The 57,671-nt window shown below is 65.0% G+C and carries 48 protein-coding genes (1 of these 48 running past the window's edge); 8 read left to right on the forward strand and 40 right to left on the reverse strand.

Annotated elements, in window-relative coordinates; all coding sequences use genetic code 11:
* Positions 1–98 precede the first annotated feature (98 nt).
* From LPW26_RS14120 to cyoA, 9 genes are all read right to left on the reverse strand, one after another.
* A complete protein-coding gene (locus tag LPW26_RS14120) occupies positions 99–941 on the reverse strand; it encodes an ABC transporter substrate-binding protein (RefSeq protein WP_238736127.1) in 843 nt (280 codons plus the stop codon).
* A gap of 274 nt (positions 942–1,215) precedes the next feature.
* The gene (locus LPW26_RS14125; protein WP_238736046.1) at positions 1,216–2,580 is read right to left on the reverse strand and encodes a S41 family peptidase; all 1,365 of its coding nucleotides are present in this window, start codon (positions 2,578–2,580) and stop codon (positions 1,216–1,218) included.
* Positions 2,581–2,901: 321 nt separating this feature from the next.
* Positions 2,902–3,459, reverse strand: a complete 558-nt coding sequence (locus LPW26_RS14130; RefSeq protein ID WP_238736047.1) for a response regulator transcription factor — start codon at positions 3,457–3,459, stop codon at positions 2,902–2,904.
* Complete coding sequence (locus tag LPW26_RS14135) at positions 3,452–4,741, reverse strand: ATP-binding protein (RefSeq protein WP_406677609.1); 1,290 nt, start codon at positions 4,739–4,741, stop codon at positions 3,452–3,454. The genes LPW26_RS14130 and LPW26_RS14135 overlap by 8 nt, the downstream gene beginning before the upstream one ends.
* Before the next feature lie 67 nt (positions 4,742–4,808).
* Positions 4,809–5,660 carry an SURF1 family protein gene (locus LPW26_RS14140; RefSeq protein WP_406677584.1) on the reverse strand — a complete coding sequence of 284 codons (852 nt, stop codon included), beginning with the start codon at positions 5,658–5,660 and terminating at the stop codon, positions 4,809–4,811.
* On the reverse strand, positions 5,657–6,046 hold the full coding sequence (gene cyoD / locus LPW26_RS14145) for a cytochrome o ubiquinol oxidase subunit IV (protein WP_238736050.1): 390 nt from the start codon (positions 6,044–6,046) through the stop codon (positions 5,657–5,659). Before cyoD ends, LPW26_RS14140 begins: the two co-directional genes overlap by 4 nt.
* Entirely contained in the window at positions 6,043–6,672 is a 630-nt protein-coding gene (gene cyoC, locus LPW26_RS14150) for a cytochrome o ubiquinol oxidase subunit III (RefSeq protein WP_238736051.1), read from the reverse strand. Before cyoC ends, cyoD begins: the two co-directional genes overlap by 4 nt.
* Positions 6,672–8,678: a cytochrome o ubiquinol oxidase subunit I gene (gene cyoB / locus LPW26_RS14155; RefSeq protein ID WP_238736052.1), complete on the reverse strand. Its 2,007-nt coding sequence runs from the start codon at positions 8,676–8,678 to the stop codon at positions 6,672–6,674. The genes cyoC and cyoB overlap by 1 nt, the downstream gene beginning before the upstream one ends.
* Positions 8,679–8,686: 8 nt before the next feature.
* Complete coding sequence (gene cyoA / locus LPW26_RS14160) at positions 8,687–9,841, reverse strand: ubiquinol oxidase subunit II (RefSeq protein WP_238736053.1); 1,155 nt, start codon at positions 9,839–9,841, stop codon at positions 8,687–8,689.
* A 186-nt stretch (positions 9,842–10,027) separates the two neighbouring features.
* Between cyoA and LPW26_RS14165 the strand changes: the two genes are divergently transcribed.
* Positions 10,028–11,350, forward strand: a complete 1,323-nt coding sequence (locus LPW26_RS14165; RefSeq protein WP_238736054.1) for an MFS transporter — start codon at positions 10,028–10,030, stop codon at positions 11,348–11,350.
* Between the two features lie 151 nt (positions 11,351–11,501).
* On the opposite strand, the gene LPW26_RS14170 is transcribed toward LPW26_RS14165, so the two are convergent.
* The 4 genes from LPW26_RS14170 to LPW26_RS14185 form a co-directional block, all read right to left on the reverse strand.
* Positions 11,502–14,951: an ATP-binding protein gene (locus tag LPW26_RS14170; RefSeq protein ID WP_238736055.1), complete on the reverse strand. Its 3,450-nt coding sequence runs from the start codon at positions 14,949–14,951 to the stop codon at positions 11,502–11,504.
* On the reverse strand, positions 14,948–16,171 hold the full coding sequence (locus LPW26_RS14175) for a metallophosphoesterase family protein (protein WP_238736056.1): 1,224 nt from the start codon (positions 16,169–16,171) through the stop codon (positions 14,948–14,950). The genes LPW26_RS14170 and LPW26_RS14175 overlap by 4 nt, the downstream gene beginning before the upstream one ends.
* Before the next feature lie 261 nt (positions 16,172–16,432).
* Entirely contained in the window at positions 16,433–17,215 is a 783-nt protein-coding gene (locus LPW26_RS14180; protein ID WP_238736057.1) for an SDR family NAD(P)-dependent oxidoreductase, read from the reverse strand.
* A 99-nt stretch (positions 17,216–17,314) separates the two neighbouring features.
* Positions 17,315–18,382, reverse strand: coding sequence for a phosphotransferase family protein (locus tag LPW26_RS14185; RefSeq protein ID WP_238736058.1), 1,068 nt, complete (start codon positions 18,380–18,382; stop codon positions 17,315–17,317).
* 62 nt (positions 18,383–18,444) lie between these two features.
* On the opposite strand from LPW26_RS14185, the gene LPW26_RS14190 reads away from it, so the two are divergent.
* Positions 18,445–19,287 (forward strand): GNAT family N-acetyltransferase, encoded by an 843-nt coding sequence (locus LPW26_RS14190; protein ID WP_319942180.1) that lies wholly within the window; start codon positions 18,445–18,447, stop codon positions 19,285–19,287.
* A gap of 176 nt (positions 19,288–19,463) precedes the next feature.
* Here the strand turns inward: LPW26_RS14190 and LPW26_RS14195 are convergent, their stop codons facing one another.
* Complete coding sequence (locus LPW26_RS14195) at positions 19,464–19,772, reverse strand: UBP-type zinc finger domain-containing protein (RefSeq protein ID WP_238736059.1); 309 nt, start codon at positions 19,770–19,772, stop codon at positions 19,464–19,466.
* A gap of 248 nt (positions 19,773–20,020) precedes the next feature.
* On the opposite strand from LPW26_RS14195, the gene LPW26_RS14200 reads away from it, so the two are divergent.
* A complete protein-coding gene (locus LPW26_RS14200; RefSeq protein WP_238736060.1) occupies positions 20,021–21,700 on the forward strand; it encodes a DUF6538 domain-containing protein in 1,680 nt (559 codons plus the stop codon).
* Between the two features lie 4 nt (positions 21,701–21,704).
* Positions 21,705–22,778: a hypothetical protein gene (locus tag LPW26_RS14205; RefSeq protein WP_238736061.1), complete on the forward strand. Its 1,074-nt coding sequence runs from the start codon at positions 21,705–21,707 to the stop codon at positions 22,776–22,778.
* Between the two features lie 132 nt (positions 22,779–22,910).
* Here the strand turns inward: LPW26_RS14205 and LPW26_RS14210 are convergent, their stop codons facing one another.
* The 10 genes from LPW26_RS14210 to LPW26_RS14255 form a co-directional block, all read right to left on the reverse strand.
* Positions 22,911–23,864 (reverse strand): MBL fold metallo-hydrolase, encoded by a 954-nt coding sequence (locus LPW26_RS14210; RefSeq protein ID WP_238736062.1) that lies wholly within the window; start codon positions 23,862–23,864, stop codon positions 22,911–22,913.
* Positions 23,865–23,989: 125 nt separating this feature from the next.
* Positions 23,990–24,736 carry an SDR family NAD(P)-dependent oxidoreductase gene (locus LPW26_RS14215; RefSeq protein ID WP_238736063.1) on the reverse strand — a complete coding sequence of 249 codons (747 nt, stop codon included), beginning with the start codon at positions 24,734–24,736 and terminating at the stop codon, positions 23,990–23,992.
* Complete coding sequence (locus LPW26_RS14220; protein ID WP_238736064.1) at positions 24,726–26,345, reverse strand: MFS transporter; 1,620 nt, start codon at positions 26,343–26,345, stop codon at positions 24,726–24,728. The genes LPW26_RS14215 and LPW26_RS14220 overlap by 11 nt, the downstream gene beginning before the upstream one ends.
* Positions 26,342–27,355, reverse strand: a complete 1,014-nt coding sequence (locus tag LPW26_RS14225; RefSeq protein WP_406677611.1) for an HlyD family secretion protein — start codon at positions 27,353–27,355, stop codon at positions 26,342–26,344. The genes LPW26_RS14220 and LPW26_RS14225 overlap by 4 nt, the downstream gene beginning before the upstream one ends.
* Before the next feature lie 80 nt (positions 27,356–27,435).
* The gene (locus LPW26_RS14230; protein WP_238736066.1) at positions 27,436–28,641 is read right to left on the reverse strand and encodes an NAD(P)/FAD-dependent oxidoreductase; all 1,206 of its coding nucleotides are present in this window, start codon (positions 28,639–28,641) and stop codon (positions 27,436–27,438) included.
* Positions 28,642–28,696: 55 nt separating this feature from the next.
* The gene (locus LPW26_RS14235) at positions 28,697–28,975 is read right to left on the reverse strand and encodes a hypothetical protein (RefSeq protein WP_238736067.1); all 279 of its coding nucleotides are present in this window, start codon (positions 28,973–28,975) and stop codon (positions 28,697–28,699) included.
* Between the two features lie 100 nt (positions 28,976–29,075).
* Positions 29,076–30,011 carry a helix-turn-helix transcriptional regulator gene (locus tag LPW26_RS14240; protein WP_406677613.1) on the reverse strand — a complete coding sequence of 312 codons (936 nt, stop codon included), beginning with the start codon at positions 30,009–30,011 and terminating at the stop codon, positions 29,076–29,078.
* A 209-nt stretch (positions 30,012–30,220) separates the two neighbouring features.
* Positions 30,221–31,447, reverse strand: a complete 1,227-nt coding sequence (locus LPW26_RS14245; protein ID WP_238736068.1) for a sensor histidine kinase — start codon at positions 31,445–31,447, stop codon at positions 30,221–30,223.
* A 103-nt stretch (positions 31,448–31,550) separates the two neighbouring features.
* Positions 31,551–31,976, reverse strand: coding sequence for a response regulator transcription factor (locus LPW26_RS14250; protein WP_238736069.1), 426 nt, complete (start codon positions 31,974–31,976; stop codon positions 31,551–31,553).
* Positions 31,977–32,026: 50 nt separating this feature from the next.
* Positions 32,027–32,677 carry a response regulator transcription factor gene (locus LPW26_RS14255; RefSeq protein WP_238736129.1) on the reverse strand — a complete coding sequence of 217 codons (651 nt, stop codon included), beginning with the start codon at positions 32,675–32,677 and terminating at the stop codon, positions 32,027–32,029.
* 346 nt (positions 32,678–33,023) lie between these two features.
* Between LPW26_RS14255 and LPW26_RS14260 the strand changes: the two genes are divergently transcribed.
* Complete coding sequence (locus LPW26_RS14260) at positions 33,024–33,935, forward strand: helix-turn-helix domain-containing protein (protein WP_238736130.1); 912 nt, start codon at positions 33,024–33,026, stop codon at positions 33,933–33,935.
* A gap of 14 nt (positions 33,936–33,949) precedes the next feature.
* Here LPW26_RS14260 and LPW26_RS14265 read toward each other — a convergent pair whose 3' ends face one another.
* From LPW26_RS14265 to LPW26_RS14290, 6 genes are all read right to left on the reverse strand, one after another.
* On the reverse strand, positions 33,950–34,912 hold the full coding sequence (locus LPW26_RS14265) for an oxidoreductase (RefSeq protein WP_238736070.1): 963 nt from the start codon (positions 34,910–34,912) through the stop codon (positions 33,950–33,952).
* 58 nt (positions 34,913–34,970) lie between these two features.
* Positions 34,971–35,342, reverse strand: coding sequence for a cupin domain-containing protein (locus tag LPW26_RS14270; protein ID WP_238736131.1), 372 nt, complete (start codon positions 35,340–35,342; stop codon positions 34,971–34,973).
* 90 nt (positions 35,343–35,432) lie between these two features.
* Entirely contained in the window at positions 35,433–36,191 is a 759-nt protein-coding gene (locus tag LPW26_RS14275; protein ID WP_238736132.1) for an SDR family oxidoreductase, read from the reverse strand.
* 90 nt (positions 36,192–36,281) lie between these two features.
* Positions 36,282–37,118: an alpha/beta fold hydrolase gene (locus LPW26_RS14280; RefSeq protein ID WP_238736071.1), complete on the reverse strand. Its 837-nt coding sequence runs from the start codon at positions 37,116–37,118 to the stop codon at positions 36,282–36,284.
* A 508-nt stretch (positions 37,119–37,626) separates the two neighbouring features.
* Complete coding sequence (locus LPW26_RS14285) at positions 37,627–38,079, reverse strand: carboxymuconolactone decarboxylase family protein (protein ID WP_238736072.1); 453 nt, start codon at positions 38,077–38,079, stop codon at positions 37,627–37,629.
* A gap of 273 nt (positions 38,080–38,352) precedes the next feature.
* Positions 38,353–39,948, reverse strand: a complete 1,596-nt coding sequence (locus LPW26_RS14290; protein WP_238736073.1) for an ABC-F family ATP-binding cassette domain-containing protein — start codon at positions 39,946–39,948, stop codon at positions 38,353–38,355.
* A gap of 263 nt (positions 39,949–40,211) precedes the next feature.
* Here LPW26_RS14290 and LPW26_RS14295 point away from each other — a divergent pair, with 263 nt between their 5' ends.
* Positions 40,212–40,955, forward strand: a complete 744-nt coding sequence (locus LPW26_RS14295; protein WP_238736074.1) for an SDR family oxidoreductase — start codon at positions 40,212–40,214, stop codon at positions 40,953–40,955.
* A gap of 20 nt (positions 40,956–40,975) precedes the next feature.
* Here LPW26_RS14295 and LPW26_RS14300 read toward each other — a convergent pair whose 3' ends face one another.
* The 4 genes from LPW26_RS14300 to LPW26_RS14315 form a co-directional block, all read right to left on the reverse strand.
* On the reverse strand, positions 40,976–41,608 hold the full coding sequence (locus tag LPW26_RS14300) for a response regulator transcription factor (protein ID WP_238736075.1): 633 nt from the start codon (positions 41,606–41,608) through the stop codon (positions 40,976–40,978).
* On the reverse strand, positions 41,605–43,884 hold the full coding sequence (locus tag LPW26_RS14305) for a PAS domain-containing protein (RefSeq protein WP_238736076.1): 2,280 nt from the start codon (positions 43,882–43,884) through the stop codon (positions 41,605–41,607). The genes LPW26_RS14300 and LPW26_RS14305 overlap by 4 nt, the downstream gene beginning before the upstream one ends.
* 146 nt (positions 43,885–44,030) lie before the next feature.
* The gene (locus LPW26_RS14310; protein WP_238736077.1) at positions 44,031–44,558 is read right to left on the reverse strand and encodes a cytochrome P460 family protein; all 528 of its coding nucleotides are present in this window, start codon (positions 44,556–44,558) and stop codon (positions 44,031–44,033) included.
* A gap of 79 nt (positions 44,559–44,637) precedes the next feature.
* On the reverse strand, positions 44,638–45,675 hold the full coding sequence (locus LPW26_RS14315) for an alpha/beta fold hydrolase (RefSeq protein WP_238736078.1): 1,038 nt from the start codon (positions 45,673–45,675) through the stop codon (positions 44,638–44,640).
* Between the two features lie 238 nt (positions 45,676–45,913).
* Between LPW26_RS14315 and LPW26_RS14320 the strand changes: the two genes are divergently transcribed.
* Positions 45,914–47,335 (forward strand): aldehyde dehydrogenase family protein, encoded by a 1,422-nt coding sequence (locus tag LPW26_RS14320; RefSeq protein WP_238736079.1) that lies wholly within the window; start codon positions 45,914–45,916, stop codon positions 47,333–47,335.
* 405 nt (positions 47,336–47,740) lie between these two features.
* Here the strand turns inward: LPW26_RS14320 and LPW26_RS14325 are convergent, their stop codons facing one another.
* The gene (locus LPW26_RS14325) at positions 47,741–49,063 is read right to left on the reverse strand and encodes a tyrosine-type recombinase/integrase (protein WP_238736080.1); all 1,323 of its coding nucleotides are present in this window, start codon (positions 49,061–49,063) and stop codon (positions 47,741–47,743) included.
* 636 nt (positions 49,064–49,699) lie between these two features.
* Between LPW26_RS14325 and LPW26_RS14330 the strand changes: the two genes are divergently transcribed.
* A complete protein-coding gene (locus LPW26_RS14330; RefSeq protein ID WP_238736081.1) occupies positions 49,700–51,622 on the forward strand; it encodes a hypothetical protein in 1,923 nt (640 codons plus the stop codon).
* Here the strand turns inward: LPW26_RS14330 and LPW26_RS14335 are convergent.
* The 5 genes from LPW26_RS14335 to LPW26_RS14355 form a co-directional block, all read right to left on the reverse strand.
* Positions 51,619–52,338 carry a hypothetical protein gene (locus LPW26_RS14335; protein WP_238736082.1) on the reverse strand — a complete coding sequence of 240 codons (720 nt, stop codon included), beginning with the start codon at positions 52,336–52,338 and terminating at the stop codon, positions 51,619–51,621. The two genes, LPW26_RS14330 and LPW26_RS14335, sit on opposite strands and share 4 nt — an antisense overlap.
* Before the next feature lie 599 nt (positions 52,339–52,937).
* Complete coding sequence (locus LPW26_RS14340) at positions 52,938–53,840, reverse strand: 3'-5' exonuclease (protein WP_238736083.1); 903 nt, start codon at positions 53,838–53,840, stop codon at positions 52,938–52,940.
* Positions 53,841–54,097: 257 nt separating this feature from the next.
* Positions 54,098–56,128, reverse strand: a complete 2,031-nt coding sequence (locus LPW26_RS14345; RefSeq protein WP_238736084.1) for an AAA family ATPase — start codon at positions 56,126–56,128, stop codon at positions 54,098–54,100.
* 293 nt (positions 56,129–56,421) lie between these two features.
* Positions 56,422–57,360, reverse strand: a complete 939-nt coding sequence (locus LPW26_RS14350; protein WP_238736085.1) for a GIY-YIG nuclease family protein — start codon at positions 57,358–57,360, stop codon at positions 56,422–56,424.
* Between the two features lie 91 nt (positions 57,361–57,451).
* Positions 57,452–57,671 carry the final stretch of a hypothetical protein gene (locus LPW26_RS14355; RefSeq protein WP_238736086.1) on the reverse strand. The gene runs 380 nt beyond the window's last position, so 220 of the gene's 600 nt are visible here — the last part of the coding sequence; the start codon falls outside the window, past its right edge — the gene reads right to left on this strand; its stop codon occupies positions 57,452–57,454.

Genomic DNA, 57,671 nt, shown 5'->3' on the forward strand with positions numbered 1-57,671 from the left:
GCCAACGGGCCCCCCGCGCGGGCCCCACGACATCGGTCGCGGTGTGGGGTGGTGGCACGGCGCTTTGCGCCTTTGCCCACCCTACGATTTGACGGCTGTTACTTGACGACCAGGAGGCCTGGCTCCATCAGGTTGGCCGGATCGAGCTTCCACTTGTTGAGCAGCGCGAGCTGATCGCCGGATTTGTAGATCTCGGTCAGCGCGTCCTTCACGGCATCGCGGAACTTCGGCTTGTTCTTCGGCACGGCGATGCCGACCTGATAGGGGATCGTCACGGCGATCGCCTTTTCGAGCTTGTCCGGATAGGCCTTGACGGCGTTGTCGACGGTGTTGACGTCGTTGATGTAGGTGTCGGCGCGGCCGGCGAGGATCGCCTGGATGCAGTTGGCGTTGTTGTCGTAGAGCTGGATCGTCGGCTCCGCCTTGCCGAGCTTCTTGCACTCCGGCGCCAGCGCCTGGATCAGCGGGACTTCGACATAACCGGTGTTCTCGGCCGCGGCGGTGCCGCACAGCGAGGTGTCGATGCCGGTGATCTTCTTCGGATTGCCCTTGGCGACCAGCACGCCGTCGAACACCTTGGAATAGGTGACGAAGTCGGCGGCCTTGGCGCGCTCCTCGGTGGCGTAGATGTCGGAGATGACGATGTCGGCCTGCCCGCTCGACAGCGTCGTGAGCAGCGCCGCGAAGGTCACGGCCTTGTAGGTCAGCTTGAAGCCGAGGCAGTCACCGATCGCCTCGCCGAGATCGATGTCGTAGCCGATGTACTTGGTCGGATCCTTCGGGTCGATCGACTCGTAGCCCGGGGTGTGCGGATTGATGGCGTTGACGAGGGTCTTGCCCTTCCAGTCGGGGTACTTCTCCTGCAGCGCCGCGCAGGCTGCCGGCGCGGCCGCATGGGCGGGCTGCGAAGCCGCAAAGCCGACCAGCACCAGCGCGCCCATCAGCGCCGCGCTCGTCAGGCTGCGAAACTCGGGAATAGGCGACTTGACCATTCGATCGCTCCTTCGATGGTGTCATGGCGGAGGCCATGTCCGAACCGACAGGAGCTAAGACCGCGCGTCCCAGAAAAACTTGTCTCCGGGCGCACAACCTTTTGTTCGAAGGCTGCCAGGAATTGGGCAGCAACTGCGTGATTTTTGGGCGACCACCATCGTCATGGCCGGGCTCGGCCCGTCCATGACGTCAGCAGGTAATAAGATCGGAAGCTAAACGAGCTTACTGGGCCTTCACGGCGCCCTTGTCGTTATCGGCGCGCTTGCCGAGATAGGCGATCGCGGCGTTGAGCTGCGCATCCTCGGGCTTACCGATCAGGTCGGCCTTGATCGGCGGCGACGAAGCCGCAGGCTTGTCAGCAGGAGCCGCACCGCCGGAAGCCTTCGGCTTGGCAGCGCCGGGCTTGCCGTTACCCCCGAGCTGACCCGGATTTGCGATCGCGCCGCGCAGCGCGCCTTCCCGCAACATCGCGCCGCCGGCGATCTGCTGATCCTTCGGCGCTTCCTGAACGATGTCCGGCGTGATGCCGTCGTCCTGGATCGAGCGGCCGGACGGTGTGTAGTACAGCGCCGTCGTCATCCGGACCGCACCGCGGCCCTTGATCGGGATCACCGTCTGCACCGAGCCCTTGCCGAAGCTCTGCGTGCCCATCACGGTTCCGCGCTTGCGATCCTGCAGCGCACCGGCGACGATTTCGGACGCCGAAGCCGAAGCGCCGTTGATCAGCACCACCACCGGCACGCCGGGCAGCATGTCGCCCTTGGAAGGCGCGCTGAATACGCGCTGATCGTCGGGCTGGCGGCCGCGGATCGACACCACGGTGCCGCCGTCGAGCAGATTGCCGGCGACATCGACAGCGGCGGTGAGCAGGCCACCGGGATCTTGACGCAGGTCGATGACCAGCCCCTTCAGCCCGTCCTTGGAGTCGCTCTTGAGCTTGGTCAGCGCATTCTTGAAACCGTCCGACGTGTCGTTGCCGAACTGGCTGATCCGCACGTAGCCGATGCCGTCGGGCTTGAGCTCCGACTTCACCGACGCGACCTTGATGATCTCGCGGGTCAGGGTCACGTCGAACGGCGACTCCTTGCCGCGCAGAATGGTGATCGTCACCTTGGATCCGGGCGTGCCGCGCAGCATGTCGACGACTTCACGCAGGCTCATGCCCTGGGTCGAGGTGTCGCCGACCTTGATGATGTCGTCGCCGGGCTCGAGCTTGGCGCGGGCCGCCGGCGTGCCGTCGATCGGCGCGACGATCTTGGGCACACCGCCCTGCCCTGAGATCTGCATGCCGAGGCCGCCGAACTGCCCCGCCATGTCGGTCTGCATGTCCTTGAATTCTTTCTCGTCCATGTAATCCGAATGCGGATCGAGCCGGTTCAGCATGCCTTTCAGGGCGTCCTTGGTCAGGTCATTGGGGCTGACCGGATGCACATAGGCCCGCTCGACCAAGCCGATGACTCCGCCGATCAGATCGAGATCGGGTTGCGCCGTTGGGGTCCGCTGCAGCGCCAGCGCCGACAGCATGGGGATGGTGACGATGCCGGCCGCGGCGGCGGCGCCGATAAGAAATTTGCGGGATTTGAACATGAAAGGACACCGGAATGAGCTGGCGTGGCTGTGCATCTGAGGGCCAGCCGCGCCTGATTGCGATGGGTTCCGTCTGAAGGAATCTCGTCCCACCAACTGTAACGGGTGGCCTATGAATACGCCGGCAAAGCGGCAACTCAAGGGTTAATAGGCGTACACGTGAAGCCAAGCCGCCAAGCAACCTGGCGGCTCAAACGGCCTCAGCGGCGCCGCCATGCAGGATCCGACGATATCTGGCCGGCAGCCGTGGATACCGAATGAGAGAAAGGCACTGACGGCTGATGCTAGACGATGGTCCGGTCATCGGCATCTCGGCAATGGTCACCGGACCTGGCGCTTCTCCAGCTTTCGCGCCAGGGTGCGACGATGCATGCCGAGGCGCCGCGCGGCTTCGGAGATGTTGAACTCGCTGTCGATCAGCGTCTGGTGGATACGTTCCCATTCCAGCGTCTTGATCGAGGTCGGCTGGCTGGCCAGCGCGATGTCGGCGTTGCCCTCTGCCTTGCGGAAGGCGGCTTCGATGTCGTCGGTGTTGGACGGCTTGGCCAGATAGTGACAGGCGCCGAGCTTGATGGCCTCGACCGCGGTGGCGATGCTGGCAAAGCCGGTGAGGACGACGATCAGCATCTCCGGATCCTGCGCGTGCAGCAGCTCGACGCAGGCGAGGCCGGACGCGACGCCGAGCTTGAGATCGATCACCGCATAGCCGAAGGTGCGCTCCTCGAGCGCCTCGCGCACTTCCTCGATGGTGAAAGCGTGCACCACCGCGTAGCCGCGGCGCTCGAACGAGCGCTTCAACGTCCTGGCAAAGCCGGCGTCGTCTTCGACGATCAGCAGGGAGCGGTCTTCGGGTTCGGTATGCTGTTCGGTGTCACTCAAAATTCTGTCCGATCGCGAGGGTCGAGAGCGGCAGCACCAGCTTGACCTTGGCGCCGCGGTTGCGGAGATTTTCGGCGGTCATCGACCCGCCGAGCTTGCGGACCACGTTCATCACCAGGAACAGGCCGAGTCCGCCGCCGGCGCGTCCCTTACTCGACTGATACGGCTTGCCGAGCTGCGCCAGCATGTCCTTGGCAAAGCCCGGGCCGCGGTCGCTGATCGACAGCACCAGATTGTCGCCCTCGCGCTCGGCCAGCAGCTCGATCCAGTAGCGCGACACTTCGAAGGCGTTGTCGAGCACGTTGAACACCGCCTGCTTCAACGTCACGTCGGAGACGATCGGCAAATCGTCGCCGAACGCGTTGACCACGTGCAGGGTGGTTCGGCTGCGCGCGCTGCGCCACTCTTCGGCCAGCGCTTCGAGGAATTCCGCCACCGTGGTGGGCGACGAGCCCTCGCCGCGCGCTTCGCCGGCCGACACCAGAATCCCGGTGACGATCGACTGACAGCGCTTCAGCGCCGTCTCCATCTCGGCGAGATCTTCGGCGAGCTCGCGGTTACTTGTCAGCGCCGGCATCCGCCGCCAGTCGCTGAGGATGACCGAGACCGACGCCAGCGGCGTGCCGAGCTCATGCGCCGCGCCCGACGCGAGCAGGCCCATGCGCACGATGTGGTCCTGCTCGGCGGCGTGCTGGCGCAGCGATGCCAGATGCGCGTCGCGTTCGCGCAGGTTGCGATGGATGCGGGTGACGAACACCACCAGCAGCACCGCATTCAGCGCGAAGCCGAGCAGCATGCCGCCGACCCGCAGGTTGATCGGATCGCCGGCCCATTCCGGCAGCACCAGCGGGCGCGACGCCTCGGTGAGCCAGATGATGGCGGTGAACACCACCGCGACCAGCGACCAGCTCGAGCGGCTGTCGAGCAGCACCGCGCCGAGCGTCACCTGCAGGAGATACAGCGAGGTGAACGGATTGGTGACGCCGCCGCTGAGATAGAGCTGCGCCGTGAGCGCGACGACGTCGAGGATCAGGGCGATCAGCAGGTCATGGTTGCTGATGGCGAAGCGATAGCGCATCCACATCAGGCTGGCGATGTTGAGCGCAATCAGCCCGACGATGACGGCGCCCATCGGCACCACCGGCAGCGACGCGCCGAGCCACAGATGCACCGCCGCAATGGTGACGATCTGGCCGATCACCGCCGTCCAGCGCAGCTGGATCAGCAGCGACATGTTCTTGCGGTCGGTTTCGTCGTCGGGCGTCGAGGCGCCGAGCGGCATCAGAGCTTCGTCGCCGGATCGCGCGGCGCCGGCCGGCTCGGCTCGGGCGCGCCAGTCGGACTTGTCGTCAACGATGCTCGGCGATCGGTCCAGCATTGGGTCCCGTCGAAAGGGCGGATCGCGCCGTGGTGCCCGAACGGCGCCTGGCGCTTGCCCCCCGCAGATATTCCCCCGCAAAGCCCACAACAAGCCAGCCAGCCAGCATAAAGGCGAGGCAAAACCACGTGAGCGCATAGGTCAGGTGGTTGTTGGGAAACTGCACCACCGTCATGCCGCCGATCGGCTGACCGGCAATATTGAGCGAGGCGTCCGCGTCGATGAAGAACGGAGCGACATGATCGATGCCGCGCGCGCCCGCAATCGCCTGCACGTCCCGCGAGTACCAACGCTCGTCCGCAGGGGCGTTATGACGCAGAAAGCCGCCGTTCGGTTCGGTCATCCGCAGCAGCCCCGTCACCGTCACCGGTCCGGTCGGCTCGCCGTCGCGGCGCGACGTTCGGTCGCGCTGCTCGGGGGAGATGTATCCGCGGTTGATCAGAACGGTCCGACCGTCCGCCATGCGCAGCGGCGTGATCACCCAGAAGCCTCCACCGGCTTCGGTGACGGCCGTCGTCAGCGTTTCGCGGTCGTGCTGGAACTCACCGGTCGCCGTGACGCGGCGATATTCGTCGTTGGCGGCGGTGACCGCCGGCCAAGCCGCCGCCGAAGGCAGCGGTGCGGGCGCGGCGTGGATGCGGGCTTCGACGCGGTCGATCAGCGCCAGCTTCCAGGCCCGCCGTTCGACCTGCCAGACCCCGAGGGAAATCAGCAGGGCGACGCCGAGCAGCGCCGGGATCGTGAGCCACAAGGACGGGCGCCGCGCGGGGCCGGGGGCCCGCGCAGGCGCGTCGCCTGAGGTCACGATCGCCGGCTCCGTCACTTCGTCGGGACCATGTTGTGGACCGGCATCATGTTGGTGACGAGGTGGTGCATCACCCACAGCGAACCGGCCAGCGCGATCACCACCATCACGATGGTGAAGATCAGCGCCATCATGGTCCAGCCCTGCTCGGACGAGGTGTTCATGTGCAGGAAGTAGATCATGTGCACGACGATCTGCACCGCCGCGAACGCCATGACCACCAGCCCGGTGACCGATTTGTCGGCGATCGCGCCGCTCATCACCAGCCAGAACGGGATCGCGGTCAGCACCACCGACAGGCCGAAGCCGATCAGATAGCTCTTCAGCGAGCCGTGCGCATGCGCGTCCGGATGACCGTGATGGTCTTCGCCATGGGCGTCGACGGGCGGATTGTTGATGCTCATCGCAGCACTCCCAACAGGTACACGAAGGTGAAGACGCCGATCCAGACCACGTCGAGGAAGTGCCAGAACATGCTGAGGCACATCAGGCGGCGACGGTTGGCCTCGATCAGTCCCTTGCGGGAGACCTGCACCATCAGGGTCACCAGCCAGATGATGCCGAAGGTGACGTGCAGACCGTGGGTGCCGACCAGCGTGAAGAACGAGGACAGGAAGGCACTGCGCTGCGGCGTCGCGCCCTCATGGATCATGTGATGGAACTCGTAGAGTTCGATGCAGAGGAAGGCGAGGCCAAACAGGCCGGTGATCGCCAGCCACATCTGGGTGGCGCCGACCCGGCGCTTCTCCATCGTCAGCATGGCAAAGCCGTAGGTGATCGACGACAGCAGCAGCATCGCGGTGTTGACCGCGACGAGCTTCAGATCGAACAGGTCCTTCGGCGCCGGCCCGGCCGCGTAGTTGGTGCCGAGCACACCGTAGGTCGCGAACAGGATCGCGAAGATGAGGCAGTCGCTCATCAGGTACAGCCAGAACCCGAGCATGGTGCTCGAGCCTTCCGGATGGGCGTGTTCGTCGACGACGTAGAAGACCTGTTCCGCGTCCTTCGGATTGGCGACGGCGACACTCATCACTTGGCTCCCGCAGCGAGCAGACGGGTCCGCTCGTCTTCGACGCGCACCACTTCCTCAGCCGGGATGTGGTAGTCGCGGTGATAGTTGAAGGTGTGGCCGATCGCGACGGCGAGCAGCGCGATGAACCCCAGCGCGGCAAGCCACCAGATGTACCAGATCAGCGCGAACCCGACGACGGTAGCGAGGCCCGCGAGGATCACGCCGGTGCCGGTGCTGCTCGGCATGTGGATCGGCTTGAAGCCGGTCAGCGGGCGCTTGTAGCCGGCGCGCTTCATCTCCCACCACGCGTCGGTGTTGTGTACCATCGGGGTGAAGGCGAAGTTGTAGTCCGGCGGCGGCGACGAGGTCGCCCACTCCAGGGTGCGGCCGTCCCACGGATCGCCGGTGACGTCGCGAAGCTGCTCGCGGCGCATGACGCTGACGGCGATCTGGATCAGGAACGCCGCGATGCCGATCGCGATCAGGCCGGCGCCGATGGCCGCTAGGATGAACCAGATCTGCAGGCTCTGATCGTCGAACACGCGCAGCCGGCGGGTCACGCCCATCAGGCCGAGCACGTAGAGCGGCATGAAGGCGAGATAGAAGCCGACCACCCAGCTCCAGAACGAGATCTTGCCCCAGAACGGATCGAGCTTGAAGCCGAACGCCTTCGGGAACCAGTACACGATGCCGGCGAACGCACCGAACACCACGCCGCCGATGATGACGTTGTGGAAGTGCGCGACCAGGAACAGGCTGTTGTGCAGCACGAAGTCGGCCGGCGGCACCGCGAGCAGCACGCCGGTCATGCCGCCGATCACGAAGGTCAGCATGAAGGCGATGGTCCACATCATCGGCAGCTCGAAGCGGATGCGGCCGCGATACATCGTGAACAGCCAGTTGAACATCTTCGCGCCCGTCGGGATCGAGATGATCATCGTGGTGATGCCGAAGAACGAGTTGACGCTGGCGCCCGAGCCCATCGTGAAGAAGTGGTGCAGCCACACCAGATACGACAGGATGGTGATCACGACCGTGGCGTAAACCATCGAGGTGTAGCCGAACAGCCGCTTGCCCGAGAACGTCGAGGTCACCTCCGAGAAGATGCCGAACGCCGGCAGGATCAGGATGTAGACCTCGGGGTGGCCCCAGATCCAGATCAGGTTCACGTACATCATCGGGTTGCCGCCGAAGTCGTTCGTGAAGAAGTTGGTGCCGACATAACGGTCGAGCGACAGCAGCGCCAGCACCACGGTCAGGACCGGGAAGGACGCCACGATCAGGACGTTGGTGCACAGCGACGTCCAGGTGAAGATCGGCATGCGCATCATCGTCATGCCGGGCGCCCGCATCTTGACGATGGTGCAGATCAGGTTGACGCCCGACAGCGTCGTGCCGACGCCTGCGACCTGCAGCGCCCATATGTAGTAGTCGACGCCGACGTCAGGACTGTAGCCGATGTTCGACAGCGGCGGATAGGCCAGCCAGCCGGTGCGGGCGAACTCACCGATGAACAGCGAGATCATCACCAGCACGGCGCCGCCGGTGGTCATCCAGAAGCTGAAATTGTTGAGGAACGGGAACGACACGTCGCGGGCGCCGATCTGCAGCGGCACGACGTAGTTCATCAGGCCGGTGACCAGCGGCATCGCCACGAAGAAGATCATGATCACGCCGTGGGCGGTGAACACCTGATCGTAGTGATGGGCGTTGAGGTAGCCCTCGGAGCCGCCGAACGCCATCGCCTGCTGCAGGCGCATCATGATGGCGTCGGCGAAGCCGCGCAGCAGCATCACGATGCCGAGGATCATGTACATGATGCCGATGCGCTTGTGGTCCACGGTGGTGAACCACTCGCGCCACAGATAGCCCCACAGCTTGAAGTAGGTGAGGCCCGCGACAAGCGCGGCGCCGCCGATGGCGACGGCCACGAAGGTGAGCACGACAATCGGCTCGTGCAGCGGAAGCGAATCCAGCGACAGCCGGCCGAAGATCGCTTTGACGATATCGAAATTGGAGAACATGCGATCCCTCAGGATTGGGACTTCGACGTCGAGCCGAACAGGAACGAGGTGGATGAGCCGAGCGGCGCCAGCGACGGGCGTTTCAATCCCGCGCCGAGCAGCGGCGTGGATTCACGCACCTGCGCGGTGACGCGGCCTTGCGGTTCTTCCGGGGTGCAGATGCCGGCCACGAAGGACGGCTGCGGGCCGAGCGCGGTGCCGCGGCGGGCGTATTTGTCGTAGGCGAGCGGCAGCGTGTTGTTGAGGCCGGCCATGCCGGAGCCGCCGCGGGCGTCGATCGCCATCATCTCGCTCATGCACATCTTGCCGGTGTCGACGCACATGTTGAGAATGGCGCGGAACAGATCGCCGTCGACCGCGCCGAACGCACGCGGCTTCTCGTTGCTGCTCGGGCGCTCGAGCTGCAGATACTCCGGCCGGCCGAGCTTGTCCGGGCTCGCCTTGGCGCGGGCGATCCACTGATCGAAACCGGCGTCGTCGAGACCATGGAAGGCGAAGTGCATGCCGGAGAAGCCGGCGCCGCTGTAGTTCGCCGACAGGCCGCGATAGTTGCCGGCGTGGTTGATCACCGCGTGCAGCTTGGTCTCCATGCCGGGCATCGCGTAGATCATGCCGGCCAGCGCCGGGACGTAGAACGAGTTCATCACCGAGGAGGAAGTGATGCGGAAGTTGATCGGGCGATCGACCGGGGCGGCCATCTCGTTGAGCGAGGCGATGCCGTATTCTGGGTAGATGAACAGCCACTTCCAATCGAGCGCCACGACGTTGACCTCAAGCGGCGCCTTGTCCCGGTCGATCGGACGGTTGGCGGCGATCCGGTCGAGCGAACGATACGGGTCGAGCAGATGGGTGCCCATCCAGGTGATCGCGCCGAGGCAGATGATGATCAGCAGCGGCGCCGACCAGATCACCAGTTCGAGGCCGGTCGAGTGATCCCAGTCCGGATCATATTTGGCAGCGTCGTTGTTGTGCCGATAGCGCCAGGCGAACCACACCGTCAGCGCCATCACCGGCAGCACGATCAACAGCATCAGGACGGTCGACACGACGATCAGGTCGCGCTGTTGCGCAGCCACATCGCCGGCCGGCGCCATCACCACGAAGTTGCAGCCGCTCAGAACCACGGCCAGGGGTAGCAGCAACAGGAGCTTAAGTCGTGACACGCGTTCCGCCCTTTGAGAATGAGAATATCTCGCAAGGACACGAGCTAGCTGCGGCGCAACAATCCGGACATTGGACAATTTGTCCAATGTTGCGGTGCGGGATCACCGCTCAAACAGATTTGCGATCGCTTCTAAAAGTGAGAAGCGCTCGCAACATTTTCCTTCGACATTTCAATGGCAGAGGCGATGACGGACACCACCACAGCGGGAACCACGACGGCGGGGCTTGGCTCGGATCCGGCGCATAAGCATGCCAACCCGAACGATATCGCCATCGGCGTCATCATCGGGCGCACCGCCGAGTTCTTCGACTTCTTCGTCTACGCCATCGCCTCGGTGATCGTTTTCCCGCGCCTGGTGTTTCCGTTCACCAGCGAACTGAACGGCACTCTGTATTCGTTCGCGATCTTCGCCATCGCCTTCATCGCCCGGCCGTTCGGCTCGATCATCTTCATGGCGATCGACCGCACCTATGGCAAAAGCGCCAAGCTGATCATCGCGATGCTGCTGCTCGGCACCGCGACCGTCGCGATCGCGTTCCTGCCCGGCTATTACGAGATCGGCGCGGCCTCGATCTGGCTGCTGGCGCTGGCGCGCGCCGCGCAGGGTCTGGCCTGGGGCGGCGCATGGGACGGCCTCGCCTCGCTGCTGGCGCTGAATGCGCCGAAGGAGCAGCGCGGCTGGTACGCCATGATCCCGCAGCTCGGCGCGCCGCTCGGCCTGATCGTCGCCAGCACCCTGTTCGCCTACTTCACCGGGCATCTGTCGGCTGAAGATTTCTTCAGCTGGGGTTGGCGCTACCCGTTCTTCGTTGCCTTCGCCATCAACGTCGTGGCGCTGTTCGCCCGGCTGCGCATGGTGGTGACGCCCGAATACGCCTCGCTGTTCGAGAGCCGGGAATTGCAGCCCGGCCGCGTCGTCGAAACCGTTCGCCACGAGGGCCGCAACATCGTGATCGGCGCTTTCGCGCCGCTGGCCAGCTTCGCGCTGTTCCATATGGTGACGGTGTTCCCGCTGTCCTGGGTGTTCCTGTTCACCCGTGAAAGCCCGGTCCGCTTCTTGATCATCGAAGCGATCGGCGCCGCCGTCGGCGTGCTGGCGATCATCGCGTCGGGCTATCTGGCGGACCGGATCGGCCGCAAGCCGCTGCTGATCGGCTCGGCGGTCGCGATCGCGGTGTTCAGCGGCTTCGCGCCGCAACTGCTCGACGCCGGCCCGGTCGGCGAGTCGGTCTACATGATGCTGGGCTTCGTGCTGCTCGGCCTGTCGTTCGGCCAGTCCTCCGGCGCGATCGCGTCGAGCTTCCGGATGGCCTATCGCTACACTGCTTCGGCGCTGACCGCCGACTTGGCCTGGCTGTTCGGCGCCGGCTTCGCGCCGCTCGCGGCACTGCTGCTCGCCACCGATTTCGGCCTGCTGGCCTCGGGCGCTTATCTGTTGTCCGGCGCTGTGGTCACCGTGCTGGCGCTGTGGATCAGCGGCCTGCGCGAATCGGAAGAATATCGCTAGGCGACACACTTCCCGAATGTGAATTGGAAGCGGCTCGCGGCAACGCGGGCCGCTTTTATTTTTCGATGCAGCAAGCTGAAGCGCCGCCCACGCTATTGATGTGCTGGACGATCCCGAGTGGCAGCTGATCCGGGCAGGCGTTCCGACCGGTCTAGAGCTGGATCAGATCGACCTGATGATCCGTCAGAGACTGTGCGAGATCGGCGACGTGGCGGTGGTGGGTGAACAGGATCATCTGGCGCTGCCGGCCGGCCGCAGCCAGCAGGCGGAGCGTCGCCAGCGTTCGTCGGTCGTCGAAGCTCGCCAGCAGATCGTCGCCGATGAAGGGCAATGGCTCCGATGTACGGCGTTCGAGCAGCGCGAGCCGCAGTGCCAAGAATAGCTGATCGCGCGTGCCCTCGCTCAATCCGGACAGTGGTACACGCTCGCCCGAAGCGCGGCGCGCCACCAGCGTCGGTTCGTCTTCGTCGTAATCGATGCCGAGTCCGGCGAACGCTTCCGCGGTCGCCAGCGCGAACAATTCGCCGGCGCGCGCCACCATCGGGTCCTGCACCTTGGCGCGGTGCAGCTCGACGACGCGGCGCGCCAGCAGCGCCGCTGCCGAGCGCAGCAACCAGTCTTCGGCGACCGACAGCAGCTCGGCGCCCGCTTCGCGTCGCCGGCCCGCGGCGCCCGCGGCGTCGCGCCCCTTGGTCAGCGCCTCCAGTTCGCGCTGCCGCTGATAATGGGCCGCGGACGCGTCACCGATATCCTTGAACAGGCCGGCCTGTTGTTCGGTCGCGCTGGCGATGTCGGCCTGCAGCCGATCGAGATCTACCCCGTCGCGCTCGTGCCGGAGCGCGGTCTCATCGTATCCGTCGCCGATCTCGAGCAGATGTCGGCGTAGCTCCTTCTGTTCGGTCTGCAACTGCAGCCGGATCGCAAGCCGTGCCAGCAACTCCGGCACTGCCGCGATGTCCGCACCGAGCGTGTCGCCGGCGTGCAGCAGCGTGTCGAGGCTGGCCTCGAGGCGACTCACCAGAGCGCCGCGATTGATCGCGCGCTTGGCCGCGTTGTCGTGCAGACGACGGCAGGCCTCGCTGGCCCGGCGGGCATCGTCGAGCCGTTCGGCGAGGCGCGGCACCGCTTCCTGCGCCGCAAGGTTGCCGAGATCCGGCGCAACGTGAGCCAGCAGGCCCGCGACGTCGCGATCGAACTCCTGCAGATCGGACGTAATGGTGTCGACGCTGCGGCTCTCGCGATCGAGATTGGCGCGTGGCACACCGACGGCGCCCCATACCGAAAGCGCCGCCTCGGCCTGCGCAGGCGAGGCATCTGCGGCGAGGCCTATCGCGCCCATCGTCAGCGGCCAATGCTGCCGCTGATCCGCAAGGCTGCGCTCGCAGGTCTCGCGCGCGGTATCGGCTTCGGCGAGATCGCGCTCGATCCTTGCGAGGGCGGCAGCGCGCGCCTTCGCGTCGCTCCACGCTGCCACCAACTGGTCGTACCGCGCCTTGGCTTCGCGATACAGCGCGCCTGCCGGCGCACTGGGATCGCCGTGGCGGCCGACGCTGCCGAGGAAGCCGAGGATCGCCGTTCTGCCGTCGTTCAGCGCCATCGCCTGCGCGTCGATGGCGGCACGCTGCAGGTCGCACTTCGCCAGCTTGCCGACGATCTCGTCGAACCGCTCGCGCCAGCGCAGCATTTCGGCCGCGCCCAATGGTTGCAAGCCGGAGGCGGCCCAGGCTTTCGCCCATCCTTCGGTGATATTGAACAGGCCTTGCCGCAAGCCGCTGCGCTTGGCGACGACGCGCTCGCGGTCCCCGCGCGTTTCCGCGATCCGCCGCTGCGCGTCCTCATGCCGGGTCGCGCGTTCGGTGTCGGTCAGCAGCGAGTCTGTGATGCCGTCGATTGCCCGCGATGCCTCGGCGACCCCGTCGAAGCGTTGCCTGCGCTCGTCGCGATCGCCGTCGAGCCCGCCGTAGAGCGCGCCGAGGCGATCGTCGCGCGTCTGCCGGGCCGCGATCAGGTCGGCCTTGGTCGGGACCGGCCCGGAGCTCGACAGCCGCGCCAACTCGGCCTCGGCAGCGGCAATCGCGTCATCGAACTTGGCGATCTCCGTATCGAGCCGCTTCAGCTCGGTTTCGCTGAGTTCGAACGCGCTGGCGAATTTGCTGATCGTGGCATGGTCGGGCACCGGCAGTGCGCGCACACGGTCGGGCGCGCCTGGCGTCGGATCGAGCGCGGCGACGGCATTGCCGATCGCCTCGAACTCGATTGCCAGCGCGGCCCGGTCCCGGCGCAGCCGCTCTTCCTGCGCCGGGATGTCGCCGAGCGCGTCGAAGCGCTGGCGCAGCGGTTCGAGATCGATCAGATGCGGATCGTCGCCCGCCGCGTCCTGGACCTCGCGTTCGCGCTTCGCCCGCTCGTACCGCGCCTCGATATCGGCCAGTTCCTGCGTGGCGCGCCGAATCTTCTCGAGGCGATCGCGCGCATCTGCGAGCGCCGGCTCAGTCGGTAGCGCGGCGAGGAGTTCGACGTGAGATGCGAGCCCGAGCTTCCGCGCGCAATCGTCCAGCGCAGCCTCCGCGCTGGCGCGGTCGTGGCGCCGCCGCGGCAGGTCGGACGCGGCTTTGCGCACGGCGCCGAGCCGCTCGCGCAGCGCGACGATCGTGCCAGCCTCCCCCAGCAAGGCCTCGTCGATATGGATCGTGGCGATTTCTGCGGCATCCGCGGCCGCCGCGGCGTCGAGCGTCGCGATCTCCGCTTCGATTGCGGTCTTGCTGTCGAGCGCGGCGCGCCATTCGGCGAGCGTCTGCGCGGCCACCTGCGGCAGATCCGCAAACCCGGACAGCTCGGCCTCGATGCGGTCCAGCCGGCTCAGCTGCGAGCGCACCCGCAGCGTCCGTTGCCAGCGCGCCAGCGTGCTGCCGCAGGCGGCATGCTCGGCCTTCAGCTTCTCCAGCTCGGCCGCGGCCTGCTCCACCGACGCCTGCGCTTGCCGCAACGCGTCGCGGGTGACGATGGCGTCGCGCAGTTCCTTGTCGGCCGCGTCACGGCGTTCGGCCGCCAGATAGAACGGCTTGCCGGCGGATTTGCGCGGCGTGAACAGCTCGTCGGCCTGCTGCTGCAGCCGGTCCTTGATGCGGGACAGCTCGGCCATGCCGGCCGAACTCGCCGCCAGCGTTTCGGCCAGACGACCGCCGGCGCCGAGCAGCTCGTCGCCGCCTGCGCGCAGCGCCGGCGCCGTCATGCCGAACTCGGAATTGAACGTGGTGCGCGAGACGTCGCCGAGCAGCGCCGCGAAGTGATCGTCGGGCAACGGCTGATTCTCGGCGTCGAGCAGCGTGTTCTTGTTGCCCTTGCGCCGCCGCGCGGTGATCAGGCGGCCGTCGGAATGGCGAAAGCTGCCGCCGAGCCGCAGCAGCTTGCTGTCGTGCAGGAAGTCGTAGTCGGTGCGCGCGCCGAATCCGAACAGCAGATCGCCGATCGCTGTCAGCGCCGAAGTCTTGCCGGCCTCGTTGGCACCGAGCACGATGTGCAGCGACGCCTGCGGGGCGAACGGCACGATCCGGTCGGTGAAGATGCCGTAGCGCTCCAGCGCGAGCTGCTCGATCCTCACGACAGCTCTCCGGCCAGCAACGCGCGGGCGTCGTCGGACAGGCTGCCGAGCACGTCGGACGCCGCGAACTCGTCCTGCAGGTCGCGCGGCAGCTTCGACTTGATCGTCTCGGTCAGCTCCGCCAGCGCGGTGGCCAGAGCAGGATGCTGCGCGCCTTCAGCCAGCAGCGCGCCGACATCGATGTCGCTCCGCTCCGGTTGCGCGGTCGCAGCTTGGGCCGGCAGCGTCGTCTTGATCTTGAGCTGCTCGATCCAGCAATCGGCGGCGAGATGCAGCGCGCCGGCGCGCAGATCGTCCTGCAGCGCCTCGCGGCGGGCCAGCAGCCGGCCATGCAGCGGCGTCGCGCCGGTCAGCGTGACGCGGACCGCAAGCGCACGGCCGTCGCTCTGCGCATGCAGTTCGGCGAGGCGCTCGCTCACCAGCGCGGGCACCTGCGTCTCTTCGGCGGCGCCCGTAATGTCGATCGTCAGATGAGCCCAGCGTGCGCCATCGAGCGCCAGCGGCGTGACGTCGACGACGCGGCCATCCTCGACGGTGACGCGCATCGCGCCCTTGGCGCCGGTCTCGCGAACGCTGCGGCCTTGAAGATTGCCCGGAAACACGATCCATGGATCGCGGTGAACGATCTCGGCCGCATGGACGTGGCCTAGCGCCCAGTAGTCGTAGCCGAACCGCCGCAGGTCATCGACGCTGCACGGCGCATAGCCCTCGTGGCCGCGCGTGCCGTCGAGCGAGGTGTGCAACACGCCGATGTTCAGCCAGCCCTCGCGGCGCGCCGGATAGCTCGCAACGAAATCCGCGTTGACGCGATCCGCGAAGCTGCGGCCGTGCAACGCTACGCAAAAGCGCTCGAGTTCGACGGTCGCCGCCTTGGTCGGAAACACCTTGACGCTGTCCGGATAGGGCAGATCGCGCGACATCAGGCTGTCGGCGTCGTGATTGCCCTTGACGATGAACACCGGAATCCCGGCGCGATGCAATGCACCGAGTTCGCCGACGAAGAACAGCCCGGTGGTAACGTCCTTCCAGTCGCCGTCGAAAATATCACCGGCGATGATCAGGAACGCCGCGTTGCTGGCGATCGTCTCGTCGACCAGCGCCTGCACGGCCTTGCGCCCCGCCTCGGCAAACCGTCGCGCCACATCCTCGTTCTTGGCCCGCAGCCCGGCCAGCGGGCTGTCGATGTGCAGATCGGCGGCGTGGATGAAGGTGAATCGCATGACGGAATGATCTTTGGGATCGAGGCAGGCGCTCGAAAGCGGGAGGCGTCAAGGCGGCGAACGACGCACGCCGACGAGCGCGATATCCTTAGAGTTCAATCCCCGCTTGCGATCAAGCCCGCGATATCCAGTCGATCGCAGCCATCTGGCCGTGTGCCGGGCCGTCCGTCGAGCACTGGCCTTCCGAAGCGTCCCGCGGACCAAGAGCCAATCGCAATGGCACCTGTTCCGCGGGCTCGTTTGAAGGATGACCGTCGCGGCTCAGCGCGGCGCCATGCGGATGGCGCCGTCGAGGCGAACGTCTTCGCCGTTGAAGTAGCCATTTGTGATCATGGTCAGCGCCAGCTGGGCATATTCTTCGGGTTGCCCGAGCCGCTTCGGAAACGGCACCGACGCGCTGAGCGCCGCCTTGACGTTCTCCGGCGCGCCCTGCAGCAGCGGTGTGTTGAAGATGCCCGGCAGGATGGTGTTGACGCGGATTCCTTCGCTCATCAGGTCGCGTGCGATCGGCAGGGTCATGCCGACGACGCCGGCCTTCGAAGCCGAATAGGCGGCTTGCCCCATCTGGCCGTCTTCGGCCGCGACCGACGCGGTGTTGACGATCGCGCCGCGCTCGCCGTCGTCGAGCGGCGGCAGCGACAGCATGCCCTGCGCCGACTTGGCGACGCAGCGGAAGGTGCCGACCAGATTGATCTGGATGATGCGATTGAACGCATCGATCGGGAAATGCGTCGGCTCGCCGCTCTTCTTGTCACGGCCGGCGGTCTTCACCGCGTTGCCGGTGCCGGCGCAGTTGACCAGGATGCGCTCCTGCTGGTGCGCCGCGCGGGCTTTTGCGAAGGCGGCGTCGACCTGCTCGTCGGAGGTCACGTCGACCTTGCAGAACACGCCGCCGATCTCCTTGGCGATCGCCTCGCCCTTCTCGTCGTTGAAGTCGAAGATCGCGACCTTTACGCCTTGCGCCGCCAGCGCGCGCGCCGTTGCGGCGCCGAGACCGGACGCACCGCCGGTGACGACGGCCGCGACAGAAGAATCGAGTTTCATGGTTGCTTCTCCCTGGGTTGATTTTGATTGAGGACAAGGGGCGCCGGTACGCCTCCGATTGGAAGCGGCAGTCGCGCAGTTACGCGTTCGGCGGAGGGCCTAGGCCGAAAGCCCATGCTGTTTCAGCCGCCCGATCGCCTGGTCGGCGAGATCGAGTTGCTCGCCGATCCTGCGCCGCAGGCTGTCGAGATCGACACCCTCGGCGCTCTTCTGTCCCGCCATGTAGCGGGCATAGACGCCGTGGGTGATCGCGGCGCTCTTCCAGCGATTGAAGCCGACGTAGTAATCGAGCTTCGACAGATCCCGGCCTGTGCGCGCCGCGTAGCGTTCCGCCAGCATGGTGCGGGACGGAAAGCCCGGCATCGCGGTCGGCGCTTCACCCCACACCCGGTCACGGTCGCTGGGATCGGGGAACTGGTTGAGCGCGTAAGCGAGATCGGCAAGCGGATCACCGAGCGTGGAAATTTCCCAGTCGACGACGGCCACGATCGTATGATCCGAACCGGTCAGGGTGTTGTGCAGGCCATAGTCGCCGTGGACGATTCGCGCCGGGCCCTGGTCGGGCAATTGCGCGAGCAGGAATTCGCGCATGCTGTGGGCGCGCGGATCGTCGAACTTCGCCGGCTCGATCGAGGCCATCCACGACTGGTACCAGGTCTTGAGCTGGCGGCCCACGTAACTGTCTTTTTTGCCGAGATCGCCGAGGCCGACTGTGTCGGGGTCGACCGCGTGCAGATCGGCCAGCACGTCGATGAACGAATGCGCCAGCTTCTCGCGCTTTTGCTCCGGCACCAGGCGGCGTGTGTCGTCGGCGGTGTAGAGCGGCCGGCCGTCGACGTGGCCCATGATGTAGAACCGAGCGCCGGTGACGGTCGTATCGTCGCAGAAGCCGAGCGCCGCCGGCACCGGCACTGCGGTCGGCCCGAGCGCGCTGATCAGCGCCCATTCGCGCTGCATGTCATGCGCCTTCGGCAGCAGCTCACCCAGTGGCGGCCGGCGGATCACCGCCTTAAGGCCGCTAGCGTCTTCGATCATGAACGTCAGATTGGAGTGACCGCCCTGCAGCCGTGTCCACCGCAGCGGCGGTTTCAGCCCCGGCACATTGGCGCGGATCCAGGCCTCCACGGCCGGGATGTCATAGCCTGCAATCGGTTCGGTGGTCTTCATGCCGCCTTGCTCCTCGATTGATCGCTTGCGGACCGCCCCCCTGTCGGGATCGAAATCGTTCGATGATCCCGACCGGCCACCGCCCGCTCCCGGCGTCTTGCGGCCAAGGCAATTACTTGTCAACGATGGAGCTGACGCGGCCGCACTGCAGCGCGCGTGAGATTTCCGCATCGCGGGAACATCGCTGCGGAATTTCTGACCGTGAGCATCTGTGCGCAGCGCTGGCCGAAGTCCGGTGCGTAGAGTGGACGCGCCGGCGTCGCCATAAATACGTTGAGGTCGTCAGCCACCGATGCTGCGACGCAGATGGCGTGAATCGAAAGGCAAGGGTGATGAATCCGATCGAGACGCAGCGCCTTGTCTTAAGAAACTTCCGCCCGACCGATGCGGCCGATCTGTTCGCCTATCTGCACGCGCCACGGGCGAGCTGCTTCCTGTCGATGAAGCTCGACGATCTGGCGGCTGCAGAGACAGAGGCAGCCAAGCTTAGCGCGAGCGACGAGCACATCGCCGTCTGCCTGAAGTCGACCGGCACGCTGATCGGCGACCTTTTCGCCGTGCCCGAAGACGACACCGTCGCGGTCGGGTGGAATTTCAACGCGGCGTTCGCCGGCGCCGGGTTCGCATCGGAAGCCGCGCACGCGCTGTTCGAAGACCTGTTCACGGTCAGAGGGGCCCGCCGCCTCTACGCCTATGTGGAAGACCACAACATCGCGTCGCAGCGGCTGTGCGCGCGGCTCGGCATGCGCCAGGAGGGCGTCTTCAAGGAATTCGTCTCGTTCACGACCGACCGCGACGGCCGCCCGATCTACGAGAACACCCTGCAGTTTGCGATGCTACGCAATGAATGGGAACAGCGTTCGTCATCTCGACACGGAGATGGACTTGAGTCCGTAGCGCCATGAGGGCCACGTTGCGTTACCTGAAGAGGTGGGGGGCGACCAAACATCTTGTATGTATGCGCGAACTAACCGACGCGACAGCTGCCACGCTGCGCCCGGGGCTTCGTCCGCGCAGACAGGCGCGAGAGCCTTCGGGTTTCAGTTCCGCACGCCCGCTTGCGGAATCCTGATTGGAGGCTTCAGACGTAGCGCGGAATCGGCCCGTTGTGCGGCGTCATGCGGTCCGATAGATCGAACATGACCTCGTCGACGTAGCACCATCCCCAGCCCTCCGGCGGATCGTAGCCTTCGATGATCGGATGCTGTGTCGCGTGAAAATGCTGCGTGGCGTGCTTGTGCGGGGAATCGTCGCAACATCCGACGTGACCACAAGTTCGGCAGATCCGCAGATGCACCCAGGGGCTGCCGATCTTGAGACATTCCTCACAGCCGAGCGCACTCGGCGTGACCGTGTGAATCCCTGCGATATGCCTGCATCCCTTCGACATGCTCTATTCCTTCGTTGTGGACGAGGATAACCGGAAGAGTTGCCGACGACTCGTCACGACCGCAGCCGCTACGTCATCTTTGGGCATGCCACATGATGGCGTAGAATCGGCCGGGAGTGGCGGAGAGGGAGGGATTCTGCCCACCCCCTTCGCTTAAGCTACTGATGTTTCGAATTTTATCCGTGAAATAAGGCGTTCTTCCATGTCTTGGGGCTACACCAAGGGGCTCCACCATGGGGAATCCGAAAATGCCGTCACCGGTCCGGAAAAGGAGCGCAGACGGGTCCGACAAGTCCGACGTCTGGTGGCTGCGCAAGAAGGTACCGGCCAAGTACCGGTCGATCGTCGGCCGGGGTGAGGTTTGGCGATCCCTCGGGACGGCGGACAGGAGGGCGGCGAGTCTTGCCTGCGCCAAGCTGAGCGCCGAACTCGAGAAGGACTGGGCGGCTCGCCTTCACGCCGCGCAAAACTCCGGCCGCGTCCCCGCGCCGCGCGACCTCACCGCCCGCGACCTGAGCGGCTTGCAACGGCTCGTTCATCAACAAACCCGGGATCCGCAACTTGCGAACCCGCCGGCGCGGTTCGCCTGGGGGTTCGGCATGGGCGAGCGCACTGCCGACGAACAGATCGAGGAGATGGAGTACGACGAGGCCGACATGCTGTCCTTCCTCACCCGCAATGGCTTCGAGGTGAGCGAAGCGGATCAGCGTCGCTTTCTTCCCTTATTCCTGGAGGCGCGCCGCGAAGCCTGCCGGGACCTACATCGCGCAACACAGCTTGACTACTCGGAATCGCCGATCTTCGCGAAGTACGCCCCCGTTCCGACGCCGACCATCGACTTCCTCGAAGCTTTTGAGTTCTATTGCACGTCCGCGGGGATCAAGGGGGGGCCGACTGGTCGCACCGCCATTCGGTGGCGGCCAAAGATCAAAGAGTTCTGCGAGTTCGTGAGCCACACCGACCTCGCCCGCATGACGACGGACGATGGCTATCGTTGGATCGACCATCTTATCGACGAACGGCACATCGCCCGAAAGTCCGTGCGGGACGTTTGGCTCGCGTCCCTGAAGGCCGTCGCCAGCTTCATGGTCGAACGCCGGAAGCTCGCAAGCAACCCGTTCTTGGGTATCCGCGTGCGGCGAGCCGAGAAGCAAACCAAAGAGTCCAACCGGAAGGGGTTCACCGATACCCAGGCGACAGCAATCCTCACGGCCACGCTTGCCACTGCATCGCATCTGACGACGCCCGAAACGCGCGCCGCGCGGCGCTGGGTCCCGTGGATCTGCGCCTACACGGGGGCCCGGGTGAACGAGATCACTTCTCTGTTGCCCTCAGACGTGAGGAAGGATCCCGAGACGGGTGTGGAGTGCATCTACCTCCGCCCGGAGATGACGAAGGGCGACTACATGCGGATCGTGCCGGTCCACTCCCACCTGATCGAACAGGGTCTGCTTCATTACGTCGGAGAGCGCGAACGCCTGTCGCTCCCCCTCTTTTACGATCCGCGAAGAGCTCAGGGAGATACGGAAAGGCATCCGCAATGGGGGAAGATTGCTCAGCGGCTCGCCGAATGGGTCAACCAAAATATCGGCCTCACGGGCGTAAAGCCCAACCACGGCTGGCGCCACCGCTTCAAAAGCGTCGCTCGCCACGTCGGCATGCATTCCGAGGTGGAGAGGTTCATCACAGGCCACAACGGCTCCGACGATCCGATCGAGATCGAACGCGTGAGCATGAAGTATGGCGACGCTTGGGTGAAGACGCTAAAAAAAACGATCGAGCTCTACCCGCGGTATGAAATCGACACGCAGACCAAGGAACCGGAGCCCCATCGCCGACGCCTACGTGTGAAGAAGCAGGCAGAGACGGGCCAGGCAACGAACTCGAAGTCAGTGGCCGGCCATCGCCATCGTCGAGATCAGGTCTGACACAATGCCCCAGCACCTGATCAAGACCTGCTTCGACTATTCTTGCGACTTCATTCCGCGAAACTGCCGTCGGCCGAGAACGATCCTATTGAAGTCGTCCCATTTCATCGCGATTGAGGTAGTCGACGACTCGTCCGCCCCTGTCGCATTCAATATCATTCCGTCGGCCGAAGGTGCTCAGCGTTTCGGTGTTCGGTTATCCGGCGGAGCTCTATGGTGGCCAATCTTCGGGCCGACCGGTCCGCTGACGGCCGACCAATTCCTGACTTTGGAGCGGCAGGACAGGCAGGTCTTCGACGCTCTTCTCGATCCCCTCAGTCGAACATCCCGATCTGCCGAACAAACATATGATGATTTCTTCTTTGGTAAGTCAGGCCGAGTGATCCGATCCGACCGCGACGATCGCCGCCAACAGGTGGACTACGACGCGGCGAGGATTGCAATAATTGGCGAAATCGTTTTCGTCGAGGCCGGAGAGCCGGTCTGGTACGTAGTCCGAGATCGATCAAGAAGTAGCGTTTACGATCTTTGTCCTGGCCACTCTTCGCTCGACCGTCGAGACGATGGTCGCTTCTCGACTCCGGGCCCCGCTCTCGGGGTCAGGCAAACGACAGCGCGCCTCGGCCGCGCCTACGGGTTGAACGAGATCGACGCGGGCCTCGAAGAATTGAGGCCCGCCGAGGTCCGCTACAGCGCCGAGGTTAGACCGACCGGCTTGTACGAGTGCAGCTCGTCATCGGATCTTTGCGCTCAGGCATTGGTCCGTTACCTGTGGGAACTCGCCTGGGGGGCACCTCAACTACGTAAGCTCTTTCCGCAGCTAAAGAGAGCAGCACCGTCCGTTGCACCCCCGCGAGATCTTTCCTACCGCTCTGTTTTGCGGGACTTCGCATCGTCGACTGATCCAAAAATCAACTTTCACAACATCATAGATGACGCGCGTACTATTCTTGCGCGATGGGACCGTCAGGCGACCGAGCAAGTGGACGATGACGTTATCGGACAACTTTCTTCTCGGGATTTGTTTGAAGATTCGAACAACGGACTGTCAATGCGGCAGCAAGACGTCTGCTTCTGACCCGAAGCGGACATCTAACCCCGGAGGTTGGGCTGAAATGCTCTCCATTGGCCCCTGTGATGCGAGAGACGAGAGCCAAGGGTTCATTGCCGATGGCGACAAGCTGCGCCCCTGGCTCACGCTCAGCCTGAACTAATAGTCCCAGTACGCCGGCACCCAGCAGAACGCGTCGCCATCGACCGCGACGCGTCCGATCGACGGGAACGGCAAATGCGTGGCGACCAGCGGCTCGCCGGTCGCGGCCACCTCGCGCAGCAGGCGGACACGGACACGGGCCGCCTCCTCCGGATCGTGCTCGAAGCCGTTGTGCCAGTCGGGCCGCTCGAAGCTGACAGGAAACACCGCATCGCCTGCGAAGGTCAGGCGCTCGCCGTTCGACGCGAGCTGAATCACACTGTGCCCGGGCGTGTGGCCGCCGGTGCGGCGGGCGACGACGCCCGGCGCCACCTCAACCTCGTCACCGAATGTGCAGAGATTCTTGCGATAGACGACGAGAAACTTCTTCGCCGTCGCCCGCAGCGCGTCCGGGAAACCGTTCGGCATTTGGGTGCGTGAGAAGTCCGGCGCCTCCCAGAAGGCGACCTCGGCGGCGGCGACATGGATGCGCAGGTCCGGGCGCAGCCGCTGCTTCACGCCGTCGATCAGCAGGCCGCCGACATGGTCCATGTGCATGTGGGTGAGCACGATGTCGGTGACCGACGGCAGATCGATCCCGGCGGCCGCCAGCCGCTGGATCAACTGGCCGGCGCGCGGCAGATGCAGGTCGGGATCGAGGCCGAGCCCGGCGTCGACCAGGATGGTCTGCTCGCCGCTGCGCAGCGCCACCGCGTTCAGCGGCCAATCGAACGCGTCCTGCGGCAGAAACTTATCGTGCAGCCAAGCCGCCCGGGCGACCGGGTCGGCGTTGTGCGCCAGCATCGCGGTCGGCAGCGGCAGCACGCCATCGCTGATCACCATCACGTCGATGTCGCCGACGCGCAGGGCGTAGCGCGACGGCACCGGCTCCTTCGATCCCGATCCGGCGACCGGCGTGATCGTCAGTTTCATCTGCGCCGGCTGCGGCTGATTGCGGACTACGAGATTCATGTCGTTCTCCTTTGCTCGGTGGATCTCACGACGGCCAAGTTACCGAGCGTGGCGGCGCACTGCGCCAGCGTGATTGCGGCATGTGTCGCGCAATTGTGCCGAACGCCGCGTGCCGCAACGCCGGCTCACACCAGTCCGAGCCCACCGTCGACCGCGAGCACCTGCCCGGTGATCCAGTCCGCGGACGGATCGGCGAGCCGCACGATCCAGGCGGCGACGTCGTCGGGAACGCCGCGGCGGCCGAGCGGAATCTGCGCCAGTTCGTCGGCCTTCACCGCTTCGGCCTGTGCGTCGGAGAGCCCCATCATGCCGGTGAGCGCGCCCGACTCGGTCGGGCCAGCGGCGACGGCATTGACGCGGATGCCGCGCGGCGCGAGTTCGAGCGCCCAGCAGCGGGTGAGATGTTCAAGCGCCGCCTTGCTGGCCGCGTAGTGCGACAGTCCAGCGCCGGGCTTGTGACCGAACGTGCTCGAGATGTTGACGATCGCGCCACGCGTCGCGGCGAGATGCGGTAGCGCGGCGGCGGCAAGCAGGCTCGGCCCGACGACGTTGACGGCGAAAATCTGCCCGATCAGCGCGGCCGTCACGTCGGCCAGCGGCAGGATCGCGCCGGCACCGGCATTATTGACCAGCGCATCGATCCGGCCCCAGCTGTCCAGTGCGGCGGCGACGGTGCGCTGGGCGTCGTCGGCCGACGCCACATCAGCCACCAGTGCCTTGATATTGGTGTGCAGCGCCGCGGTCTCGTCGATCGGGCCGGCGCGGCGGCCGGTGACCAGCACCCGGGCCCCGTGCTCGGCAAAGCAGAGCGCCGCGGCCCGGCCGATGCCGGAGCCGCCGCCGGTGACAATGACGACGCGATCAGTCTGCATACACAATCTCCTTCAGGCGGGATTTGGGGACTCGGGACGCGCGCAGCTTGGCCGCGACGGTCAGCGTGATCTTGACCATGATCAGCAGCGGCGCCGCGACGACGAACAGCAGCGCGACGGACACGAACGCGGTGTCGAACGCGATCACGGTAGCCTGCGTCGCCACGGCCCTGTTCAGGAGCCCGACCGCGGCGCGCGATGCCGCCGCCGTCTCCATACCGCGCGCAGCCAGCAGCGCCGTGATCGCGCCCAGCCGATCGTTGACGGCGACGAGGCTGGTCGAGACGTGCGAGCCGATCACCACGAGATTGCCGGCGACCTGATGGTCGATCAGTGTCTGCAGGCCGGCGACTCCGATCAGGCCGCCGATCTGCCGACCGAGGTCGAACAGCCCGATGCCGTAGGCGCGTACGCGGTCGCCGAGATCGGCGAACGCGACAAGGGTGATCGACAGGAATAGGAAACCGAGCCCGAAGCCGCGCAGCAGAAGCGCCGGTGTCATGTCGGCAGCGCCGCTTTCGCTGGTCGAGCCCGACAGCATCCACATCGCCGCCATCACCATCAGGATTCCGAACGGCACGGTGGCAATCGGTGGCACGCGCCAGACCTGCATGACCAGCGCCGCGACGAACAGCGAGCCAGCGAACAGCGCGCCGCTCGGCAGCAGCAGCAGGCCTGCATCGGTCGGCGGAAAGGCGAGCAGCGACACCGCGAACGACGGGATCACGTAAGCGCTGCCGAACAGCGCAGCGCCGGCGACGAAACTGACGACGAAGGCGAAAGTGAAGTCGTCCGATCGAAAGCAGGCCAGATCGAGCAGCGCGCGCGGCCCGGCTGCGATCTGCTGCGCGACGAACAGAAACGCCGCGACTGCGCCTATCGCCGTCAACCAGACGATGCGCGGTTGCCCGAACCAGTCCCATCGGCTGCCCTGGCTGAGCACATAGCTGGCGCAGAACAGCGTGACGACGATGAGTAGCAAGCCTAGCCTGTCGAGCCGCCGACCCGCAGTGGCCGTCTGCACTGGACGGCTCCCGGCGATCAGTAGCCCCGACGCCAACATCGCGACCGGTACCACGCTGAAGAAGATCCAGCTCCAGGTCTTGTGATCGAGCAGCCAGCCCTGCAGCGCCGGCGCGATCGTCGCGGGTGCGACCACCGAGCCCAGCGCGAACAGCGCCTGCAGCAACGGCTGGCTGGACCGCGCATAGGCGGCGAACAGCAGCACCTGACCAGCAACAAGCAGCGCGCCGCCGGCGAGGCCCTGCACCACCCGCAGCGCCACCAGCAGTTCGAGCCGCGTTGTCGGCACGGCCGCGGCGCAGGCTATGCCCATCGCCAGCGTCGCGGCGGCGACGAGGCGGCGCGCATCGATGCGCTCCAGCAGCAGCGGCGCGGCGACGAAGCCGATCAGCTTGGCGGTGGTGTAGCCGACGTCGAGCCAGGCGAACTCGTCCGGCGTCGCGTAAGTGTCGCCGATGATGTCGGCGCGGCCGAGCGACAGCACCGTCCCGGCGATCGCTTCAGTCAGCGCGGCGAGGACGATGCCGAGCACCAGCGCCGACTGGGCCAGCCGTCCGCCCTGCTCGAGCGCCGCGACGCGGCTCACGGCGATGGCCTCAGCGCGATCGTCACCCGTGCGGACAGACCCGGCACCAGCCGGCCGACCAGAGGCGCACCGACGAGGCGGATCTTCACCGGGACGCGCTGCACGACGCGGACGAAATTACCGGTTGCGTTGTCGGTCGGCAGCAGGCTGAAAGCAGAGCCGCTGCCCGGCGCGAGGCTGTCGACGATGCCGTCGAACACCTGATCGGGGAAGCCGTCGATGGTGACGCGGGCGCGCTGGCCAGGCGCGATATGTTCAATCCGCGTCTCCTTGAAGTTCGCCACCAGCCAAACGTCGTCGACCGGCACGATGTCGAGTAGCACCGCGCCGGGCGCGACCAGCCGGCCGACGCGGACCTGGCGATTGCCGATGACGCCGTCGATCGGCGCCTTGATCACCGTGTTGTCGAGATCGATCTGCGCGAGATCGCGTGCCGCCCTGGCCTGAGCCAGCGCCGCGACGCCGGCCTCGCGCTGGGTGTCGAGCACCGCGATCTTCAGCCGCTGGGCGTCGAGCGTCGCCGAGGCTGCCGCGAGCGCCGCTTCGGCGCGCGCGCGTCCCGCCTCGGTTTCGTCGACCTGGGCCTGGCTGACGGTGTTGGTGCGTAGCAATTCGCGCCGGCGGTCGGCGGTCTTGATCGCCAGCGTTCGCTCTGCCTCTGCCGCACGGAGTTGCGCTTCGGCCTGGTGGACCAGCGCGCGCTGCAACCGGCTTTCGGCGTCGACGTTGCTCAGCCTCGCCGATGCCGCCTCGACATTGGCTTCGGCCTGGGCGAAACGCGCTCGGTAGTCGCGATCGTCGATGCGGAACAACGCCTCGCCGGTGCGGACCTGCTGATTGTCGTCGACCTCGACCGTGGTGACGTAGCCGCCGACCTTCGGCGCCAGCGACGTGACGTCACCGCGCACATACGCGTTGTCGGTCCATGCCTCGCCGCCGGTGTTGGCCCAGGCCCAGCCCCCCGCCGCAAGCGCAACCGCGCCAGCGCAGAGCAATGCGCCGATCACCATGCGCGCCCGGCTCGGCTTGGCCGAGTGCAGTTTCTCTGCATCGTCGTCAGTCATCCTCGATTCTCCAGCATCTGAAAAGGCTACAGCGCCGTGACGCGTTCGGGGTCGGCGGAGGCCAGCGCTGCGGCCCGCTCGGCGGGCGGCGGATAGATCCACACGGTGTTGACCTCCTGTTTGATCTTCTTGGCCTCGTCGCCGGTGACTTCGACGGCGCGCTCCCAGCCGCGGGTGAACAGCGCTCCGGCTGCACCGAGGTCGAGGCAGGTGACGTAGACCTCCTGGTGATAGGTTCTGGTCGGCAGTTTCAGCAGCTCGGCCGCGGCGTTGTGGCCTGCGAAGGCGCCCATTCGGGTCGCGTGCTGGCACGACATCAGCGCGGTATTGCCAATATCGTCGCTGGCGGCATGCGCGGCGTCGCCGGTGGCGAAGACGCCGGCGACGCCGGGGACGCGCAACTGCCGATCGACCAGCAGCCGGCCGAGATTGTCGCGCTCGGCCGGGATCTGCGTCGTCAGCGGCGCAGCCCGCATGCCGGCCGCCCACACCACGGTCGCCGCGTCGATCCGCGCGCCGTCCGACAGCGTCACTCCCGACGCATCAAGCGCCGCGACCCCGACGCCGAGCCGCGCCTCGATGCCGAGTTTCGCCAGCGCCGCCTCGATCAAGGGCCGCGGCCCCGGCCCCATGTCGGGCCCGACCGCTTCGCCGCGCTCGACGATCACCACCCGCGGCTTGGCGTCGTTGCCGAGAATGGCGCGCAGCCGTGCCGGCATCTCGGTCGCCGCCTCGATGCCGGTGAAGCCGCCGCCGGCGACCACCACCGTGTTCCGCGCCGCCGATGGCGGCTGCTTCGCCAGGCCGTGCAGATGCCGGTCCAGCGCCACCGCATCGTCGTAGCTGTCGATGCTGAAGCCGTGCTCGGCGAGTCCCGGCAGGTTCGGCTTGAACAGCCGGCTGCCGGTCGCGAGCACCAGTCGATCGTATTCCAGCGTCGTGCGGTCGCCGTTGGCCGCGACGATCTCAACCGTGCGCGCCGCGCTGTCGATCGCCTCCACCGAGCCCTGCACGTAGTCGACGTCGATCGCGGCGAGCACCGGACCGAGCGGCGCGGTCATCTTTTCCGGATTCGGTTCGTAGAGCCGGGGCCGGACGACGAGCGAGGGCTGCGGGGCGATCAGCGTGATCTGCATGCGCTCGGGCGAGACGCCTTCGATGTCGCGCAGGCGGGCGGAGGAAAGTGCAGCGTACATGCCGGCAAAGCCGGCGCCGATGATGACGAGGCGCATGTCGTGCTCCTGTTGGGGGATGAGGAAGTCGATGGGGTGCAGGCCGCCACGCGGCCTACGGCGGGCAGGACAGCTTCGACGGACGGGTGAAAGCCGCCACGCAGTGCGGAATGCATGCGGTCGGGTTCGGACGGATGTCGCCGATGCGCAGGGTCGTCATCGTGACGCTCGACGTCTGCCGCACCGGGGTCGCGAGCGCCGCGAGATCGCGCGCGTCCTCACCCGCGCTCGAGGCGGAGCGGATGGTCAGCAAGGCGGCGTAGATCAGCGTCGTCGCCAGGATCCTGCGTCGCGCCATCGCGATCAGCCAACCGCGCATTGAGCTGTCGAACATCGATCGTCTCCGGTTTTGTTGGCATTTTGGTGCATGTTGAGTAGCGAAGCCGGGACACGACCGCGCCAGAGCGATTGCGGCGGCTGCAGCGCGATTGCCGTCAGCTCGCGTTGCGGCGCCAATCCGTCGGCGAAACGCCGGTCAGCCGCTTGAACGCCGCCGCGAACGCCGTCTGCGACGCGTAGCCGAGCGCAGCGGCGACCGACACGACGGGGGTGCCGTCGCGCAGCATTTCCATTGCCTGCTCCAGCCGCCGCTGCCGCAGCCAAGAGAATGGCGACAGGCCGGTGCTGTCCTTGAACGCCCGGCAGAAGTGAAAGCGCGACAGGCCCGCCTCCTCGGCAAGGGCCGCGAGCGAAACCTCGTCGTCCTCGCTGGAGCGCAGACGGTCGATCGCGCGCCGCAGAACGTGAGGTGCGAGGCCACCGCGCGCCGGCGCCGTCACGACCGACGACGATGCGTGCGCAACCAGCATGCGAATCGCCAGCAGATCGATCAGCTGCTGCCTGAACAGCGCGTCGAGCGCGGCGTTGTCCTCGATCACGTCCGCGGCGCTGATCAAAAGGCGCGCCGTGATCGGATCGGGAAAGCCGGTGCGCTCCGCGAGGCTGTCGCCGCTGGCCCCATTCTCGTCGGCGATCTGGCGCAGCTTGCTACGCGGCAGATAGAGCTGCACGACTTCGATAGGCCCGGCGATGTCCCATCGCGCGCTCGACTCCGCCGGAATGATGGTGACAACGCCTTCACGCGCGGTGCCGATCGCAACCGCGCCATCGGCGCGGCGCTCCAGGCGCCGGATCGGGCCGCGATAGGCCATCACTACGTCGTCGGCCATCGGCGCCACGACGTCGTGCAGCGGGCCGTGCCGCCACAGCGCGAAAGCGCCGCCGGAGCGTTCGGACGCGAAACGCAGCGGCGCCGCTCCGAGCACACGCTTCATCTCTTCCGCCGGGGCGGGTGAAACGGAGGAATGCCTGTCGGCTTCAGAAACATCCGATGACGTCTCGACCCCTGCCGCGACGGCCCGATCTGCGATCGAAGGTCTCACATCTGATCTCCCGAGGAGTCACGGAACGCCCCATGGCGTCTCAGCGGTCGACGCGCCTGGGTTCGCTGTGATGATGGCGGCAGACGCCGCACTAGGCCATCATGCGCACCGGCAGCGGGCCTGATACTTGAGGCTGGATCGACCTGTGCGCAGGCGTAGGTGACGGCGGTGACCGCCGAGGGATGGAAGCTCGCGGTTCAAGACGCCTGATCGAGACCAGGATCCGCCAACGGCACGGTGAAGACGAACTGCGCGCCGCCCTGCGGCCGGTTGGCCGCGCGGATCTCTCCGCCATGCGCCGCGACGATGGTCTGGCAGATCGCCAGACCGACGCCGAGCCCGGACTCCTTGGTGCTGAAGAAACTGTCGAACACGCGCTCGAGGTCGGCCTCGGCGATGCCCGGCCCGTTGTCGCCCACGCTGATGCTGGCGAAGCCGCCGCCGTCGCGGCTAGTCCGGACCTCGATGCGGCCGCATTCACCGCCTCGACGGACCAAGGCCTGGACGCTGTTGATCAGCAGATTGATGACGACCTGCTGGAGCTGCACGCGGTCAGCCACGACGGTCGGCCGTCCTGCGTCGAATGCCGTCGTCAGCACGATCGTCTTCGACTCGACGTCGTGGCCGATGAACATCATCGCTTCCTGGACCGCGTCGTTGAGGTCGAGGGGGTGCCTTTCCAGCTCGTGCTTGGCTGCCATGCCTCGCATGCGCTGGATGATATCGCTGGCACGGCGCGCATTGGTCACGATCTTCGATGTGAGCTGTGCCACCTTTTCGCAGTCGTGGTCGCCGCGCGCGAGCCAGCGCAGGCTGGCCTCGCCGTTCGACACGATCGCGGTGAGCGGTTGGCTGATCTCGTGAGCGATCGACGTTGCCAACTCTCCGAGCGTGGCGATCCGCGCCGCCCGGGCAAAATCGGCTTGCAGCTTCCGCAATTGACGCTCGGTATTCAGGCGCGGGCTGATGTCCTGGATGCTGATGAAGGTGGTGTCGAGCTGTTCCGGCGGTCGCGGAAAGGTCACCGAAAACCGCACATCGATCACCGTGCCATCGAACGCCAGCATCCTGGTCTCTTCGATGAGATTTCGTTCTCCATTGTAGTGGGCCACCATCACCCGCTTGGCGAGATCAGGATCGGCCTCGAACAGATAGCGCACCGGCCGGATCAGATCGTTCGGCCGCTTCGCGCGAAACAGTGCCACGGCGGCGATGTTGACTTCGGAAACCACCACAGTGTCCTTGGCGTTTTCGACGAAGTCCGGATTGGCGTCCAGGAACGCCGCGATATCCCTGACGCCTTCGACGCGTATGAGATCCATCACTGCCCCGGTCCGGCGGGAATCGACCTGCCACAAGGCAGTGGGAAGATGCTGGATCAGGCTGCGATACTTTTCCTCGCCGGTCGCCGTCCTGTCGGGCATTGACGACGCCGGCGACGCATCATGCGCCGATGTCGCGGCGTCAGCCAGGCTGCGTCCGCTGCCGAACGCCGCGCCTGCACGGCCGGGCCGATCTCGGAAGACACTACTCATGGTGCGAATCATCCATGCGCGTCGAGCGTCCTGGTTTCAGGATGACACGAAGATGCTCATACAGCGCGCCACCGCTGATCGGTTTCGCCAGGAACGCAATTGCTCCGCCGGCCAGCGCGCGCGCACGCGTCGCGGCACTGGTGTCGGCCGAAATGAATATCACCGGCAGCGGCGGAGAGATCCGCCGCAGCCGGTCCTGCAGGTCGAGCCCGCTCAGGCCCGGCATTCGAACGTCGGTGATGAGGCAGTCGAATGCTCCTGCCCGATAGGTGATCAGGAATGCCTCCGCCCGATCGAACGCGCGGCAACGAATGTCCATCACCGCCAGAAGATCGCACAACGCTTCGCGTACCGACTCGTCGTCGTCGACAACGGCGACGAGAGGGCCTTCGAGCAGAGGGGTCGTAGAAACTGGCATCGCCGGGGACCATCTGCTCATCCACCACAGGCCGGTACCTATCCCGAGGTTTAGCCCCCCTCTCCGTTCCGCAATTCCTCTGGTAGCAGTTCCCAGATCCGGATCAGCTCGGTCGCCGACCGCGCCTGCATTTTGCGACTGCCGTTGGCGCGATGCAGCTTGATGGTGATCTCGCTCAGGCCGAGGTCGAACGCGATTTGCTTGTTGAGCCGGCCTTTGGCGACCTCGCGCAGCACTTGCCGCTCCCGCGGCGTGAGCATCGCGTAGCGCGCGCTCGCCTGCCTGATGCGTAACGCCGCGACGGTCTGTGCGATGTCCCGCTCGATCGCGTCACCCACGGCATCGAGCAGCGCCTGGTCCCGCACCGGCTTGGTGAGAAAGTCGACCGCGCCCGCCTTCATCGCCTGCACCGTCATGGCGATGTCGCCGTGACCGGTCAGAAAGATGATCGGTTTCGTGTTGCCGCTGCGGATCAGGCGTTGCTGCAGATCGAGCCCGCTCAGCCCTGGCATCCGGACGTCGAGGATCAGACAGCCGGGCCTGTCAGGCAGTTCGGTATGCAGCAATTCCTGCGTCGTCGCAAAGCAGAGGGAGTCGAGATCGACCGACAGCAGCAGTTCGTGCAAGGCGGACCGCACCTCGTCGTCATCGTCCACGATCACCACGAGCGGGCGGACCGCTGCAGCGGTCGACGTCTTCATTGCCGGCAGGTCGCGCGGATACGCAGGCGCACTGGCAATCGTCGTTCTCAGCATCATCGTGTAGCTCCAGTCGGCGACGCCACGTCGGAACTCAACGTGCCGGTAGCTTTACGGGGCTCACAAATCCCGTCTTTCCCGATCCGATCGCGTTTTTCCGATTTCTGCGCCTGCCCGTGCGGCCAACGGTCACGCACGCGTGAGTCCGCCCGCATCGCCGATCTGTGAACGGTTCGTCTCAAAAACGCCCATTCGCGGTATGGACGTAGCGCCGGCGATATCGGATTATGCAATTCACTCGCATCTTGGTGTTTGCCGTGAGGACGCCCTTCCGGCGAGGACTAAAGTCATGAACCAGGCCAACGCTTACGGACGAACCCTCGGGCGGAGATTACGATCCGACCCGGCACCCGTCCTGACCACGCGCTCTCTGCACAGCACCGAGCTTGCCGTCACCGAGTGTCGCAACAATGCGCCCGAATGCGGCCTGTCCGGTTCGCTGCCCGGCGAGGACGCCTATCTGGTCAGCCTCAAGCTGCGCGACTATTCGCAGTGTGAATGCTGGGAGGAAGGTCGCCCGGTGATCACCGCGGACGTTCATAGCGGCGCCACCTATCTGTATGACCTCCGCCGCGACCCGCGATACGTCATCGACAAGCCGTTTCATTCGGTATTCTTCTATCTGCCGCGCACCGCACTGAACTCGATTGGGCAACAGGCCGGTACGCGACGTGTCGGTGATCTCGCCTACCAGCCCGGAATCGGCAGCGACGACGACATCGTCCGCCACATCAGCGCATCGCTGCTCGCCGGGCTACATCGGCCCCACGAGGTCAATCAACTGTTCGTCGATCACCTGTTGCTCGCTATTGGATCGCACGTAATCCAGGCCTATGGCGGACTCGACGTCTCGGGCCCGGTGCGCGGCGGCCTCGCCGCCTGGCAGACCAGGCGTGCCTGCGAACTGCTCGCGGCCGATCTCGAAGGCAAGTTGTCGCTTCAGCGCCTCGCCGCCGAATTCGGGCTTTCGACCAGCCATTTTTCACGCGCGTTTCGGATCTCGACCGGCTTGCCGCCGCACCGGTGGCTGATGGAGCAGCGCGTGTCGAAAGCCAAGCAACTGCTGTCGGACCGCAAGTTGCCGCTTTCCGAGGTGGCGATCGCCGCGGGGTTCGCCAACCAAAGCCATCTCACCCGGGTGTTCTCGTCGATCGCCGGGATCAGTCCGGGCGCATGGCGCCGAGAATCCGGCAGTCGGTAGGCAGGAGCGGCCGCTCAACGGGCCGTCAGCGTTTCGCTCAGCGCCCACAGCCGCTCGGCTTGTACCCGATCGGCTGCCCATGGTGCGACGCCCTTGCGCGATTCGTCGCCACGATAGACCGGCGCGATGTCGCAATCCTCGCAGTAAACGCCACCCCGCCCGTCAAGGCGTGGGCTGGTCGCGCACCATACGCTGGTGGCTGCACCCTGCTGCGGGGTCTTCATCCCGCGGGCCGGATCGACCTTCGCCACGCCGTTTGCATCGCGCGCGCCGAACGCCGCTATCTCCTCTGCGCTCAGATGCCGCGCCAGATCGGTGAGGATTTGACCGGGATGCAGCGAGAACGCGCGGATGCCGTGAGCCTGGCCGCGCGCATCCAGCGCCATGGCGAACAAAGCGTTGGCGGTCTTGGACTGCCCGTAGGCCTTCCATTTGTCATAGGTGCGTCGAATGAAATTCGGATCGGCGAAATCGACGCCGGCCAGCTGATGCCCGCGCGACGACACTGCCACGACGCGCGCACCGTTCGCCCGCAGCAGCGCAGGCCAGAGCGCGCGGACCAGCCGGAAGTGACCGAGATGGTTGGTGGCGAATTGCAATTCGTTGCCCGAAGCGTCGCGCCCTTGCGGCGTCGCCATGATGCCCGCGCCGGCGATCAGGATCGGCAGCGGCCGTCCGCTGGCGAGAAAGCGCGCCGCGAAGGCCGCCACCGAGACCGGGTCGATCAGATCGAGCTGCTCGATCTCGACCGCCGCGATGCCGCTGAGCGCAACGCGCGCCCGCTCCGGATCGCGGGCCGGGACGACCACCGTGGCGCCTGCGTCGCTGAGCGCCCGCGTGGTCTCCAAACCTAGCCCCGACGCCCCGCCGGTCACGACGACGGTTCGCCCTGTCAGATCCACACCCGCCAGCACGTCCGCCGCCGTGGCGGACACGTCGAAGTCGCTGCCGATGGGACATTGCGGTGTGGTCTTCATCGTCCGTGATCCTTGCAGGCTATCGGCGTGCGGCCGATCGCCACGACGATCCGCAACGTTACTTGAGATCCGGAACAGTGAGTTGGGTGTCGTGCGTGTCGACCACGAATACCGCGAGCAGCTTCGCGGGCTTGGTGGCGCTGGCATTGGCGCTGACGCCATGATGATCGCCCGGAAGTTCGGTCCAGTTCTCGCCAGCGCTGTAGACCTTCTCGGGCCCGTCGTTGACCTTGCTACGCACCTGTCCTTCCAGCACCGTGGCGTAAATGATCGCCGAGCGCGCGTGCGTATGCGGCGGCGATGAACCGCCCGGCCCGTACTCGACCAGCACACCCTTGAGGCTCTTGCCTGGTACGCCGGGGAGCGCATGCTGGTACACCAGCGTGACCGTGGCGTCGGTCGCACCGGGCAAGCGATCGCTCCGCCGCATCTGTTCGGAATGCGCCGCGACGGGTGTCGCGATGAGCTGTGCCAGGACGAGCAAGCCTGCTGGATTCCACATCTGCCGACCTCCAATTGTTTAGACGAGCGCTGCGGCGCGCTGGGTGCCCCACGTGGCGAAGTCGATCCGACCGAGCCGCGCATCCGCGAGCGGCACCAAAGAAAACCGCTCGAGCCGGTTGCCGAAATACGCCCATTGCGGATCGGACCGCACCGGCCGCGGATCGTTCGACAAAGCCAGATAACGTCTGACGAAGTCGTGGAACGGCGCGCGCTCCGGCCCGGCGATTTCAACGGTGCCGTAGCGAGGCTTGGATTGCGCCGTCTCGGCGACAATCGCCGCAACATCGTCCGCGGCGATCGGTTGGAACAGTCCGGCCGCGACATGCACCACGCCGTTTTGGTCGCCTGATTCGGCGATCGTGCCGATAAACTCCATGAACTGGGTCGAACGGATCACGGTGTACGGCACGCCGGAACGCTTGACGACGTTCTCCTGGGCCACTTTGGCTTGGAAATAGGCGTTCCCCGGGAGTCGGTCGGTGCCGACGATCGAAAGCACCACGTGATGCTTCACGCGAGCGCGCAATTCGGCCGCGACCAGATTGGCCTCGTGCGTGGTGAAGAAGTCCAGCACCGCCGGAGGCTCGAACGACGGCGAATTGGCCAGGTCGACGACGACCTCGGCCCCTGCCAGCGCGGCGTCGAGGCCCTCGCCCGTCACTGTGTTGACGCCGGTGCTCGGCGCGGCTGCGATCGCCTCATGGCCGGCGCGGCGCAGCACCTCGATGGCTTTTGATCCGATGAGGCCGGTGCCCCCGATCACAACTATCCGCATCCTGTGTCCTTCCCTGTTGTTATGGCCGCCCCCGGCCCGGCGGCGCAGACGAACGCAGCGCCGCCGGGTCAAACGACGAAGCAACCGAGGCTACGCCTTGATGAATGCGAGCATGTCGGGGTTCACCACATCGGCATGGGTGGTGCACATGCCGTGCGGAAACTTCGGATAGGTCTTCAGCGTGCTGCGCTTCAGCAGCTTGGCCGACAGCGGCGCGGCGTCGGCGATCGGCACGATCTGGTCGTCCTCGCCGTGCATCACCAGCGCCGGTACATCGATGGCCTTGAGGTCTTCGGTGAAGTCGGTTTCGGAGAACGCCTTGATGCCGTCGTAATGGGCGTTGGCGGCGCCCATCATGCCCTGCCGCCACCAATTTTGGACGACGCTCTGGATCGTCGCCACGCCCGGCCGGTTGAAGCCGTAGAACGGGCCCGACGGGAAATCGATGTAAAACTGCGAACGATTGGCCGCGAGACTGGCGCGCAATCCGTCGAACACCTCGACCGGCAGGCCGCCGGGATTGGCTTCCGTCTTCAGCATCAGCGGTGGCACCGCGCCGATGATGATCAGCTTGGCGACTCGGCCCTGCGGCAGGCCATGGCGCGCCACGTAGCGTGTCGCCTCGCCGCCGCCTGTGGAGTGACCGACGTGAATCGCCTTGCGCAGATCGAGATGTTCGACCACGGCGGCGGCGTCCGCCGCGTAGTGATCCATGTCGTGGCCGTCGGCGACCTGCTCCGAGCGGCCGTGGCCGCGCCGGTCGATGCCGACGACGCGATAGCCGTGCTTCAGGAAGAACAGCATCTGGGTGTCCCAGTCGTCCGATGACAGCGGCCAGCCGTGATGAAACACGATCGGCTGCGCGGATTTCGGGCCCCAGTCCTTGTAGAAGATCTCGACGTTGTCCTTGGTGGTGACGGTGCTCATCGGTGCGGTCCTTCTGCTGGAGAGCGGAGACTGCCGAGGTGCGGCGAACGCCGGGCCGGCCGGCATGGAAAGCGCCCCTACCAGACCGGCGGCGCCGATCAGCATGGCACGCCGATCGATCGTCGTTCGGGATTGGTCTTCAGCATTCATCGCGAGCTCCCCGAATGGCGGCACGCGTGTCGACGTGCCTCGGTTTCACGGTGCTGATACTAGGGGGCGCGAGCAATCGAAGGCGATCGTACGGGCGATTAGTCCAGCCTATGCGGAGGTTTAGGATATCTGAGGCCAATGACTATTGGCGACAGATGGTTGCGCTCGATTTCGCCGTCCGGACACACGTTAGCTTTTGGTTTTGCGCCGGGAGACAAAGCTGGTCCGCTCTGCCTTTAGACCTGCTCGGAGAAGAAACTTCGCTGTGCATTGGGGACCGCTGAGGTCGGCCTCAACGGTCGCGAGCAAGGGCAGCGGAGAAGCGAGGAATATCGTCGACGCTCCCTCCCCCGCTTCGTCAAGGGGTCTTGGCTGCCGGAGGAAGGCGGAAACTTATACCAAGTCGGTTGAACGCATTCATGGTAGCGATGGCGATCGTGAGATCCACCAGGTCCCTCGGTTCGAAGACTGCCGAGGCGGCGGCATATGCTTGGTCCGACGCGTGCGTTTCGCTGACACGCGTAACCTCCTCGGCCCATGCCAGTGCAGCTTGTTCCTGATCGGAGAATAGGTAGGAAGCCTCGTCCCACACCGGGACCAACATGACCTTGTCGACCGACATGCCGCCCTTCATCAGGTCGCGCGCATGTATGTCGATACAGTGAGCGCAGCCATTGATCTGCGACACGCGCAGGAACACGAGGTGGATAAGCTGCGACGGCAGATGGGTGCTTGTGGTGATATAGTGATGAATGCCTCCGAAAGCCCTAGCTCCTTGGGGAGCGGCTTCCATCCAATTCAATCTGTTCATCGAGCGACTCTGTCATGATGCGGAGTCAATCGGTCAACCCTCGTCAACCTATGCGGTCAAACGAGTGGGCTTTGTCTCCGATTGCCGCCTCCATTTGAGGCCGGTCGGAGCAACAATAAATCTAGACTGTGGGATAGGTTTTTGAATTGAAACCAGGCTTCAGGAAACGGGGCCTGGGCGAGATGGCGCTGCGGCTCTCGGGCGATCGATGCATAAGCTGCCGAACGATTGCGTCCAGCGGACGTAAAACTTCAAAGGTTGGTGAACCCACCTTCACTTGGGCTTCTGCTCGGTCAGATCAATTCTCCTAGATACTCCGATCGCATCGATGAACGCTTCGTCATGGCTGACGACCATCAGCGCCCCGTCATAGGCGAGAAGACCGGCCTCGATCGCGCGGATCGAGTCGAGGTCGAGGTGGTTGGTCGGCTCGTCAAGGACCAACAGAAAAGGCGGCTGTGGTCCGCCGAGGACGCAGGCGAGCCCGGCGCGCAACACCTGGCCGCCGCTCAACTGGCCGACGATCTGCAGCGCGGCGTCGCCGCGAAACAGCAGGCGCGCCAACGCCGCGCGGCAGGCGTTGACGTCCGCATCCGGATTGATCCGCTGAAAATTAGCGAGAACCGAATCCGACGGCCGCAGCAGGCTGACCTGTTGATCGAATACCGCGAGACGCGGCACGACCTGCACGGTGCCAAGCCAGGGTTGCAACTCGCCGCTGATCAGCTTCAGCAGCGTCGTCTTGCCGGTCCCGTTGCGCCCGAGGACCGCGACGCGCTCCGGGCCAGTGATCGACAGCGACAGATCGCTCAGGACCGGCCGGCCCGGCTGATAGCCCACGCTGACCAGGTCGAACGCGAGCACCGTCTTGCCGGCGGCAAGGCCGGTCGGCGCCAGCGCGACCGACGGCGTCTGGAGAACTTCGACACGCTGCCGGGCGATATCGAGCCGGGCCAGCGCTTCGAGTCGCTGGCGCGAGGCGGTGCGGGCGAGCTCACCGCCGCTGTCCTCGCTGCGATCCTTCCGCGCGCCGGCCAGAATGCGCGGCATTCCGCCCTTCGCCTGCTTGCGTGTGCCCGCCCCGTCCCGCCGCGCCTGCCGCTCGGCCGCGGCCTGCGCCTTGCGCCCGGTCTCGGCCAGACGCCGCTCCGCCTCCGCCAAATCGCGCGTCGCCGCCGACAGGTCGAGATCCTTGCGTTCGACGTAGCGACTCCAGTTGCCGCCGTAGCGCGCCGCTCCCAGCGACGTGAGCTCGACGATGGCGTCGACCGTTTCGAGCAATTCCCGGTCGTGGCTGACGACGATCGCCCCGCCGCGCCAGCCGGCGAGCAGATCGAGGACGGCGCGTCGACCGTCCCGATCGAGATTGTTGGTCGGCTCGTCCAGCAGCACGAAGTCCGGCTCGGAGAACGTCAGCGCGGCGAGGCGCGCACGCGTCGCCTGGCCGCCCGACAGAGCAGCCAGAGCGGCCTCGAGATCGACCTCGAGGCCGAACCGCGCCAGCGATGAGGCCATGCGTTGCCCGATCGTCCAATCGACCTCGGCGAGCTCGCTCGGCGCGATCTCATCCCGCTCCGCCTTGCCCAGCAGCGCCAGCGCGGCACGCGCGTCGAACAGGTCGGCGACGGTCTGGCCGGGTCGAGGCTGAGCCTCCTGGCGCAACAGCGAAATCCGTCCGGCAGTCGTAACGGTCCCGTCAGACGCGGCGCGTTCGCCGGCAATCACCGCGAGCAGCGTCGACTTGCCGACGCCACTGCGCCCGACGAGGCCGGTGCGCTCGCGCGCAAAGCTGAGATCTAGGTCAGTGAGAAGAGGTCGGCCACTCGGCGTGGCGAGAGTCAGCTTGGAGAGAACGATGGGCGCAGACATGAGGATGATACTCCCGAGAGGCAAGGCGGGTCGGCATTGCGGCTCGAGATGAAATCATCGTCGCGGTTCCAAGCAATGAGAAGGAGCGGTGCCCTTGCTTAGGGCGATCGCGCCGGCAGATCAAGCGGTCGCACGCGACGTCCGATCCGCCGCTACGACCAACGTGTTAGCCGGCCTATGCGTGAAGCCGATAGGCGACGAGGCCGTTCGACCCGCAGGGTACGGCTACGTCACCGCCGCGATTTCTGCCGAAAGGACATGCCATGACTGATGCTGCCACCGATCGACAAAGCGCGGCGGCGATCGTGTTCGGAGGCTCGCGTGGCATCGGCGCCGCGATCGCGCAGCAACTGGCCGACGACGGCTTCGCGGTCGCCCTGACCTATCTTGCCAACGCCGACAAAGCCGAAGCCATCAGCAATTCGATCAGGACGGGCGGAGGCCGGGCGATCGCGGTTCGGGCTGATAGCCGGGATCCGTCGGAAGTCCGCCGCGCTATCGAGACGGTTTCGCGCGAGCTCGGACCGCTCGACGTCGTCGTCGTCAACGCCGGCGCGCTTCGCGTCGGCCCGCTGCGGACGTTTCCCCGCGAGGATTTCGACCTGCTCGTCGACGTCAATATCCGCGGCGTGTTTCTCGCGATCCAGACGTCGATGCCGGTGCTCCGCGACGGCGGGCGGATCATCACGATCGGCAGCAACGGCGCGGTGCGAACCGGCTCGCTCGAAGGCGGCGTCTACGCGATGACGAAGGCCGCTGTCGCGAGCCTGATCCAGAGCCTCGCGCTCGAACTGGCGCCGCGCGGCATCACCGTTAACAACGTCCAGCCCGGTCCGATCGAAACCGACATGACCGCCGGGATGATCGCGGGTCTGGTCGACAAGATTCCTCTTCGGCGGATCGGCAAGCCCGGCGAGATCGCCGCGCTAGTGTCGTATCTGGCGAGCAGCGATGCCGGCTATATGACCGGCGCCAACCTGACCATCGACGGCGGCATGGTGCTCTGAACGCCGCCGAAGCGCGCCCGTCAGATCGGCGGCCTCACCCCGAGCACTTCGGCCTTGCGCACCAGATCGGCGACCGTCCGCGCGTCCATCTTCTTCATCATGATGCCGCGATGGATCTTGACGGTGACTTCGCTGACGTTCAGCTCGCCGGCAATCTGCTTGTTCATCAGCCCGGCGGCGACGAAGGTAAACAATTGCCGTTGCCGCGGCGTCAGCGACTCGAAACGCTGCCGCAGATCGGCCAGGGCGCCCTCGCCCTCGCGCCGCGCGCGATCCTTGGCGAGTGCGCGCGTGACTGCGTCCAACATGTCCTGGTCACGGAACGGCTTGGTGAGAAAATCCACCGCACCGGCCTTCATCGCCCGCACCGACATCGGAATATCGCCGTGGCCGGTCATGAACACGATTGGAATGTCCAGCCCGGCCTTCGCCAGCGCGTCCTGAAAATCGAGGCCGCTGACGCCGGGCAGACGGATGTCGAGCACCAGGCAGCACGGTATCTCCGGAATTCCGGCTTCGAGCACCTGCGCGGCCGAGCCGAACACTTTCACCTGGAGATCCATCGACCGGAACAGATAGGTCAAGGCGACGCGCATCGACTCGTCATCATCGACCACCAGCACCAACTGCCGCGTGTCGGACGTGTCCGTCATTCGGCGGCTCGCGCCAGTTCGGTCGCCGAGGCGAGCGTGAACCGGAATGTCGCGCCCGGATGACCCGCATTGGCGGTCGCCCACAATCGTCCGCCGTGCTCCTCGATGATCGAGCGGCAAATCGACAGGCCCATGCCCAGACCATTCGGCTTGGTGCTGACGAACGGATCGAACAGCGCTTGCGGATCGTCGGGAACGCCGATGCCACTGTCTTCCACCGCCACGATCGCCCGGCCGGCCGTGTCGCACGACGTGCTGATCGTCAGCATCCGCGGCCGATCCACCACCTGGTGCATCGCCTCGATGGCGTTGACGATGAGGTTGAGCACCACCTGCTGCAACTGCACGTGGTCGGCCATCACCGGCGGCGCAGCGCCGAAATCGCAGCGCAGAACGATGCCCTGGGAGTGGATTTCGTTTTGAATCAAGGCCACCACCTCGGCGACGACGCTTTCGAGGCCGAGCTGCCGGCGCTCGAACTCGGCCTTGGTCATCAGGCCTCGGACACGGCGAATGACTTCCGCCGCCCGGTTGCCATCCTTGACGATCCACTCGACCGCGCCCCGCACATCGTCCAGGTTCGGCGCCGGGCGATCGAGAAACCGCAGACAGGCCTGGCCGTTGGCGACGATCGCAGCCAGCGGCTGATTGACCTCGTGGGCGATCGTCGCGCTGATCTCGCCCAGGGTGGCGATACGCCCGGCATGAGCAAGCGCGTTTCGTGCGGCGTTGAGCGCCTCCTGCGCCCGCCGCGTCTCGGTGATATCCATCAGAGCGCCGACGATCTCGCCGGCCTCGTCGCCGCGGTGGAGCCGATGGGCGACGACACGCAGCTGCTTGCTCGACTGGTCCGGCATCAACATTCGGATTTCGTAGTCCCACGCCTCCGCGCCATCCTTCGCGCGCCCCAGTTCGTTGATCATCTTGAGGCGATCGTCGGGATGTATCCGCTGCAGCAGCAGGTCGGTCGTCACGACCGTCGCCGGTTCGATTGCCGCGATCTGATAGGTCTCGTCCGACCATTGATGCCGATCGGCGGCGGCATCCCAAGCAAAGCTTCCAGTCTTGCTGAGCTTTTGGGCCTCGGCCAGATACAGCCGGCTGCGCTGCAATTCGAATTCGGCGCGCTTGCGGTCCTCGATGTCGGTATTGGTGCCGTACCAGCCCACGATCTCGCCGCCATTGCCGCGATGCGGTTCGGCGCGAAACAGAAACCAGCGATAGTTGCCGTCGAGGCGGCGCATCCGCGCCTCGATCTCGCCGGGTTTGTGCGAGGCCAGCATCTCCTGCCATCGGTCGTGCAGCTGCGCGCGATCGTCCGGATGGACAACGGAAATCCAGCCCCAGCCACGCGCGGCTTCCAGCGACAGCCCGGTATAGTCAAGCCAGCGCTGATTGAGATACTCAGCCAAGCCGTCCGCGGCCGTCCGCCACGCCAGCGTCGGAATCAAATCGAGCGTGAGGCGCAATTCGCGCTCGGTGGCCGCAAGCCGCGCTTCTCGGTCGCGCAACGCATCTTCGGCGATCTTGCGGTCCTCGATATTGAAACCGATGGAGAACCATTTCTGGATGCGGCCGCCGGCGTCGCGCAGCGGCGCCCGGCGGATGCTGAACCACTGGAACGTCCCATCAGCGCCGCGGATCGGAGCCTCGGCGGCCATCGGTCTGCCGCTCGCCAGTGCCTGCCGCCAGGTCTCGCGCTCCGGATCGTCCGGATGAAACAGCGTTCCGCCCTTCCGGGCCGCCTCTTCGAGAGATAGTCCCGTGTAGTCCATCCAGGTTCTGTTGACGAGGCTGTGGATGCCGTCCGGCCGATACACCGACAGCATGGCGGGGATCGAGTCGACGGTCTGTTGCAGCTCGCGCTGCGCCTCGGCGACGCGGCGATGGCTCGCGCGCAATTCGAGTTCGAGCCGACGCCGGGCGTGGTTGATCCGACGATTGGAATCGCACAGATAGGCGACGAACAGCGCGGCGGCGGCGAAGAACACCAGTTGCGGAACGTCGTGCGCCCGGATGGCGAAGCTGTGTAACGGCGGAAGGAAGAAGTAGTCGAACGCCAGGATTGCCATCACGATCGCCGCGACGGCCGCGGCGATGCCCCGTCGCCAGGCCACATACATCACCCCGCAGGAAAACAGCGAAGCCGATGGCGCGACCGCCAGTAACGCCTGCAGACCAAATCCGCCGGCGACCGTGATCGCGACCACCGCGCCGGCGAACACGCAATCGAGGCCGACCTTCGCCAGGGCCCGCGGCTGGAGACGAGATGGCATCGTCAGCTCCTCTTCAGGCTCGACTGTCCAGGCCGGAGAGGCCCGTGACCAACGGCCATGAGCAAGACATACCATCTTACCACAGAAGGCCCCGACGAACAGTGCGCATCACCCGCGCTGCTGAACCGCTGCGTTCCGCACAGCGCTCAGCGGGCGTAGCGAGAGAAGACGTAGTCGTGGCCGACGACACGTGCTTGATGGCAGGCAAAGCAGGTCTGGTGCTCCGCCTCGTTGGCCGGCCGGCCCTGCACGAACCGGCCGAAGCCCCACCCGCCGCTGTCGGCGAATTTGCGCGAGTCCTTGACCATCACTTGCACCGTTGTTGCTGCGCCCGGAACGGAAGCCGGCTCGAACTCACTGGACGGGGTCCGCTTCCAGGCGAGCTTCACCAGCACCGAGCCATCCGGAAATGGCAGTTCTCCTTTCCCATAAGCCTCCATAGCGATTGGATTGCCGAGCACCGCGCGCAGTTCGTTGAGCGGTTCGCCTTCCTCGGCAGGAGCGACCAGCGGCCATGTCCGGTAGCCCTCCGGCAAGGTCACGCCATAGATCGGCGAGGCGGCGCGCGTGCCCGGCGCGTCTTCGGTATCGACGATCTGCGCTGCGGGAGACAGGCCCGCAAGCACGCAGGCCACGGCGACAGTCACAAACAATCCGGCGAGCGGCAGTTTCATGATCGCCTCTGGTATGAGAAGATTACTTGCTGGCTTGTGTGGCTACGCATGGCATCCGGCGGCGGGCGGATGAACGGACCTAGCCACCGCCGGCGACGTCGATGATCGCGGTCGCGAACGCCTGCGGCGCCTCCTGCGGCAGATTGTGTCCGATTCCGCCCGTGATCAGGCGGTGCGCATATTTGCCGGTGAACTTTTTAGCGTAGCTGGCCGGCGGCGGGTGCGGGGCGCCGTTGGCGTCGCCTTCGAGCGTGATCGTCGGCACCGTGACGGCGGGGAATGCCGAGAGCTTGCGTTCCAGATCGTCGTATTTCGCCTCGCCCTCGGCGAGGCCGAGCCGCCAGCGGTAGTTGTGGATCGAGATCGCAACGTGATCGGGATTGTCGAACGCCGCCGCGGACCGCGCAAAGGTGGCGTCGTCGAACGCCCAATGCGGCGATGCCAGCTGCCAGATCAGCCGGGCGAATTCGGCCCGGTACTTGTCGTATCCGGCCCGGCCGCGCTCGGTCGCGAAGTAATACTGGTACCACCATTGCAGCTCGGCCTTCGGCGGCAGCGGCGTCTCGTTGGCCGCCTGGCTGCCAATCAGATAGCCGCTGACCGACACCAGGCTGAGGCAGCGCTGCGGCCACAGCGCGGCGATGATGTCCGCGGTGCGGGCGCCCCAATCAAATCCCGCGAGGTGTGCGCGCTCGATCTTCAGCGCATCCATGAGATCGATGATGTCGACCGCGAGCGCGGCCTGCTGGCCGTTGCGGATCGTGTCGCTCGACAGGAACCGGGTGTCGCCGTAGCCGCGAAGATAGGGCACGACGATGCGATAGCCGCTGCCGACCAGGATCGGCACGACCTCGGCGAAGGCATGAATGTCGTACGGCCAGCCGTGCAGCAGGATCACGACCGGGCCGGCTTTCGGCCCGGCGTCGACATAGGCGACGTTCAAGGGACCGGCGACAATGTGATCGAGCGGGCCGAACGCTGCGCCCACGCCTGCCTTCGCCGGCGCGGGCTTCGGTTCCGCGGCCGCCGGCGCTGCGATGCCGAACGACGCTGCCGCGAGCGTGCCGGCTGCGACGCTCAGCAGGCGGCGGCGGGAATGAACAAGTGTGTCTGACATCGGCCTATCTCCTGATCGGTGCTGCAGGCGATCATTGCGCCGGCGCTGCTCCGGGCGGAATCGGCTGCGCGTTTGCCGCACTACGCCTTGGGTATAGGTGCATCGCCGCTCCGGCGAATTGCGAGCCGTCCCTCAGCCGATAGGTTGCCGCCGCAACCGCGGACCGATCCGCGCCCCGGACAGCGAACCGAGCGAGACGCGGTCGCCGTTCTGCCCCGATCAAGGAAGGCTGGTTCCCATGCGCACGATCGACACGAGCTATATCGACGGCAGCTTCGTCGCGGTGTCGGGGACCGAGAACCTCGATATCGTCAATCCAGCGACCGAGACCGCGATCGGCACGCTCCGCCTCGGCAGCAGGCGCGACGCGCAGCGCGCGATCGACGCGGCGAGCCGCGCGCAGGCGCGCTTCTCGCGGACGACGAAGCGGGAGCGGCTCGACCTGCTACGTGCTCTGGCGGCGGCCGTGCTGCGCCGTTCCGACGACATTCGCGACGCCACCATCGCCGAGTACGGCGCGCCGCTCGGCCGCGCACGCTGGATCAGCCAGTACGCCTCGGACTGCTTCAGCCTCACCGCGGAGGTGCTGACCGACTACGAGTTCAGCCACCGGATCGGCGACGCCATCGTGCTGATGGAGCCGGTGGGCGTCTCGGCGCTGTTCGCCCCCTGGAACGCTGCCGCCGGGACCATCTGCAGCAAGCTGGCGTCCGCGCTCGCCGCCGGATGCGCCTGCGTCGTCAAGCCCAGCGAATTCGCCGGCCTGCAGGCCCACATCGTCGCCGAAGCGATTCACGACGCGGGGCTTCCGGCTGGGCTTGTTAATTTCGTCAATGGCCGCGGCCAGGAGGTCGGCGACGAGCTGGCGAGACATCCTCGGATCGCGCGTGCCTCATTCACCGGCTCGACGCCGACCGGAAAGGCGATCGCCGGGTCCGCGGTCGAGTCGATGAAGCGCGTCAGCCTGTCGTTGTCGGGCAAGGCCCCGGCGATCATCCTCGACGATGCCGATCTCGCCGTCGCCGTCCCGATGGCGCTGCGCGCGGGACTGCAGAACAACGGCCAAGCCTGCATCGCGGCCACCCGCATCCTCGTTCCTGTCAGCAAGATCGACGAGGTCAAGGCGATCACCCGATTGGCCATCGACGCCCTGAAGGTGGGCCTGCCGACCGACCCCGACACCGAGCTGGGGCCGCTGGCGAGCCGTGCCCAGTTCGAGCGCGTGCAACGGTTCATCGCCGGCGGCATCGAGCAGGGCGCCACGCTCGTCGCCGGCGGCCTCGGCCGGCCCGATGGATTCGACCGCGGCTATTTCGTTCGGCCAACCATCTTCGGCAACGTATCGCGCGACATGGAGATCTTCAGGGAAGAGATCTTCGGACCGGTGATCTCGATCGTCTGCTACCGCGATGAAGACGACGCGATCGAACTCGCCAACGATACGGTCTATGGGCTGTTCGCCTATGTCTGGTCTGGCGATCCGGCGCGGGCGCAACGCGTAGCGCGCGAACTCCGCGCCGGCGAAGTCCTAACCAACCGGATCGCGCCGGAATTGCGGGCGCCGTTTGGAGGCGTGAAACAGTCAGGCCTCGGTCGCGAGTTCGGCGTGTATGGCCTTGAGTCGTTCCTCGAAGCAAAATCGATCGTTGAAAGCCCATAGCCTGAAGAAACGACACAACGCTGCTGACCGAGGGCGCCTCCAACACAGAGATGCGCCAAGTCTGCTTGTGGCCCGTAGCGAACGCTTGCGGCGTGCTACTTCGCCGGCCAGCCAGACTATCGCGCTGAGTGGATTGCCTAGACCGGCCGCACCGCTGCCCTGCGATACGACTTCTTCGCCTCGCGTCATCCGCATCTGCATCGCGCGAAGATCTAGGCCGTCCCAGCCGACGAACCAGGCCGCCCAACACTAACAGCCCCCGACGACGCGTTGTCGGCAACCGTATCGGCGATCCCAATGTCCCAGTTGGTGATGCGGCTGCCGACGATCTCCAACGCCGGCATCAGATACGCGACGGCGCGGATGATATCCGCCACCGTCGCAGCTTCGAGATCGATATCCCGATCAAGCCGTATCGTTTCGATCGGAGGGTTTGGAAATCATCTCTCGGGGCAGATTGCTTGGCCTCATACGAGCCAACTCCGCGTCGCGATTGGCGACGACCTTGAGCCGCGCCTTCTCGCGGCGGGATCGTGTCTTCTTGATGTAGCGATGCGCCGTGTTCGGATGAAGGTGACCGGACAAGATCATGACCTCGGGCTCGGTGCATCCTGCCTCGGCGGATTCAGTGATCCCACCATGTCGGAACGAGGTGAACTTGCAATCCGCAACGAGACCGGCAGCGGCGGCAACTTGGTGATACTTCGTATAGAAGGTGTTCGACAGCGATTCGTCCCGACCGCCCCAAGGCTTATCGGTCGTCCCGTCTCGCGGAATCAAAATTCCGGAAGTCCGGTCGCCCTTGCACTGGTCGAGCCTCGCCTCGAGAGCACCGTAGAGCGGATTGCCGTCGCGGTCGTGCAGATGGATCCAGCGTTTGTGCTTCGTCTTCCAGTGCGTGATCAGCATCTGGTCAGGGCGATCGGCGGGCTTGTAGTGCTCGACCAGCAGTCGCCCCCCGATCGATTCGACACGGATCTGGAGGTCGTACGCGACAAGACACATTGTAGCAATCGAGGAGCATTTCATTTGTTCGGCGGCGAATATGATTCGAAGGAGATCCTCCAGCGTGGCTGCGTAAATTTCCTCAGTGTAATGGCGAGCGAATTTGAGTTTTGCGAAGGGATTTTCTGAAGGAACTAGCTCGTGCACCCCCTTCGTTGAAAACAACATGCTTTTGAACGCTTCGAACGTCAATTGCGCGCTACGCGGCCGCTTCCGGATCTCCTTCTCGCCGGTGTCGTCGCTTCTCTCTTCGACCTTCTCGAATTCGATGCGGAACCGCCTACCATCGGCCGCGGTGAGCTTGTCGATCGGCAACGAGCCAAAGCGCCTGCCTGCGTATGGACCTTCGCGGAAGATGTGGTCGGCGCCGCGGGACAGATAGTAGCGAATCTTTTTTTGCCCGCGCTCGCTATTGTTGTTGAGAAACGTACCGGAGGGGTCTGTCGTGTACACCTGGATCAACTCGTCGATAGTCCCCGGCACCGGCCCCTGTGGAATCATGATGGCCCTTCCGCCCTCGCGAAATGCGTACAGGCGGGGCAGAAGCTCGTTCTCTACCCTCCTGATCGCCACCTTCACGTCGGTGCCGAGAGGCACGCAGCAGGGCTCGAAGCCGGCCTTTCGATCACGCGTAGGCACCTCAAAGCGAAAATAGAGCTCGTTGTCCCGCCCCTGATGCAGGCGGAGGTACGGAGGGAGAACGGAAACAGGTAACTGAGGCATGGCTGCGTTCCTCTTTGACGATCGCTCCAATATCAACGCCTGATACGAACGGCTCAATATCCGATGATAAAGCAGCGTTTGGCGTGGTTAACCTTACGCTGCTCGAAAACCTAAAGTTCTATGAGGTAAGTACTGGCAACCAGAAATGCCGTGCGGTCAGATACCGTAAGCGCTTACCATACCAATTCGAACTTTCGAGTCGGAACGAAAGACACTCAAGTCGGAATGAGACCCCTCTTTTCGAGGAAATAGACACGTGGGTGGTGGATTTGAACCTCCCCGCGCTTCTGATCAGTGAAGAGAAGCCCCTATAAATAAGGCTCTTCCGAATCCCATTCCGACTCTGACCTGGCTCTACAAACTACACTTATGCCTTTTGAGTTCTCAAAAGTCGGAATGAGTCGAAAGAACTCATGAAGAATTAGCAAGAGCTAGATTACCGCATATTACCGCGCCGTTATCAATCAGATTACCGGCCGCGACGGCTGCTTTTCGACGGCCAATGTCAACAGATTGACTCTCGATAAACCAGTGAGTGGATTTCCGATCAAACTACGTTTGAACCAGCACGCGCCTTAGACCCCCATTAAGTCGGAACGGGTCTCATGCTCACGTTACCGGGGGGCGGTGAAATTCATGAAATCTGAGCGCATCGACCGATTAGATAAGGCTTGCTGCAAGCTGTACGAGCAATTGGGCGTTAATTTTACGGTGCAGCAGCTCGCTGCAGAGGCCCGCGTTTCAAATTCCATTGCAGGGCCTCATAAGAGGGAATGGCTCGGCCGGCGAGTGAGAGGTTCATCTATTACCGATGAACCAGCACCATTAGAGGACAGCACTCCTGTGGTGAATGCGTTGATCGAGTTGGCTGTACAGGCGAACAACAACGTTTCCGCACTGATCGACACGGTAAACAAACTCGTCGCAGTTCTAGAGCAAAGGACCAGTCCGGGCGAACCAAGGGCCGAGAATTGGTCTAAGGCGACTGGCGCTCCCGAAGACACGCCGTCGCTGCTCTGTGAAAGTCCGCCCCCTCAGGCTGCGAAGTCCACCGAAAGAACGTCCGAAAACAAGACCAAACCCGGACCGCCAAGAATTCACACCGCCAGCGAGGCGCAAACCGCCGACTGTAAAGCGACGGCATCCCAAATGGCACCACCGGCACACCGCGAGCAATTTGCCGACGCCACCTTGGTTCCGATCGAGGCAGCCGCCGACTTCCTGGAAGGAGGGCTAATCGCTACGGAGGGGAAGCTTACGGCGCACCCACTTCAGAAGAGAGATGTCTCATCCCAAGATTGTAGGCACGATTCGACTACGCCAGCGGTCGATACTCGCCCTCCGTTGCCCGGTGGCAACGATAGTGCCCGCACGATCAGTCCGGCGCTTGTGCCTTCACCGCAACGTCGGGTGAATGGCCGTCACAAAGGCAGCGATCAATCTTCTCCAATCGATTTCGACTTAAATTCAAACAGGCCTCTGAGGCAAAACAGCCGCCATCGTCAATTCAGAGATCCGAGCTTAAGTACGGCTCCCGAATTCGGCGCGCGGCAAACAGAGTCCGAGAATGCAGAGTTGATTGAACTAGGCTCATTTGCTTACGTGGAAGAAATTGCGGAAGACGTTCTGTTGAAGGCGAAGCAGCCCCTGCCTGCCAGACAGATCTATCAAGGCCTTCCATCTTCCGTTCGCCGACGCTACTCAGCGAGGTACTTCGGCACGCTCCTTCGTTCTTCGCAACGTCTTTATCACAACAGTGGATATTTCTACCCTAAGTTGCGCGCCAAAGAAGGGCAGGCTTCCGAAGGCATCCCATTGCACATAGCCGCGACTGGGGTGACGGCGGATCTCCTCCGTGATGTAGACCGGCCCCTTTTCGCGATCGAAATTTATCCAAATTTGCCAAGCGCTCTGAAGAATAGAATCTCTGAAGAAGCGTTACAGCCAATGCTGGTGGCTGGATCTGCAGAACTCCCGCTAATCGAGATGACCAATTTTGGTGAGTGGCGTCCGATTGGTAGCTCAGCATCACAAGAGCGGCGTCGGGACTCCCGAGATTCGCTCCCTAGCTTCAAGCGAGAAGTTAATAAAATTCTAACGACCAACAATCACCCCATGCTGGGGGTCGAGATATTTGACGAGTTAAGCCCAGACCTCAAACGGAGCTTTGCGAGAGACAGGATGACGCGCCACCTGAAGAAGGTGAGAGGCATTTTTCAATATACGCGTGATAGCGGCCCGCACCTTCGCTCAAAATGGTGGATCACCGCGAAACGAATCCTGAAACCAGCCTCATCGGCCTCCGATATCGAGCCAAGTAGACGCGCTGATACGATGGCTTATCAACGCCGAGTGACCGAATACGCCGAGACTGTAATCGTCCATGGGGCGGGCGATATGAACGTGCAATCGATCCTTGCTGAAGTACGTAAGCGATTTGAAGTAGACGACGAAACACGGCTTGTGCGGGCGTTGAACAGTAGAAGGAAGGCCGCGAAATCACGGATCGTTAGAGTCGCACCAGGCACTTACCGAGCTAGGCCGGTGCACTCGGGCTAGGGGCGAGCAAGCCGCCGAAAACGAACCCGCGTAGTCGTTATCGGCTCACGGAAGGACTCGATCGCGGCAGAGAATACTCTGCCATCAAAAGAAGCTATAGACAAGAAGCCCGCAGGAATCACGAAGCAGTTCTGCGGGTCGATATCTCCCTTGGAGGTGAACTCGCTCCTCTGAGGCCAACTACTAAAATAGTGCGTCGCTATCGTGTTAAGGGATACGCGCGCACGAAGAATAGCAAATCCTCCAAGCTTTCTCGCATCCATGCCTAACATGAAGCGGAGACTGGATGAGTCGAGAGTCGGATCAAAGCCCTCGGGGCCAAACTCCTCTTTCTCTCCAAAAAAATCAGACGTTTCTCGAATGAGACCAACCAGCGCATCTCGCAGGGTCGGTCGATCGGGAAGACTGTAGAATAGACTCAATGCTGCCCTCGCCCGATTGAAACCCTTCACGGGCCCCTCAGAATGCGTCGCGACTTTTGGCATATTCATGAGGAGGCTCGTGACCTCGACGATCTGCGTCGGCACTGCGCCGCCGGCAATCGCGATCAAGATCGTCGCGACATCTTCCGCCGACATCATAGCCGCGCTGGTCCCTCGCCCCTTTTTCGTCACCATTTCTTCTTGACGAAGTACCTTAAGCGCGGTGGTCGCGATCGCCTCGGGAAGGTCGATCGCGCAAGCGAGAGATCTGGCAAGGCTGCCGGAAGACGCCATCTTTTCCAAAAATCCACAAAATTAGTTTGAGGAGGTATTTCGTTCAAATGAACCCGCCATCACGACGAGCCTCTCGAGAGAAATCTTCGGACGTTATCCGTGTCCCAGATTGCCTCCCACTTTTTGCCCTTCAGACGAAAAGCGGTAGGGTATGGGGCATCCCCTTGTGCAACCGCGTAGCACAACTCTTTGGTGTTGTTGAAGTCCATAATGGCGGCTGCCATGTCGGCTCTCAATTGCAGCGGCCACGCCGCACCTGGCGGATATCTTGCCACTTCATTCTTTACGACAACTTGCCGATCGGCCGATGTGAATCTCATCCTCCGTCCGGATGAACTCTCATCTGTACCCTGAGAGCGATCGCTCGTGCGGCTTTTACATCGCGAACTTCGAGTGAAGACAAATTTCTTTCCGTGCGAGAAGTATTCTTTGGCTTCGCTCATCTCGTCAGCTCTCGAGTTCGGTGCGGTCGCCTTCGGCTAACTATGGAAAACGATTTCGTTGCCTATCGATTTCGAGGTTCTGCCGGAACTCGACGGGTAGCCACGGTTCGTCGAGCCCCTCGTTTTGCTGCTTGGTCTTCGAGCCGCTTGTTGGCCTTAACAGCGTTCCGAGTACCGATCGAAGGCATCGATGCGTTGAGCTTCAATGTCCAGTTCGTCGCGTCCATAGATCTCTCGACACAAGAATTCTTTTTCGACTTCGAGAGCAGATTGCGCAACATCGATCCACCAGGCCTTTGGCCGACCGTTATCTCCCGCGTCCCAGCGATAGCCGCGCCGTTTCAAGCATTCGCGAAGCTCGAACGGAGCGCCAACGGCCCTGACCCGCCACCGGGGCGCACGGGCGGATTCGAGCAGCATCTCAAGACCGCGGCGACCGCTACTCGGGAGACGGCGTGAGAGCATCTCAATTCCAGCCCTGCAGTCGTGCTCGGCGCGGTGTCTGTCGTAGAAGAAACCGGAGGCTGCGGCGAGATGCACCAATTTTGTCCCTTCCACGAAACCTTCTTCGGCCCACGGAATTTCGCACCACGAACATGCCCAAGCAAAATGAGCGAACACTCCACAAAGTCGCTCGGCGAAGCGACGATCAAATGCCGCGTTATGTGCTACGATCAACACTGTATCGCTCAGGAAGGTCTCCAACTCGGCCGCAGTGATTGATTGACCGGCGACCATCTCATCGGTGATGCCGGTGAGCGCGGCAACTTCCGCGGGGATCGGGCGCCCTGGATCGCGAAGGCGACTGAAGGATTCGTGGACTGAGAAGATTCGCCCGTCAGGTCCGTAATCGAACGGCACCATCCCTATCTCGATTATCTCGTCGGTTTGCGGGTTGAGCCCAGTGGTTTCGACGTCGAGAAACACGCCGCGTTTGAGGGCTCTGCCATCCGGCGTGTGGTAGAGGGAAGGCGGATCAAAGCGGCGTAACACGCGATAGCGGCCGCTCGCTTGAAGCTGGGCCAGAATGCGCTCCAGCTCGTCCTGACCTAGCTCCATCGCTTTTCGTCTCCGTTCTAAGCCAGTCTATCTTCTCACAGCTTCGCCCAGCGTATTGCCGTAGGCGCCTTCAATACTGGATCGCAGTAGTGTGCCGCCAGCTGTTCCATGAGATGACTCGGCCGATCGTGGCTCCCGGCCTCCGCATCGAGGCGGGTAAGTATGCGTCGGGGATTCGGTGCCATTGCGATCCTCCTGCTGACTTTCAAAGATCCCAGACCTCGGCCGTTGAAGCGCCGACGGCGCCTCTTCCGATGCTAGGACGAGCCACCGCTTGGAGTTCGGTCGGACACCACGAGCCGGTCTTTGACGATCTCGTCGATCTGCCGCCGGTCCAGGTACCGGGTCTCGGCTAGGCGCCGGGCGATAGTGAGAACGAGGGCGCGATTGGCCTCGATCAGCTCGGCCGCGCGCTTCTCGAGGTACAGCAGGTCCTGCGATACCCGTGCTCGGAGGATGGGGTCCCGCTTGACCTCGGCCAACAGCGTAGGACCGGCGTCAGCGAGAAAGAGCGGCGTGCCCCGCAGTCCGTATGAGGCATGGAGGGCTGCGATCTCGATCGTGGCGGCGCCAAGATCGGACTCCGCCCCGCCTCCACTACCGGTTGACATGGCCCCGATCAGCAGTTCCTCGGCCGTGCGTGCGGCGAGCGCCACCGTGACCCGGTCCTCTATGCCGCGACGCGTGAGGATGTCGTCGTCCGCATAGTCGATCGCAATTTGGCCGCCCGACGCGCCATCTCGTCGGAGCACAACGTGGGCGACGATGCCGACCCCCAGCGCCATTGCCGCCACCACATGTCCCGCTTCGTGCACCGCCATCCGAAACAGTCGCTGCGGCGGATGAGATTCGAACGGCAGCGTTGCAGCGCGCAGATCGTCGAGCGTCAGGGCGCGGCCGGCGTGCCTCGCGATCCGGCGTGCCGCGCGGACCGTCTGCATAAGGTCCGCGGCGGTCGCCCCCTCCAGCAAGGGCGCCAGACTCGACAGGTCCTGCGGGACCTCATCGCCGAGGTGAAATCGCAAGATATTCACGATGCCGGCGTGATCGGGCGGCGCGATCTCGACAACCCGCTCCAGGCGGCCGGGTCGCAATAACGCGGCATCCACGCGGGCGATGTCGTTAGTCGAGCCGACAACGACAACGCGGTCGCGCCCGGTCAACGTGGAATCGAGCCTCGTTAGCACGTCGGTCACAACAGCGGTCCACCATTCGCGGCCACGGTCGGACATCGTGGACCGATTGGGCAGCGCGTCGATCTCATCGAGATGCAGAATGGCGACTGGGCGGGCTTGATCGGCGGCGTCCGCGAATGCCTGCCTCGCCTGCTTGATGACCGCGTCCAGATAGCCGTTGCCGCCAGCGAACCAATCACCCACCGAGGTGGAGACCAGTGGCACGCCGCTGGCCTTTGCGAGAATCTTAGGAAACCAACTTTTGCCGCAGCCAGGCGGCGAATGCAGGCAGATGCCGCGATCGAGGTCGCGCCAGGCAATGCGCCCGGCGCGGAAGTCCGCGATGTCGCGTGCCAAATCCAGGCCCCAGAGGCGCGCTGCGCCGTATTCCACCGCCGTCGCGAGATCCGGCACCCGCTCCGTCGCCGCCGTCTTGGCCGCGGCCGGGGCCGACAGGCGGCGCAAAATCGTGGCTCCGCCGGAGCCGGGCCGGAGCGCCGCCACGATGTGGTGAAGGCCGAGCCCGTCCGGGACGCCATCCGCGGCAATGCCGGGCGAGCGGCCAAGGAAACGGGCGATCGCCCGATGCACGACCGCCCCATTCGGCGGCGGCACGACGATAGAGAGGTCGGCGGTCTGTCGCAGCGCCTCGGGGAAGAAGTCGGCATCGGGGGCGATCCCCAGCACGCATCGGCCGCGCGAGAGGATGCGCGCGGTCTCGTCAGATTCCAGTCGCAGCGAGCCTTTATCAGCTTCGCGATCATAGCGATCCAACAGCCAGCGGGTCCCCAGTCGCTTCGCCAAGTAGTCGGCCATCGGCGAGACCCAGCAGGCGGCGGGAACGACCAAGGTCGCCGCCAGCGCCTGCCCATGCAGCAACCGGCGCAGCATCTTCCTCGGGACCGCAGCCTCGAACGCAGCCGAGATGATCGCATCCATGGCGCCCGGCCGCTCTCGGGGCCTCGACGCGGAGTCCTCGCTGCGATCGGTCGATACCGCTTCTTCGCCGATCTCCGAGCGCTGCTCCGCGTCCCATATATCCGCCAACTCCTGAGCCGCCCGCGCGGCGGAGAAGCCGGACTTGGTGCCCGGAAACCTCTTAGTGGCCTTCATCCGTGTGACCTCGCGTGTGAGAGTGGGAAGGGACGGGCAGCCGCGACGCACAAGGATTCGCGGAAGCTGCCGAAGGATGTTCGCGCCGAGCCGGCCGTCTCAGTCGCCGAGCGCGGAGAGCTTCAAGAGCGGATCGGCGAGGCCGGCTAACAGGCCGTGCGATGTCGGGCTCGGTCGGCGGCCCAAGGATTCGCGCAGTTGCTGTGCCGGTGCGCGATCGGAGTGGGCGCTCCCGCGGTCGTGCTTGGCCCGCGAGGCATTCGGAGCGGCCGCCAGAGCTGCGGGCGCTCGCGTCAGGCCGCCAACACGACGGCGCGGTCGCGGAGCGGAGTCCAGGGCGGCGCGCTGTGCGCGCCGCACACGATTTTCGCGGCGATGGATTCGGTCGCGAAGGCGACGGCGACCATCAGGCGTCGCCGGTCGCCGACACCGGGAATCTCGGCCAGCACGTGAGCGCGAAAAAGCTCCTCGCGGCGTCTGCGCGTGAGGGCGTCCACGGAACCGTTGGTGGCGGTCCGCACTTCCGAGCCTGCAGCAACGACGAAGCGCCCGCATGACCGATAGCCGCGGGCCCAGACCTGGCAGTAACGCAGTTCGAAGGATTCGCCGTCCATGGGCAGCGACGAAACGCCGATCGACATCGGGCCGCTGTCCGCCGGGTCCGTACCGTCCGAAGCATTGGTCTCGGGCGCCGGTGGCTCGACCGGTACGTGGCCGGGGTCCGGCGCCGCGACCGGCGTGAAGATTCCGCAGCCGGCGTCGTGCAGCAGCCGCACGGCGTCGGCGTAGATCCGATCGTGGGTGGAGCGGTCCGCTGCCGGAAGGTCGGGACGAACCGGACTGGCGCCCTTCACGACCGCGACCTGGCGGGCCTCCACCGCGTCCTGAGTGAGCCTGAACTGGAAATCCAGTCCGAGGTTTTTCTCGAACGCGGCGCCATCGCACCCTCCGACCACGAAGGCGTCGCGCGCGAATCCTTTTGTCGGGTCGGCCGCGTGCTCGCCGAGCCGGCGCAGCGGCCGGCCGCTCTCGCCGATATAGGCCTGGCCGCCGCCGAGTAGGACGTAGGCACACCCGCCCCGCAGCAGTCCGGCCGCCGCGACGGCCGCGAGATCCGTAAGCGCAAAGGCGTGCACCACCGCCCGGCTCGCTCGATCGGAGACGACGCGGTAGCCGTGCAGGCCTCCGAAGGGGCGGTGTACGATCGTGGTGACTGCTGCGGCATCTGACATTCGCGAATCCTTCGTGCGGGCGTGAAAGATCGTGGCGGGCCTGCTGCGGTCCGCCGGCGGAGTTCGTGACGTTGGGAGTTGTGGCTGCGGTCTAGGTGCCGAAGCGACGGCAGAGGCCGTAACCCGTACCGCGGACGAGGGTGCGCCCATCGAGACCCGAGGTCAGATCGAGGGCGATGCTGCCCTCGCAGGCCAGGGCGTACACGACCATCAGTGGATCGCGGCGCGTGGCGACCAGCCCGTCGAGGGCGCGGAGCGGGATCGGACCCTCGGCCTCGAGCGCGTCCAGGACCTGCGCCCGGTCGTCCGCC

The organism is Rhodopseudomonas infernalis (assembly GCF_022271405.1).
In the GTDB taxonomy this organism is placed as follows: domain Bacteria; phylum Pseudomonadota; class Alphaproteobacteria; order Rhizobiales; family Xanthobacteraceae; genus Rhodopseudomonas; species Rhodopseudomonas infernalis.

Excerpts from the sequence above, each read along its gene's own strand:
- LPW26_RS14120 (WP_238736127.1), bottom strand. The coding sequence starts at position 941 with ATGGGCGCGCTGGTGCTGGTCGGCTTTGCGGCTTCGCAGCCCGCCCAT.
- LPW26_RS14125 (WP_238736046.1), bottom strand. The coding sequence starts at position 2,580 with ATGTTCAAATCCCGCAAATTTCTTATCGGCGCCGCCGCCGCGGCCGGC.
- LPW26_RS14135 (WP_406677609.1), bottom strand. The coding sequence starts at position 4,741 with ATGCCGCTCGGCGCCTCGACGCCCGACGACGAAACCGACCGCAAGAAC.
- cyoD (WP_238736050.1), bottom strand. The coding sequence starts at position 6,046 with ATGAGCATCAACAATCCGCCCGTCGACGCCCATGGCGAAGACCATCAC.
- cyoC (WP_238736051.1), bottom strand. The coding sequence starts at position 6,672 with ATGAGTGTCGCCGTCGCCAATCCGAAGGACGCGGAACAGGTCTTCTAC.
- cyoB (WP_238736052.1), bottom strand. The coding sequence starts at position 8,678 with ATGTTCTCCAATTTCGATATCGTCAAAGCGATCTTCGGCCGGCTGTCG.
- LPW26_RS14165 (WP_238736054.1), top strand. The coding sequence starts at position 10,028 with ATGACGGACACCACCACAGCGGGAACCACGACGGCGGGGCTTGGCTCG.
- LPW26_RS14175 (WP_238736056.1), bottom strand. The coding sequence starts at position 16,171 with ATGCGATTCACCTTCATCCACGCCGCCGATCTGCACATCGACAGCCCG.
- LPW26_RS14180 (WP_238736057.1), bottom strand. The coding sequence starts at position 17,215 with ATGAAACTCGATTCTTCTGTCGCGGCCGTCGTCACCGGCGGTGCGTCC.
- LPW26_RS14185 (WP_238736058.1), bottom strand. The coding sequence starts at position 18,382 with ATGAAGACCACCGAACCGATTGCAGGCTATGACATCCCGGCCGTGGAG.
- LPW26_RS14190 (WP_319942180.1), top strand. The coding sequence starts at position 18,445 with ATGATCCCGACCGGCCACCGCCCGCTCCCGGCGTCTTGCGGCCAAGGC.
- LPW26_RS14195 (WP_238736059.1), bottom strand. The coding sequence starts at position 19,772 with ATGTCGAAGGGATGCAGGCATATCGCAGGGATTCACACGGTCACGCCG.
- LPW26_RS14200 (WP_238736060.1), top strand. The coding sequence starts at position 20,021 with ATGCCGTCACCGGTCCGGAAAAGGAGCGCAGACGGGTCCGACAAGTCC.
- LPW26_RS14205 (WP_238736061.1), top strand. The coding sequence starts at position 21,705 with ATGCCCCAGCACCTGATCAAGACCTGCTTCGACTATTCTTGCGACTTC.
- LPW26_RS14210 (WP_238736062.1), bottom strand. The coding sequence starts at position 23,864 with ATGAATCTCGTAGTCCGCAATCAGCCGCAGCCGGCGCAGATGAAACTG.
- LPW26_RS14215 (WP_238736063.1), bottom strand. The coding sequence starts at position 24,736 with ATGCAGACTGATCGCGTCGTCATTGTCACCGGCGGCGGCTCCGGCATC.
- LPW26_RS14225 (WP_406677611.1), bottom strand. The coding sequence starts at position 27,355 with ATGGTGATCGGCGCATTGCTCTGCGCTGGCGCGGTTGCGCTTGCGGCG.
- LPW26_RS14230 (WP_238736066.1), bottom strand. The coding sequence starts at position 28,641 with ATGCGCCTCGTCATCATCGGCGCCGGCTTTGCCGGCATGTACGCTGCA.
- LPW26_RS14235 (WP_238736067.1), bottom strand. The coding sequence starts at position 28,975 with ATGTTCGACAGCTCAATGCGCGGTTGGCTGATCGCGATGGCGCGACGC.
- LPW26_RS14245 (WP_238736068.1), bottom strand. The coding sequence starts at position 31,447 with ATGCCCGACAGGACGGCGACCGGCGAGGAAAAGTATCGCAGCCTGATC.
- LPW26_RS14250 (WP_238736069.1), bottom strand. The coding sequence starts at position 31,976 with ATGCCAGTTTCTACGACCCCTCTGCTCGAAGGCCCTCTCGTCGCCGTT.
- LPW26_RS14255 (WP_238736129.1), bottom strand. The coding sequence starts at position 32,677 with ATGAAGACGTCGACCGCTGCAGCGGTCCGCCCGCTCGTGGTGATCGTG.
- LPW26_RS14260 (WP_238736130.1), top strand. The coding sequence starts at position 33,024 with ATGAACCAGGCCAACGCTTACGGACGAACCCTCGGGCGGAGATTACGA.
- LPW26_RS14265 (WP_238736070.1), bottom strand. The coding sequence starts at position 34,912 with ATGAAGACCACACCGCAATGTCCCATCGGCAGCGACTTCGACGTGTCC.
- LPW26_RS14270 (WP_238736131.1), bottom strand. The coding sequence starts at position 35,342 with ATGCGGCGGAGCGATCGCTTGCCCGGTGCGACCGACGCCACGGTCACG.
- LPW26_RS14275 (WP_238736132.1), bottom strand. The coding sequence starts at position 36,191 with ATGCGGATAGTTGTGATCGGGGGCACCGGCCTCATCGGATCAAAAGCC.
- LPW26_RS14280 (WP_238736071.1), bottom strand. The coding sequence starts at position 37,118 with ATGAGCACCGTCACCACCAAGGACAACGTCGAGATCTTCTACAAGGAC.
- LPW26_RS14285 (WP_238736072.1), bottom strand. The coding sequence starts at position 38,079 with ATGAACAGATTGAATTGGATGGAAGCCGCTCCCCAAGGAGCTAGGGCT.
- LPW26_RS14290 (WP_238736073.1), bottom strand. The coding sequence starts at position 39,948 with ATGTCTGCGCCCATCGTTCTCTCCAAGCTGACTCTCGCCACGCCGAGT.
- LPW26_RS14295 (WP_238736074.1), top strand. The coding sequence starts at position 40,212 with ATGACTGATGCTGCCACCGATCGACAAAGCGCGGCGGCGATCGTGTTC.
- LPW26_RS14300 (WP_238736075.1), bottom strand. The coding sequence starts at position 41,608 with ATGACGGACACGTCCGACACGCGGCAGTTGGTGCTGGTGGTCGATGAT.
- LPW26_RS14305 (WP_238736076.1), bottom strand. The coding sequence starts at position 43,884 with ATGCCATCTCGTCTCCAGCCGCGGGCCCTGGCGAAGGTCGGCCTCGAT.
- LPW26_RS14310 (WP_238736077.1), bottom strand. The coding sequence starts at position 44,558 with ATGAAACTGCCGCTCGCCGGATTGTTTGTGACTGTCGCCGTGGCCTGC.
- LPW26_RS14315 (WP_238736078.1), bottom strand. The coding sequence starts at position 45,675 with ATGTCAGACACACTTGTTCATTCCCGCCGCCGCCTGCTGAGCGTCGCA.
- LPW26_RS14320 (WP_238736079.1), top strand. The coding sequence starts at position 45,914 with ATGCGCACGATCGACACGAGCTATATCGACGGCAGCTTCGTCGCGGTG.
- LPW26_RS14325 (WP_238736080.1), bottom strand. The coding sequence starts at position 49,063 with ATGCCTCAGTTACCTGTTTCCGTTCTCCCTCCGTACCTCCGCCTGCAT.
- LPW26_RS14330 (WP_238736081.1), top strand. The coding sequence starts at position 49,700 with ATGAAATCTGAGCGCATCGACCGATTAGATAAGGCTTGCTGCAAGCTG.
- LPW26_RS14335 (WP_238736082.1), bottom strand. The coding sequence starts at position 52,338 with ATGGCGTCTTCCGGCAGCCTTGCCAGATCTCTCGCTTGCGCGATCGAC.
- LPW26_RS14340 (WP_238736083.1), bottom strand. The coding sequence starts at position 53,840 with ATGGAGCTAGGTCAGGACGAGCTGGAGCGCATTCTGGCCCAGCTTCAA.
- LPW26_RS14345 (WP_238736084.1), bottom strand. The coding sequence starts at position 56,128 with ATGAAGGCCACTAAGAGGTTTCCGGGCACCAAGTCCGGCTTCTCCGCC.
- LPW26_RS14350 (WP_238736085.1), bottom strand. The coding sequence starts at position 57,360 with ATGTCAGATGCCGCAGCAGTCACCACGATCGTACACCGCCCCTTCGGA.